The sequence below is a fragment of the uncultured Clostridium sp. genome, from assembly GCF_934754925.1.
Classification (GTDB): domain Bacteria; phylum Bacillota; class Clostridia; order Clostridiales; family Clostridiaceae; genus Clostridium.
Genome location: NZ_CAKVJA010000016.1, coordinates 1 through 55,631, shown reverse-complemented (window position 1 = coordinate 55,631; position 55,631 = coordinate 1). Strand labels below are relative to the sequence as shown.

General features: G+C 28.7%; 54 protein-coding genes and 1 tRNA gene. 48 read left to right on the top strand and 7 right to left on the bottom strand.

Features of this window, described 5'->3' with window-relative positions:
- The first annotated feature begins 112 nt into the window (after positions 1–112).
- The 6 genes from Q0G30_RS07325 to Q0G30_RS07300 all read left to right on the top strand — a co-directional run bounded on the left by Q0G30_RS07325 (position 113) and on the right by Q0G30_RS07300 (position 6,994).
- Positions 113–187 (top strand) — tRNA-Asn (locus Q0G30_RS07325).
- A 114-nt stretch (positions 188–301) separates the two neighbouring features.
- Complete coding sequence (gene trkA / locus Q0G30_RS07320; protein ID WP_294388403.1) at positions 302–1,666, top strand: Trk system potassium transporter TrkA; 1,365 nt, start codon at positions 302–304, stop codon at positions 1,664–1,666.
- Complete coding sequence (locus Q0G30_RS07315) at positions 1,666–3,114, top strand: TrkH family potassium uptake protein (protein ID WP_294388400.1); 1,449 nt, start codon at positions 1,666–1,668, stop codon at positions 3,112–3,114. Before trkA ends, Q0G30_RS07315 begins: the two co-directional genes overlap by 1 nt.
- 205 nt (positions 3,115–3,319) lie before the next feature.
- Positions 3,320–4,699: a TldD/PmbA family protein gene (locus Q0G30_RS07310; protein WP_291655870.1), complete on the top strand. Its 1,380-nt coding sequence runs from the start codon at positions 3,320–3,322 to the stop codon at positions 4,697–4,699.
- Between the two features lie 11 nt (positions 4,700–4,710).
- Complete coding sequence (locus Q0G30_RS07305) at positions 4,711–6,069, top strand: TldD/PmbA family protein (protein WP_294388395.1); 1,359 nt, start codon at positions 4,711–4,713, stop codon at positions 6,067–6,069.
- Entirely contained in the window at positions 6,062–6,994 is a 933-nt protein-coding gene (locus tag Q0G30_RS07300) for an NAD(P)/FAD-dependent oxidoreductase (protein ID WP_294388393.1), read from the top strand. The genes Q0G30_RS07305 and Q0G30_RS07300 overlap by 8 nt, the downstream gene beginning before the upstream one ends.
- Before the next feature lie 34 nt (positions 6,995–7,028).
- On the opposite strand, the gene Q0G30_RS07295 is transcribed toward Q0G30_RS07300, so the two are convergent.
- Both Q0G30_RS07295 and Q0G30_RS07290 read right to left on the bottom strand, forming a co-directional pair.
- Positions 7,029–7,598 (bottom strand): GDSL-type esterase/lipase family protein, encoded by a 570-nt coding sequence (locus tag Q0G30_RS07295; protein ID WP_294388391.1) that lies wholly within the window; start codon positions 7,596–7,598, stop codon positions 7,029–7,031.
- A gap of 13 nt (positions 7,599–7,611) precedes the next feature.
- Entirely contained in the window at positions 7,612–8,253 is a 642-nt protein-coding gene (locus tag Q0G30_RS07290) for a RusA family crossover junction endodeoxyribonuclease (RefSeq protein ID WP_294388388.1), read from the bottom strand.
- A gap of 314 nt (positions 8,254–8,567) precedes the next feature.
- Between Q0G30_RS07290 and tsaD the strand changes: the two genes are divergently transcribed.
- The 3 genes from tsaD to Q0G30_RS07275 all read left to right on the top strand — a co-directional run bounded on the left by tsaD (position 8,568) and on the right by Q0G30_RS07275 (position 12,026).
- Entirely contained in the window at positions 8,568–9,584 is a 1,017-nt protein-coding gene (tsaD, locus tag Q0G30_RS07285; protein ID WP_195469646.1) for a tRNA (adenosine(37)-N6)-threonylcarbamoyltransferase complex transferase subunit TsaD, read from the top strand.
- Between the two features lie 107 nt (positions 9,585–9,691).
- A complete protein-coding gene (locus Q0G30_RS07280) occupies positions 9,692–10,702 on the top strand; it encodes an alpha/beta hydrolase (protein WP_195469645.1) in 1,011 nt (336 codons plus the stop codon).
- A gap of 112 nt (positions 10,703–10,814) precedes the next feature.
- Positions 10,815–12,026 carry a trypsin-like peptidase domain-containing protein gene (locus Q0G30_RS07275; RefSeq protein WP_294388382.1) on the top strand — a complete coding sequence of 404 codons (1,212 nt, stop codon included), beginning with the start codon at positions 10,815–10,817 and terminating at the stop codon, positions 12,024–12,026.
- A gap of 37 nt (positions 12,027–12,063) precedes the next feature.
- Here the strand turns inward: Q0G30_RS07275 and Q0G30_RS07270 are convergent, their stop codons facing one another.
- Positions 12,064–13,194 carry a glycosyltransferase family 1 protein gene (locus tag Q0G30_RS07270; protein WP_294388380.1) on the bottom strand — a complete coding sequence of 377 codons (1,131 nt, stop codon included), beginning with the start codon at positions 13,192–13,194 and terminating at the stop codon, positions 12,064–12,066.
- Positions 13,195–13,319: 125 nt separating this feature from the next.
- On the opposite strand from Q0G30_RS07270, the gene Q0G30_RS07265 reads away from it, so the two are divergent.
- From Q0G30_RS07265 to Q0G30_RS07255, 3 genes are read left to right on the top strand one after another with little or no spacing between them, the layout of a single operon-like run.
- The gene (locus Q0G30_RS07265) at positions 13,320–14,315 is read left to right on the top strand and encodes a CotS family spore coat protein (RefSeq protein ID WP_294388377.1); all 996 of its coding nucleotides are present in this window, start codon (positions 13,320–13,322) and stop codon (positions 14,313–14,315) included.
- 16 nt (positions 14,316–14,331) lie between these two features.
- Complete coding sequence (locus tag Q0G30_RS07260) at positions 14,332–15,072, top strand: hypothetical protein (protein ID WP_294388375.1); 741 nt, start codon at positions 14,332–14,334, stop codon at positions 15,070–15,072.
- A 13-nt stretch (positions 15,073–15,085) separates the two neighbouring features.
- The gene (locus Q0G30_RS07255) at positions 15,086–16,120 is read left to right on the top strand and encodes a CotS family spore coat protein (protein WP_294388373.1); all 1,035 of its coding nucleotides are present in this window, start codon (positions 15,086–15,088) and stop codon (positions 16,118–16,120) included.
- 72 nt (positions 16,121–16,192) lie between these two features.
- On the opposite strand, the gene Q0G30_RS07250 is transcribed toward Q0G30_RS07255, so the two are convergent.
- A complete protein-coding gene (locus Q0G30_RS07250) occupies positions 16,193–17,311 on the bottom strand; it encodes a glycosyltransferase family 1 protein (protein WP_294388370.1) in 1,119 nt (372 codons plus the stop codon).
- 104 nt (positions 17,312–17,415) lie between these two features.
- Here Q0G30_RS07250 and Q0G30_RS07245 point away from each other — a divergent pair, with 104 nt between their 5' ends.
- The gene (locus Q0G30_RS07245) at positions 17,416–18,417 is read left to right on the top strand and encodes a CotS family spore coat protein (RefSeq protein ID WP_294388369.1); all 1,002 of its coding nucleotides are present in this window, start codon (positions 17,416–17,418) and stop codon (positions 18,415–18,417) included.
- A gap of 41 nt (positions 18,418–18,458) precedes the next feature.
- On the opposite strand, the gene yabG is transcribed toward Q0G30_RS07245, so the two are convergent.
- Positions 18,459–19,346, bottom strand: a complete 888-nt coding sequence (yabG, locus tag Q0G30_RS07240) for a sporulation peptidase YabG (protein ID WP_294388366.1) — start codon at positions 19,344–19,346, stop codon at positions 18,459–18,461.
- A 247-nt stretch (positions 19,347–19,593) separates the two neighbouring features.
- Here yabG and Q0G30_RS07235 point away from each other — a divergent pair, with 247 nt between their 5' ends.
- From Q0G30_RS07235 to rho, 11 genes are all read left to right on the top strand, one after another.
- On the top strand, positions 19,594–19,830 hold the full coding sequence (locus Q0G30_RS07235; RefSeq protein ID WP_294388364.1) for a Veg family protein: 237 nt from the start codon (positions 19,594–19,596) through the stop codon (positions 19,828–19,830).
- Positions 19,831–20,255: 425 nt separating this feature from the next.
- Positions 20,256–21,824, top strand: coding sequence for an SPOCS domain-containing protein (locus tag Q0G30_RS07230; protein ID WP_294388362.1), 1,569 nt, complete (start codon positions 20,256–20,258; stop codon positions 21,822–21,824).
- A 115-nt stretch (positions 21,825–21,939) separates the two neighbouring features.
- Positions 21,940–22,773, top strand: coding sequence for a cyanophycinase (locus Q0G30_RS07225; protein ID WP_294388360.1), 834 nt, complete (start codon positions 21,940–21,942; stop codon positions 22,771–22,773).
- Entirely contained in the window at positions 22,757–25,372 is a 2,616-nt protein-coding gene (gene cphA, locus Q0G30_RS07220; protein WP_294388358.1) for a cyanophycin synthetase, read from the top strand. Before Q0G30_RS07225 ends, cphA begins: the two co-directional genes overlap by 17 nt.
- 126 nt (positions 25,373–25,498) lie before the next feature.
- Complete coding sequence (gene ispE, locus Q0G30_RS07215; protein ID WP_294388356.1) at positions 25,499–26,344, top strand: 4-(cytidine 5'-diphospho)-2-C-methyl-D-erythritol kinase; 846 nt, start codon at positions 25,499–25,501, stop codon at positions 26,342–26,344.
- A gap of 70 nt (positions 26,345–26,414) precedes the next feature.
- On the top strand, positions 26,415–27,095 hold the full coding sequence (spoIIR, locus tag Q0G30_RS07210; RefSeq protein ID WP_294388353.1) for a stage II sporulation protein R: 681 nt from the start codon (positions 26,415–26,417) through the stop codon (positions 27,093–27,095).
- A gap of 13 nt (positions 27,096–27,108) precedes the next feature.
- Positions 27,109–28,098, top strand: coding sequence for a tRNA 4-thiouridine(8) synthase ThiI (locus Q0G30_RS07205; RefSeq protein WP_294388351.1), 990 nt, complete (start codon positions 27,109–27,111; stop codon positions 28,096–28,098).
- A gap of 9 nt (positions 28,099–28,107) precedes the next feature.
- A complete protein-coding gene (locus tag Q0G30_RS07200; protein WP_294388349.1) occupies positions 28,108–28,524 on the top strand; it encodes a DUF1934 domain-containing protein in 417 nt (138 codons plus the stop codon).
- A gap of 100 nt (positions 28,525–28,624) precedes the next feature.
- Positions 28,625–28,927, top strand: coding sequence for a ribose-5-phosphate isomerase (locus Q0G30_RS07195; protein WP_294388346.1), 303 nt, complete (start codon positions 28,625–28,627; stop codon positions 28,925–28,927).
- Positions 28,928–29,078: 151 nt separating this feature from the next.
- Positions 29,079–30,680 carry a CTP synthase gene (locus Q0G30_RS07190; RefSeq protein WP_294388344.1) on the top strand — a complete coding sequence of 534 codons (1,602 nt, stop codon included), beginning with the start codon at positions 29,079–29,081 and terminating at the stop codon, positions 30,678–30,680.
- A gap of 243 nt (positions 30,681–30,923) precedes the next feature.
- Positions 30,924–32,354, top strand: a complete 1,431-nt coding sequence (rho, locus tag Q0G30_RS07185) for a transcription termination factor Rho (protein ID WP_294388343.1) — start codon at positions 30,924–30,926, stop codon at positions 32,352–32,354.
- Between the two features lie 171 nt (positions 32,355–32,525).
- On the opposite strand, the gene rpmE is transcribed toward rho, so the two are convergent.
- Positions 32,526–32,732: a 50S ribosomal protein L31 gene (gene rpmE / locus Q0G30_RS07180; RefSeq protein ID WP_005212373.1), complete on the bottom strand. Its 207-nt coding sequence runs from the start codon at positions 32,730–32,732 to the stop codon at positions 32,526–32,528.
- A 168-nt stretch (positions 32,733–32,900) separates the two neighbouring features.
- Between rpmE and Q0G30_RS07175 the strand changes: the two genes are divergently transcribed.
- From Q0G30_RS07175 to mreB, 24 genes are all read left to right on the top strand, one after another.
- On the top strand, positions 32,901–33,488 hold the full coding sequence (locus Q0G30_RS07175) for a thymidine kinase (protein ID WP_294388341.1): 588 nt from the start codon (positions 32,901–32,903) through the stop codon (positions 33,486–33,488).
- Between the two features lie 17 nt (positions 33,489–33,505).
- Entirely contained in the window at positions 33,506–35,260 is a 1,755-nt protein-coding gene (prmC, locus tag Q0G30_RS07170) for a peptide chain release factor N(5)-glutamine methyltransferase (protein WP_294388338.1), read from the top strand.
- A 91-nt stretch (positions 35,261–35,351) separates the two neighbouring features.
- Positions 35,352–36,437 carry a peptide chain release factor 1 gene (gene prfA / locus Q0G30_RS07165; RefSeq protein ID WP_294388336.1) on the top strand — a complete coding sequence of 362 codons (1,086 nt, stop codon included), beginning with the start codon at positions 35,352–35,354 and terminating at the stop codon, positions 36,435–36,437.
- 54 nt (positions 36,438–36,491) lie between these two features.
- Positions 36,492–37,079 carry a hypothetical protein gene (locus tag Q0G30_RS07160; RefSeq protein WP_294388333.1) on the top strand — a complete coding sequence of 196 codons (588 nt, stop codon included), beginning with the start codon at positions 36,492–36,494 and terminating at the stop codon, positions 37,077–37,079.
- A 19-nt stretch (positions 37,080–37,098) separates the two neighbouring features.
- Positions 37,099–38,148, top strand: coding sequence for an L-threonylcarbamoyladenylate synthase (locus Q0G30_RS07155; protein ID WP_294388329.1), 1,050 nt, complete (start codon positions 37,099–37,101; stop codon positions 38,146–38,148).
- A gap of 96 nt (positions 38,149–38,244) precedes the next feature.
- Entirely contained in the window at positions 38,245–38,694 is a 450-nt protein-coding gene (gene rpiB / locus Q0G30_RS07150; protein WP_294388327.1) for a ribose 5-phosphate isomerase B, read from the top strand.
- Between the two features lie 28 nt (positions 38,695–38,722).
- Complete coding sequence (upp, locus tag Q0G30_RS07145) at positions 38,723–39,352, top strand: uracil phosphoribosyltransferase (protein WP_294388325.1); 630 nt, start codon at positions 38,723–38,725, stop codon at positions 39,350–39,352.
- A gap of 183 nt (positions 39,353–39,535) precedes the next feature.
- Positions 39,536–40,033, top strand: coding sequence for a dCMP deaminase family protein (locus Q0G30_RS07140; RefSeq protein ID WP_294388323.1), 498 nt, complete (start codon positions 39,536–39,538; stop codon positions 40,031–40,033).
- Between the two features lie 208 nt (positions 40,034–40,241).
- Positions 40,242–41,423 carry an acetyl-CoA C-acetyltransferase gene (locus Q0G30_RS07135; RefSeq protein ID WP_294388321.1) on the top strand — a complete coding sequence of 394 codons (1,182 nt, stop codon included), beginning with the start codon at positions 40,242–40,244 and terminating at the stop codon, positions 41,421–41,423.
- Positions 41,424–42,084: 661 nt separating this feature from the next.
- On the top strand, positions 42,085–42,453 hold the full coding sequence (locus Q0G30_RS07130; RefSeq protein ID WP_294388319.1) for an ATP synthase subunit I: 369 nt from the start codon (positions 42,085–42,087) through the stop codon (positions 42,451–42,453).
- A gap of 4 nt (positions 42,454–42,457) precedes the next feature.
- On the top strand, positions 42,458–43,141 hold the full coding sequence (locus Q0G30_RS07125; protein ID WP_195467359.1) for a F0F1 ATP synthase subunit A: 684 nt from the start codon (positions 42,458–42,460) through the stop codon (positions 43,139–43,141).
- Positions 43,142–43,158: 17 nt separating this feature from the next.
- Complete coding sequence (gene atpE, locus Q0G30_RS07120) at positions 43,159–43,392, top strand: ATP synthase F0 subunit C (RefSeq protein WP_195467358.1); 234 nt, start codon at positions 43,159–43,161, stop codon at positions 43,390–43,392.
- 35 nt (positions 43,393–43,427) lie between these two features.
- Complete coding sequence (locus Q0G30_RS07115; protein ID WP_294388313.1) at positions 43,428–43,907, top strand: F0F1 ATP synthase subunit B; 480 nt, start codon at positions 43,428–43,430, stop codon at positions 43,905–43,907.
- A 2-nt stretch (positions 43,908–43,909) separates the two neighbouring features.
- Entirely contained in the window at positions 43,910–44,449 is a 540-nt protein-coding gene (locus Q0G30_RS07110; protein WP_294388310.1) for a F0F1 ATP synthase subunit delta, read from the top strand.
- Between the two features lie 10 nt (positions 44,450–44,459).
- Positions 44,460–45,974, top strand: coding sequence for a F0F1 ATP synthase subunit alpha (gene atpA, locus Q0G30_RS07105; RefSeq protein ID WP_294388307.1), 1,515 nt, complete (start codon positions 44,460–44,462; stop codon positions 45,972–45,974).
- A gap of 36 nt (positions 45,975–46,010) precedes the next feature.
- Complete coding sequence (gene atpG, locus Q0G30_RS07100; RefSeq protein WP_133014076.1) at positions 46,011–46,856, top strand: ATP synthase F1 subunit gamma; 846 nt, start codon at positions 46,011–46,013, stop codon at positions 46,854–46,856.
- 15 nt (positions 46,857–46,871) lie between these two features.
- Entirely contained in the window at positions 46,872–48,266 is a 1,395-nt protein-coding gene (gene atpD, locus Q0G30_RS07095) for a F0F1 ATP synthase subunit beta (protein WP_133014075.1), read from the top strand.
- A gap of 12 nt (positions 48,267–48,278) precedes the next feature.
- On the top strand, positions 48,279–48,680 hold the full coding sequence (locus tag Q0G30_RS07090) for an ATP synthase delta/epsilon chain alpha-helix domain-containing protein (protein ID WP_195467352.1): 402 nt from the start codon (positions 48,279–48,281) through the stop codon (positions 48,678–48,680).
- 268 nt (positions 48,681–48,948) lie between these two features.
- Complete coding sequence (locus Q0G30_RS07085) at positions 48,949–49,590, top strand: hypothetical protein (RefSeq protein WP_294388301.1); 642 nt, start codon at positions 48,949–48,951, stop codon at positions 49,588–49,590.
- 20 nt (positions 49,591–49,610) lie between these two features.
- A complete protein-coding gene (murA, locus tag Q0G30_RS07080) occupies positions 49,611–50,873 on the top strand; it encodes a UDP-N-acetylglucosamine 1-carboxyvinyltransferase (protein WP_294388299.1) in 1,263 nt (420 codons plus the stop codon).
- 143 nt (positions 50,874–51,016) lie between these two features.
- On the top strand, positions 51,017–52,072 hold the full coding sequence (gene spoIID, locus Q0G30_RS07075; RefSeq protein WP_294388296.1) for a stage II sporulation protein D: 1,056 nt from the start codon (positions 51,017–51,019) through the stop codon (positions 52,070–52,072).
- Positions 52,073–52,222: 150 nt separating this feature from the next.
- Positions 52,223–53,056 (top strand): M23 family metallopeptidase, encoded by an 834-nt coding sequence (locus Q0G30_RS07070; protein WP_294388294.1) that lies wholly within the window; start codon positions 52,223–52,225, stop codon positions 53,054–53,056.
- Positions 53,057–53,181: 125 nt separating this feature from the next.
- Positions 53,182–53,436 carry a sporulation transcriptional regulator SpoIIID gene (gene spoIIID / locus Q0G30_RS07065; protein WP_294133837.1) on the top strand — a complete coding sequence of 85 codons (255 nt, stop codon included), beginning with the start codon at positions 53,182–53,184 and terminating at the stop codon, positions 53,434–53,436.
- A gap of 102 nt (positions 53,437–53,538) precedes the next feature.
- Positions 53,539–54,573 carry a rod shape-determining protein MreB gene (gene mreB / locus Q0G30_RS07060; RefSeq protein WP_294388291.1) on the top strand — a complete coding sequence of 345 codons (1,035 nt, stop codon included), beginning with the start codon at positions 53,539–53,541 and terminating at the stop codon, positions 54,571–54,573.
- Positions 54,574–54,628: 55 nt separating this feature from the next.
- Here the strand turns inward: mreB and yyaC are convergent, their stop codons facing one another.
- Positions 54,629–55,159 carry a spore protease YyaC gene (yyaC, locus tag Q0G30_RS07055; protein WP_294388288.1) on the bottom strand — a complete coding sequence of 177 codons (531 nt, stop codon included), beginning with the start codon at positions 55,157–55,159 and terminating at the stop codon, positions 54,629–54,631.
- Positions 55,160–55,631 lie beyond the last annotated feature (472 nt).

The window sequence follows — 55,631 nt, the reverse complement described above, 5'->3', positions numbered from 1 at the left end:
GTGTAAGTGCGGTAACGTATGTAGCTGACTGATACTAATAGGTCGAGGGCTTGACCAATAAATATAAAATAATTCATATGCAATTTTCAGAGAATAAATTCTCTTACAATAATCCGCGATAGCTCAATGGTGGAGCACTCGGCTGTTAACCGATAGGCTGGAGGTTCGAGTCCTCTTCGCGGAGCCAATTAAAGCTAGAATTGAATTCTAGCTTTATTTTTTTACAATAAATTGCGTTTATTGTATACTTAGGATTAACACACAATAAAAATAATATTATTACTAATAAGGGGTAAAAGACATGGAAGTTATAATTATTGGAGCTGGTAAAGTAGGATATACCTTAGCTAAATTTCTTTCTAATGAAGGAGATGATATAACTGTAATTGATAATAATATGGAAGCTTTAAACTCAATTATAGAAAAATTAGATGTAATGGGTGTTAAGGGAAATGGAACTAGTTTAAAAGTACTTCATGAGGCTGGAATAAGTAAATCTGATTTAGTAATATCAGTTACTGGAAGCGATGAAGTAAATATGTTATGTTCACTAGCAGCAAAAAAATTAGGAGCAAAGTATACAATTGCTAGAGTAAGAGGACCACAGTATTCTGAAGAGATATTAATGTTAAAGGATGAATTAGGTATAGATTTAGTGATAAATCCTGAAAAGGAAGCAGCATTAGAAATAGCTAAATTAATAAAGTTCCCATCTGTAAGAAGTGTAGATACATTTGCTCATGGAAAAGTTGATTTAGTTGGATTTACTATAGTTGATAATGATGGATTAGATGGATATGCAATTTGTGATATTAAATATATTAAAGATTCAATATTAATTACTGGAGTTGAGAGAGATGGAAATATACATATACCAACTGGTGATTTTATATTACGTAAGGATGATAAGGTATATGTAATAGGAGAACATAAAAAGATAGAAACTTTCTTTAAAAAACTAGGAAAGTTCCAAGATAAAATAAGAAATCCATTAATAATAGGTGGAGGAAGAATTACACATTATTTAGTTAATATAATAAATAAAATAGGAGTTACATCTAAAATAGTAGAATTTGATATAGATAAATGTATTGAGTTAAATGAAACATTACCAGAGGCAATTGTAATTAATGGTGATGGAACAGATCACGAACTACTTTTATCAGAAAATCTTCAAGATGCTGATGCATTTATAGCATTAACTGGAAGAGATGAAGAAAATATAATTACGTCTTTATTTGCAATGAATAATAATGTGAAAAATGTAATAACTAAGATTACTAGATTTAATTATAATGTTATAGCAAAAAATGTAGGAATAGATACAATAATTAGTCCTAAGGCTATAACAGCAAATAAGATATTAAGATATATACGTTTCTTGAAGAATAAAAATAAATGCTGTATAGAAAGAATCTATAAAATCTTTGATGAACAAGCTGAAGCGGTTGAATTTTTAATTAAGGAAGATATTAAATTCCTAAATAAGAAATTAAAAGATGTTAATATTAAGAGTGATGTAATAGTGGCTACAATAGTTAGAGATGACAAAATAATAATTCCATCTGGAGATGATAAAATAGAACTTGGAGATAGAGTTATTATAATAACTAAAAGAGATAAGATAGTAGATATAAATCATATAGTTTCTGGAGGAAGTAAATAATGAATTTTCCAGCTGTATTAAATATAATAGGTCATGTTATAAAATATGAGCTATTACTATTAATAATTCCATTTTTAGTAGCACTTTATTACGGTCAAGGAGATGCCAGTGCATTCTTATATACTATATTAATAATGATTCCTATATATATAGTACTTACAAGAATTAAGGGGAAGAATAAAGCTATATATACGAAAGAAGGTTTTGTTACAGTAGGATTAGCATGGATAGCAATTTCTTTCTTTGGGGCATTACCTTTTATATTTAGTGGTACTATACCATCTATAATAGATGCATTTTTTGAGACTTCATCTGGATTTACTACTACTGGGGCATCTATATTAACTGAAGTTCAAAGCTTACCTAAGGGTATATTATTCTGGAGAAGTTTTACTCATTGGGTAGGAGGAATGGGATTCCTTATATTTATTTTAGCTTTAATGCCATCATTTAATGGTAACACTATACATCTTTTAAAGGCAGAGAGCCCAGGACCAACTCCAGGCAAAATAGTTCCTAAGATAAAGCAAACAGCAAAGATATTATATGCAATTTATTTTGTATTAACAGTTATTCAAACAATATTATTAAAAATTGCAGGTATGTCTTGGTATGACTCCATTTTACACGCATTAGGAACTGCTGGAACTGGTGGATTTTCAAATATGAATGCTAGCGTAGCTGCATTTAATAATCCTGCAGTAGAATGGATTATTACTATATTTATGCTTTTATTTGGGGTAAATTTTGTGTTATACTTCCAACTTATAAGAGGAAATATAAAAGCATTCTTTAAGAGTGAGGAGTTAAAATGGTATCTGATAGCTGTATTGGGATCAATTGTTATTATAGCAGTTAATATAATACCTTTTAATTCAGGAAATATAGGGCAATCTGTAAGAGATTCTGCATTTCAAGTAGCATCAGTTGTAACAACTACAGGATATGCAACGACTGATTTTAATTTATGGCCAACTCTTAGTAAGATGATTTTAGTTATGCTTATGTTTATGGGAGCAATGGCAGGATCAACAGGCGGTGGAATCAAAACTATAAGAATAGTAATAATTTTCAAAGCTATAAGAAGAGAAATAGATAAGATATTACATCCTAGAAGAATTAAAAGTGTAAAAATCGATGGAAATGTTGTTAATGAGGAAACTATATCAGGAGTATTTTTATTTATATTTGCATATATAATTATATCATTAATTGCAATATTTATAATATCATTTGATAACTTTGATGTTACTACTACTGTTACATCAGTAATAGCTACCTTAAGTAATATTGGACCAGGATTAGAATTAGTGGGTCCTACAGGAAATTATGCTGCATTTTCAGATTTAAGCAAAATAGTTTTATCATTCTGTATGTTAGCAGGTAGACTTGAAATATATCCAATGTTAATATTATTTAGTCCATCACTTTGGAAAAAAAAATATTAATATTTAAAAATTAATTATAAAATTTAATAGAAGTTATTTTAAGTACAAAAAATGAAGTCAGCTTATGCTGGCTTTATTTTTTTTATAATAAGATAAGTGAAATATAAATTTATAGTAAATAATAGAAGATATGATATATAATTAAATATAGTTAAAGGTAGTCTAGAATAAATTTATAGTCTAGATAAAAAAGGAGGAATTATTTATGTTATCTCGTGAAGTAGCAGAGAGGGTACTTGGCAGATGTTTAATAACTGGTGGGGATTTTGCAGAAATATTTGAGGAAGATACTTTAAATAACTCTATTAGTATATTAAATGGAAAGGTTGAGAATTCTGTAGGTGGAAGAACTTATGGAATAGGAATTAGAATATTTAAGGGATTAAAAAGTGTATATGCTTATACAAATAATAATAGCTTAACTTCACTTCTAAATGTTGCACAAAAGGCAGCACTTGCATTAGGTGAATTAAAAGAAGATAAGATGATAGTCTTAAATGCAACAAACACTGTTAATTTTAATCCAATACTACTTGCACCATCATCAATTGAAATTAATAAAAAAATTGGTGTTATGAAAGTTGCTTATAATGCTGCAAAGGATTATCATGATGAAATAGTCCAAGTTGGAGTTGGATATGTTGATAAAGAGCAAAATGTTTTAATTGCAAATACAGAGGGATTATATACAGAAGATAAGAGAGTAAGAACAAGACTTACTATAAATGCTATAGCTTCTGCTAATGGAGAAAATCAAACAGGCTTTGAAGGTCCTGGTAGGCATATGGGATTTGAAATGTTTAAAGAAATTGATCCGGAGTATTACGGAAAAGAAGCGGCAAAGCAAGCATATACAATGTTACATGCTAAAAATTGTCCAGCTGGTAGAATGACAGTTGCTATTGATAATGGATTTGGTGGGGTTATATTCCATGAAGCATGTGGACATTCATTAGAAGCAACTGCTGTAGCTAAAGGTAACTCTGTATTTACTGGAAAATTGGGTCAACAAATAGCATCTACTAAAGTAACAGCTATTGATGATGGAACTATTCCTAATGCTTGGGGATCATTAAATATAGATGACGAAGGAAATAAAACACAGAAAAATATTCTTATAGAAAATGGAGTATTAAAATCTTATATGATTGATAAATTAAATGGTCGTAGAATGGGTATGGCTTCTACTGGTAGTGGAAGAAGACAAAGTTATAAATTTGCACCTACATCTAGAATGACTAATACCTATATAGCTAATGGAGATGATAATCCAGAAGATATAATTAAATCTATTAGTGATGGTTTATATGCTAAAAAAATGGGTGGAGGATCTGTTAATCCTGTTACTGGGGAGTTTAACTTTGCTGTATCAGAAGGATATTTAGTTAAGAATGGTGTTATCCAAGAGCCAGTTAGAGGTGCTAGCTTAATAGGAAAAGGTAGCGAAATATTAATGGATATAGACATGGTTGGAAATAATATGACACAAGGACAAGGAATGTGTGGGTCATCATCAGGAAGTATTGCAACTAATGTAGGGCAACCTATGATTAGAGTAAAAGAAATAACTGTAGGTGGAAGATAGGAGGGGAGAATATGGAATTAGATTTATTTGTAAAAGAGTTATTTAAAAAAGCTAGTGAATCTGGATTTTCAGAGTATGAGGTTTATTACGTAGATAGAGAAAGTTTAAGTATAAGTGTATATAAAAGTGAGGTTGAGAAATATAATCTTAATAATTCAGCTGGATTATCCTTTAGAGGAAAATTTGGTGATAGAATAGGTTATTCTTATACAGAAATATTAGATGAAGATGCTATAGAAATGCTTGTAAATAAGGCAAAGGAAAATGTTTTAGCAATTGAAAATGAAGATGTTCAATTTATTTATGATGGAGATAAGGAATATAAGGAAGTTAGTACTTATTATCAAGCATTAGAAAATGTTCCAGCAGATAAATTAATAAAAATTGCATTAGATATGGAAGGTGAAGCTAAAAGATATTCAGATAAGGTGGAAAGTTTTAGTGGATGTGCAGTATCTTATAGTTCAGGAAAATATGGAATTATAAATTCGAAGGGATTAAATTTACACAACAAATCTAATATATTAACAGCATATGTTGTTCCAATTATTAAAGATGGAGATAATATGTATGATGGCTTTGGATATGTAGTTGCAAAATCATTAGATGAAGTTAATGCGTTTGAAATTGCTAAAATGGGAGTAGATGAAGCATTAAGTAAAATTGGAGGAACTTCAGTACCATCAGGAAATTATAAAGTCATTATAAATAGTGATGCTATGGTATCTCTTATTTCCACATTTGCAGGAGTATTTAGTGGGGATGCAGTTCAAAAGGGGTTAAGCCTTTTAAAGGGAAAAGAGGGAGAAAGTATTGCTTCAAATATAGTAAATTTAGTTGATGATCCACATTTGGAGAATGGATTAGCATCAGTTGGATTTGATGATGAAGGAGTAGCAACAACAAAAACTTATTTAATAAAGGATGGTAAATTAGAAAATTTACTTCATAATTTAAAGACTGCTAATAAAGCAGGAGTTAAATCTACGGGAAATGGATTTAAATCTTCATATGCTTCACCTATTTCAGTATCACCAACCAATATGTATATAGAGCCAGGGGTTAACTCATTAGAGGAAATGACTAAAAGGATAGATAAAGGATTAATAATTACAGATTTTGCAGGTTTACATTCGGGAGCAAACTCTATAACAGGAGATTTTTCATTAGCAGCAAAGGGCTTTTATATAGAAAACGGAGTTAAAACTAAGCCGGTAGAGCAAATAACAGTAGCAGGAAACTTCTTTACTTTATTAAATGATATTGAAGAAATAGGAAGGGACTTAAAGTTCCCTATGAGTAGTGTAGGTAGTCCAAGTATTTTAGTAAAGGAACTTTCCATTGCCGGAGAGGGGTCAAAAAATGAATAAATATGACTTGATTATAGTTGGTTCAGGCGCTTCAGGGCTTTCTGCTGGAATTTCAGCTTTAAAATCTGGAATTAAAAATGTTTTAATTTTAGAAAAAGAAGATGTATTGGGTGGAAATTTAAATTTATTTATTAATAATGGATTTGGAGAATATTACTTAAATGATATTGTTACTGGGCCAGAGCTTGGCAGTATTTTGATAAGGGATTATATAGAATTAGGTGGACAATATAAGGTTAATACTAGAGTTCTTGAAATAAATAGGGATAAGGTTATAACATATGTTAATCCTAATGAAGGTATACAAGAAGTTGAGTCAAAGGCAATAATTTTAGCTGCTGGATGTAGAGAAAAATATACAGGTAATATTATGATACCTATTCATAAGTTTACAGGAATTTTTACTACTGGTTCTGCACATAGATTAGTTAACTATAGCGGATATCTTCCGGGTAAAGAAGTTATAATTATAGGAGATGATATTTGGACCCTTGTTTTGGCAAGAAGATTAGTAGTTGAAGGTGCTACTTTAAAAGGTATAGTTACAGAAAGAAAATGCTTTAATAGAGATGAATTAGATATTGTTAATGGATTTAATATTCCAATAATATATACAAGTGAAGTAATTGAAATTGAAGGTGAAGAAAGAGTAAATTTAGCTAAGGTTAGAAATATTGAAACAGAAGAAGTTACTTCCATTGAATGTGATTCTTTAATTTTATCTGTAGGATATTTACCAGATAATGATTTTATAAGAAAAATGAGTCTTATGACTGATGGAGACAGAGTTTATAGTGAAAATAATCAAACCTCTGTTGAAGGTATTTTTATAACAGGAACTATGGAGAAAGGAATAAAAGATTTATTCAAAAGTGGAGAAAATGGATTCAAGGTAGGAAAACAAGTAGCTGAGTATTTAAAGTAAAACAACTAATATCTTAACTAAATTGCTAGGCAATTTAGTTAAGATATTTTTTAGCTGTTTCAAACAATAAATTTTGACCTTCAGGATTAAAATGAATTCCATCAAGATATAAATTAGATAATTGATTTGTGTTTTCTGTTACTGAATAAAAATCTATGTAATTTAAAGAGTAAGAATCGCAAATATTCAATAATTCATTACGTAATAAAGGTAAACTTTTTTTACAATAATCATAAGCATCACATTTCATGAAAAGCTTGTTAGCCATTTCAGAAATAATATTAGGTGGAATTCCTATGTATATCTCTATATTGTTTAATAAGGCTTCTTTAACCATTATTTCAATATTGTCAACAATAGAAGTTACAGGCCTATTAGAAAGTAAATCATTTGTTCCAGCCATTAAAAATAGAATATTAGGGGAATTATCAATAACATCTCTTTGAAATCTAAGAAGCATGTCTGTAGATGTACTTCCATTTACGCCTTTATTATATATATCTAAGTCATAAGTATTTTTAAGTTTATTAACCCAATTATCTTTAGGATTAACACCATATCCGAATATTAAACTATCCCCAAAAAATATATATTTATTTTTCATAATTACTACCTCCTTAAAATAATTTATTAAAACAATTTTTACAAATAAGAGTTTTTCCTTTATCAGCTTTTATATAATTATTATCTTTTAAAATACTACTGCAAATAGAACATTTATTTATTAATTTATTAGAATTATCAATGCTTTCTATTGATTTTTGTGGTTTTGAGGATTTTGCGGTAGAATTTATTGATTTCTTTAATGAAGAATATAGTCTTTTTTCATCTGGAGATTCCTTTGGAGTAATGGAATATGAAACAGAAAATTCACTTTCACCGAATAGCTCTAATTCAAATCGAGGATTTTCTTTATCATAGAATTCTTCTACTATTATTCTTCGAATTTGAGCATCATTAACTATTAATCCGCTTTTTTCAATACCATCAAATATACTTTTAGTTATATTAGCGGTATCAGGATGTCTTTTTTCACTCTTATAATAAACTTTTAATACTGCAATAAGAGATTCATAAAATACTATATCAGGATTTTGACTTCTTGCATGATAGGCTATTTCTTCTTCATATAATGCATACTTATCATGAGATTTTCCTGTATTATAGGGTAATATTGCTCTTCCATCTTTATTATGTAATTTAAAATTCGATTTAGTTATAGGCGATCCTAAAACTATTATTTTTGCATAAGCTTTCATATATTGTCTCTCCCAATAATATTAAGAATAAAATAATATAAGATAAAATGATAATGGTAATAATTATCATAGTAAGGGTTAAAATAATAAGAAATTATTAAGAAATCTTTAAAAATTGATAAAATGAAATAAAAAATAGTGAATAAAAATTTTTAAAAGTATATAATACTCATAAGTATATAATATAAATTATAATATTATATTTAAACTATACATGAGCAAATTTATATTAACAAGTAATAGTTTGATTATGTTTTATGATTACGTTATAATACATTTTGGTGTTATATAGTAAAAAGAAGAGGTAAAAATAGATGGAAAATAAATATATTTTAGCTATAGAATCAAGCTGTGATGAAACTTCAGCAGCAGTTGTTGTTAATGGAAGAGAAGTATTATCTAATGTAATTGCTTCTCAAATAGATACTCATAAAAAATACGGGGGTGTAGTACCTGAAGTAGCTTCAAGAATGCATATTGAAGCTATTAGTGGAGTAGTTGAAGAAGCTCTTGAAGAGGCTAATATTACTTTAGATAAAATTGATGCAATAGGTGTTACATATGGTCCAGGATTAGTAGGAGCATTACTAGTTGGGCTACAATTTGCAAAAGGATTATCATTTGCTACTAAAAAACCTTTAATAGGGGTTAACCATATTGAGGGACATATTTGTGCTAATTACATACAACATAAAGAATTAAAACCACCATTTGTATCTTTAGTAGTATCAGGAGGTCATACATTTATAGTACATGTTAAAAATTATGGAGAGTATGAAGTAATAGGTCAAACTAGAGATGACGCAGCTGGAGAAGCTTATGATAAGGTTGCAAGAGCGTTAGGGTTAGGATATCCAGGAGGACCTAAAATAGATAAGTTAGCAAAGGAAGGAAATCCAAGGGCTATAGTATTCCCAAAAGCTAACTTCCATGAAGAAACTTTAGACTTTTCATTTAGTGGAGTGAAGTCAGCTGTCCTTAATTATTTAAATAAATGTAAAATGCAAAATATTGAGGTAAATAAAGCTGATGTTGCAGCATCATTCCAATATGCAGTTATAGATGTGTTAAAAGAAAATGTATTATCAACTTGTAAGAAGAGAAATGTAAAAACAATTGCTATTGCAGGAGGTGTTGCATCTAATTCAAGTTTAAGAGAGACCCTTATTAAAGAGGCTTCAAAAAGGGGAATAGAAGTATTATTCCCAGCACCAATTTTATGTACAGATAATGCTGCTATGATTGGAAGTGCGGCTTATTTTAATTTTATTAATGGGAAGATTAGTGATTTAAACTTAAATGCAAAACCTAATTTAAAATTAAATAGTTAATATTATAATTTAGATTTGCATAAAATAAATTTATGTAATTTCAAAATCTTAATTATAAATTATAGTAATATTTATTGTATATAAGAAAGTATGGGGAGAGAAATAAAATGAAATTTTTGCCGTATTCAAATGGGGTACGATCAGTAAATATGAAGAGGCAAAGAAGTCCCAAAGATAAATTTAAAATAATTTCTGGGATAATTGTCATAATAATAATTATTGGAATTGTTACTCAAAATGTAGTTGACTTTATTGATGGGGAAAGATTAAAAAAAAGAGTTAATTATACTACTGTAGATGATTTAAGATTAGATTATAGAATTGAAGGGGAAGGTAGTTATACAATTATCTTTGATGGAGATATTGGTGCTACTTTAGAGGAATGGACTCCTATAGTAGAAGAGTTAAAGAAAAATGATAATGTTAAAACTTTCGTTTACAATAGACAGGGGTACGGATATAGTGATGGATCATCAGGAAGAACACCTGAAGAACAAGCTAGAGACTTGAAAATTTTATTAAGAAAGGCCGGATTATCAGGACCATATATAATAGTTGGAGAGGGATATGGTTCGCTTGTTCTAACAAGTTTTGCAAAACAGTTTAAGGATTCAGTAGCTGCTGCAATAATGATAGATCCTATTAATGAACAGGAAGTACAAACTAAAGAATATAAAAGAAGTCAAAGTATCACTAAGCTTAGAAGAAACATTGAAAGAATTGGATCAAAATGTGGTTTAACAATGCTTCTGGACAAGCTGAATTTAGATGTTAATTTGAAGGATTATGAATCTGGGCTTTTAGAGAGTAATTTAGATGAGTTCTTAACATTGAGAACTAAATCGAACTATACAAGTGCGGTATATCATGAGTTAAATAATGTTCTTAAGGGAGAAAGCAATAGTCAAGTTGATGGGGTATTTAGTGATATTCCATATTATTTACTTACTAAAAATGAAGATGATCCATTAAGAAGTTTAGGAAGTGATGATTTAACTACGGTATATACAACTAGCTGTGATAAAGGTTTCTTAGCATTAAATGATAAAGAAAATGTTTTAAATGCTATAAGGCAAACAGTTAAGAAGTTGAAAGCTATAGATGAACAGAAAAAATAGTTAAAAGCAGACATCAATTTATTGATGTCTGTTTTTTACATTGTCATATATTTGACACAATGACTGGTTATATTATAAATATAGAATAAATGAAAAAAGGAGTCGGTTATATATGGATAATGAGAATATTTATGATGCAGCTTATAGCGAAACACAAGTAATTGAGGAAAATGAGACAAAACATAATTTTAATCAAGAGCAAAAAAAGGAAAAAAGGAAAAAAAGAAAAAATGGAAATGGAATGGCTAAATATATAGCGTTAGCACTTATATGCTCTCTATGCGGCGGAGTTGTTGGCTCTGGAATTACTTATTTTGTAGCAGATAAGAACGGAGGAGGAAATAATAGTTCTAGTAATACTGTAATTACAGATCCAGTTTCATTTGCAACAGATAACACGGCATTATCTGCAGCTGATATATATAAGAAAGTAGCTCCTGCAGTAGTTATGGTATCTACAAAATCAATTCAAAGTGTAAATGGATGGTTCCAACAAGAAACAGAAGGAATGGGATCAGGGTTTATAATAAATACAGATGGATATATTTTAACAAATTATCATGTTATAGATGGTGCAAAGGAAGTTACTGTAACATTAAGCGATGGACGAGAAGTGACAGCTTCAGTAGTAAACTATGATGCAGATCAAGACGTAGCTATGATAAAATTAAATGAAAATGTAGAGGTTCCTGGTGTTGTAGAATTAGGTAATTCTGATGCATTACAACCAGGTGAAGAAGTATTAGCAATCGGAAATCCATTATCTAAGGAATTATCATCTACATTAACAAAAGGTATAGTAAGTGCATTAAATAGAAGTGTTGAGACAGGCTCAGGAGTTAGCACAAATTTAATACAAACAGATACAGCTATTAATTCAGGTAACAGTGGTGGTCCATTAATAAATACTAAAGGTGAAGTTATTGGTATAAATACATTAAAAGCAAGTGATGGAGCTGAAGGTATTGGATTTGCAATTCCTATTAATGATGTAAAAGATAAGATTGATTCATTATCAAAACCAATATTAAATTTAGGTGTATCAATAAGAGTTATAGATGAAAGTATGGCTAAGCAATTAAACATGGAACAAGGACTTTATATTGTTGAAGTTAACGAATTCTCCCCAGCAGAAAAAGCAGGATTAAAAGGCGGAGATTTAATAGTTAAGGCAGATGGAACAAGAATTAAGACATTTGAAGAATTACAAGAAATTAAGAATTCTAAGGAAGAGGGAGACAGTATAAATATTGAATTTATAAGAGATGGAAAAACTCAAAATACTACTATAACATTAACTTCCACTTCGACTACAATGAATTAGGTATAAAGGTTATGAAATTTTTCATAACCTTTATTTTTTACTTATTTATATTTTGAAATACATATTCATAGGCTTTTAAGGTATTAATAGCAGTATTTTGCCAGGTAAAATTTAAGCTATTATTATATCCTTTTTCAGCATATTCTTGTAATAGAGATTTTGAATTTAATAGATTAAGAATTGAAGAAGCTAATTCATCGTTGTCAAATGGATTTATCAATATAGCACAATCATTAGTTACCTCTGGAATAGAGGTTAAATTAGAAGTAATTACGGGAGTAGCACAACTCATAGCTTCAAGTGGGGGAAGTCCAAATCCTTCATATAAAGATGGATAAACAAAAACTTCAGCAGCATTATAAAATAAAGGTAGTTCATCATCGGGAACAAAGCCTGTAAATATAATTTTATCATCTATTAAAAGTTCTTTACATAAATTTTGAAGTTTAACACCTTCATCCCTTATTGAACCACATAGAACTAATTTATAATCCTTTTTTAATGATTTTTGAATTTTATTAAAAGCTATGATAAGTTCTTTTACATTTTTCCTTGTACTAAATCCTCCTATATATAATATAAATGGAGAATCAATACTATATTTATTTTTTATATATTCAATGCAATTAATTTTATTTAGCGGTTTATAACTTTTATTAGCAGCTAAAGGAGTAACAAAAATTTTTTCTTCATTAACGAAAGGAAAAAATTTAATTATATCTCTTTTAGAATATTCAGAAACAGTTAAGATTACTTTAGAATTACGTACTATTAAAGGCATATCTCTTAAAAATCTTTCAAGGTAGCCTCGTCCTACTGTTTCAGGTAGAATATAGGGAATTAGATCATGAATAGTTACTACTATGGGTGATGTATATAATTCATTTAATCCAATACCATTTTGAGGTATATGATGCATATCTATGTTATTTTCTTTTATATAGTTTGGATAGTAATAATTTTCATAAAAGGTACCGTGTTTTTTTGAAGTAAAAATAATTTTTGAATTGTCTTTTTTATAATTTTCATAATTTTCTCCAGTCCAGAAGATAGAATAATTATTTTTAGTATCTATATTAAGAAGTTCTCTAAGAAGATTTTCAGTATAAGTACCTATACCAGATCCTTTATATAAATTAATCCCCCTAGCATCTATTGAAAATTTCAAAGCGTAACGCCTCCTAAAAAACCTATAATATTATAAATATTATAAATAAGTAATTTATGTGATAGTAAACACAATGAAATATGTAATTTCATATAATGAATAGAATAAAACTTTAGGAGTTAGTTATGGATATAGAAAGTCTAAAAAACTCTATAGAATCTAATTATGAAATAAAAATAAAATCACTTGAAAAAGTTAAAAATAGTTATAAAGTGGAAACTGAAAATAAAGATTATGCAATAAAAATAATTAAATATGATTTTGCACATTTCTATTTTATTTTGTCTGCAATAAAACATCTACAAAGAAAAAATTTTAATAAAGTTCCTAATATATTAAAAAATAATAATGGTAAAGACTATGTACAATTAGGAAATAGCTATGCGTATCTAACAGAATGGGTACCATCTAGGGTAAGTAATTATAATAATCCAATCGAATTAGCAGCTATATCAAAAAAGCTTGGTGAGCTTCATGAATGTAGTTATGGGTTTACATTAAATAGAAATATGAATCCTAGGATAGGATGGTATTCTTGGATAAATGTTTTTGAAACACGATGTAATGAGATATTAGATTTTAGAAATAGAATATCTCAAAAAGCATATAAATCTAAATTTGATTATATTTACTTAGACAATATAGAAGCAGAAATAGAGAGAGGAAAAATTGCAATTAAGGGTCTTAAGGAAAGTAATTATATAAAAATAATGGATAAGGAAGTAATGAAAAGAGGATTTTGTCATCATGATTTTGCCCATCATAATATTTTAGTTGATGAAAATGGTGAATTTAATGTAATAGACTTTGATTACTGTATTTTAGATACTCATTTGCATGATGTATCTTCTTTACTAATTAGGGCGATGAAAGATGGCAAATGGAGTAAAGAAAAAGCAAATTTAATTTTAAATAATTATTGCAAAAGTAACAGTATATATGATGAAGAATTAAAATTAATACGAGATTTTATTAGATTTCCACAAGTGTTTTGGCAAGTTGGAATTCAGTATTATTGGGAACAACAACCTTGGGGAGAAGAATTTTTTATTGAGAAAATTAACAAATATCTAGAGGATATTGATTATAGAGAAGAGTTTTTAGAAGAGTATTTCAATTAAGGAGAGTGAATGCTGTTTGGATATACTAGAATTTTTAAATGGTAATGGAATTATTGTAGGGGAAGAAAATTTTTCCAAGGAAAATAAGAAGAAGTATATTTGGGATACAGAAAATCAAATATCTTTAATAATTGAAGTACAAAGAATTTTAAAAGGGAAAAAAACAAATATGATTCCTAGAATTGAAAGTTCTATAGGAAAAGAAGTAGAATCATTTATTGTTCAAACCAAAAGAATATTAAGAATGATAAGATCATTTGAAGAAAAATATAATAAATGTGACTTTGATTTATTTATTATAGAAGAAGGAAATAAGATACTAAATAGAGCTAATAAATCATTAAGTTCTTTAGATGAAGATGAGTACTTAAAAATAATAATAAGGAGTATGAATAATTATGATATATGCTTAGGACGAGTCGATGAAGGAAATTTAAAAAAAGAGGGATTAACAATTAATATAAGAACTATAAGATATATATCCTATAATATGATTGAACACGATTGTTATAACTATATAAAAAGGTTAAAAAAGAGAGGATATAAAGGAGATATTACTAAATTGATAAATGATTTTGCATATAAATCAAATTTAAATAGAGAAAGTATAGATTATATGACTGTATTATCTAATTATCCAATTGAATCAATTAAGACTTTATTAAAATTAAAAGAAGATAGAGACAGATTTAGTGATGAAGAATGGATAAATGAAATTCGTATTGCTCAAAAGATAGATGGTATTGAACTTTTATGAATGGAGGAGTGAAATGAATAAGTTTAGATATATAGATAAGAGAATATTGTGTAGCTATGATTTAAGCGAAGAGTTTTTTAATAAGCTTGGAATTAAGGTTTATGATATTATTCCATTAAGAAAAGTATTTGTTTTGTTTACGGACAATGGGAAAAAAATATTAAAAATTACTAAGTCATCATTAGATAGAATAAATTTCATAAATAAAATTTTAAATATAATCAAAGAAAAGGATAAGTATATACTTCAATATTGTGTAAATTCTACTGGAGATATAATTACAGAGTGGAAGGGGAAGTCATATATATTACTGGATATGATTGATGGCAGAGAAGCAACCTTTACAAATCCAATTGAGGTAGAATGGTGTACAAGGGCCTTAGCCAATTTTCATAATGCATCAACAAATATAACAGAAAAGTTAACGAAAGAGGATATAATATTAAACAAATCTAAAAATTTAATATATGAATTTTTAAATGATTTATGTTTTATTACAGAAGCAGAGAGAGTTATAGGTAGATTTAGTTATAAAAATGAATTTGATTCATTATTTTTAGGTAATGTTTCTAAGGCAAAAAATGATTTAAATAGAAGTATAAATTTATTAACGGAAAGTTCTTATAATGAACTTTATTCTGATATTAAAAATATGGTTATATGCCATTTAGATTTAGCACATCATAATTTTATAATAGATGAAGATAAGGTTAACATGATAGATTTCGATTACTGTAAGATAGATATTAAGGCAATGGATATATACAATTTTATTACAAAAGTAATAAAAAATTATGCTTATGATAAAGAAGTAATTAGTAAGATAATAAATGATTATAGTAGTATTTCGAATATATCAGATAATGAAAAGAGAGTAATATATGCAATGTTAAATTATCCAAGAGACTTTATTAATATTTCTAAGGATTATTATCTAAAACAAAAGGCGTGGGACTATGAAGTATTTTTGAGTAGATTTAAAGATAAGCTTGAAAATGATGCTTTTAGAAGTGATTTATTAAGAAATATAAATGAAAATTTAGAATAAATAAATACAATAAGAGTTATGCATTAGCATAACTCTTATTAAATATAAATAATAAAATATAATAGTAATAAATTAAAAATCAAGTATATTTCTGTATGCTTCTATAGTATTTAAAGCGGTATTTTTCCAAGAGTATTTATTACTAGTTAGTAATCCTCGCTCAATCATTGTTAGTTTTAAAAAGCTATCTGTTAATACACGTTCCATTGAATAAGATAATTCATTAACATCATTAGGATTGACTAATATTGCAGAGTTTTTACATACTTCTGGAACTGATGTAACATTAGAAGCGATTACAGGAGTACCACAAGCCATGGCTTCTAATGGAGGAAGTCCAAATCCTTCATAAAATGATGGATAAATTAGAAACTCACAGGCGTTATAAAATATAGGCAAATCTTCAAGTGGAATAAAATCTGTAAAAATTACAGAGTTACTGATTCCTAACTCTATAGCACGATTTTTATAACGTTCATAGGAAAGTCCCTTTTTACCTGTGATAACAATCTTTAAATCTTTTTTTAGATTATAGTTTAATAGAGAAAATGCTTCCATAATTCCAATAATATTTTTTCTAGGACTATATCCTCCAACGTATAATATAAAATTATTATTGATACGATATTTATCTTTTATTACACTTTTGCAATAAGATCTATCTATTGGCTTATAAATATCTTCAGCAGCTAAAGGGGTAACAAATATTTTTTCGAGTGGAAAATTAAATTCATTAGCGATATCTAATTTAGAAAACTCAGAAACTGTTATTATTCCATCGCAATTATTTAGTATTTTTGGCATTTCATCATTAAATATTCTTAGATAACGATCACTTACAGTTTCAGGCATTCTTAGTGGAATTATATCATGTAATGTAATAGTCTTAGGACAATTAATATTGTCTGAAAGGCCTACACCATTTTGAGGAACGTGATATAGTTCCATATTAAAGCTATCTAATAAATTAGGAACTTTTACATTATCCCAAAAGTTATTGTTAGATGAGTCTTGTGTGTATTCTATAGAAAAATTATTTCCAAGCTTTAAATCAGAACCTTTAGGAATGAAAGTAAGATACTGATTTGAATCATCATATTTGCTTAGATTAGTTATAAGCTGATAGGTATAGGTCCCTATACCAGTTCCCCTATACCATTTTGCGGCTCTTCCATCAATACCAATTTTCATGATTTAATCCTTTCAAAATAGTTATAATTTATTATATTATAATAAATAAAAAATGTTAATAAAACAGCGTATATATACATATAAATATAGAGGGGGTGAAGAATATGATGAGAGAATTTGAAATAGAGAGACAATTTCAAATAAAAATAGATATAATAAAAGCTAATAAGGGTATCTATTATTTAAAAACTAATAAAGGTGAGAGATGTCTTAAAAAAATAAATTATGGGCCACAAAAACTTTTATTTGTTTATGGAGCTAAAGAACATTTAATAAATAATGGATTTAACAATGTAGACAGATATTTTTTAAACATAGATGGCGAACCATATGCATTAGTAAATGAGGATTTATATACTCTGTCTGAATGGTTAGAAGGAAGAGAGTGTGATTTTCATAACATAGATGAAGTAAAAATAGCAGCAGCAACATTAGCAAAGCTACATGAAGCATCTAAGGGATACGACCCACCTGAAAATTCTAAACTAAAGAGTGATTTAGGAAGATGGCCAAGTCTTATGGAAAAGAGAATAAAATCACTAGATAAGATGAGAGATATGATTAGAAAAAAGAATAGGAAAAGTGATTTTGATTTATTGTATTTAAAATCAATGGATTTTTATAAAGAAATGGGAAAAAAGGCCCTAAATACATTAAAGTCATCAGAATACGATAAGTTATGTGAAAAAGCTGAAATTGAAAAGGGATTCTGCCATCATGATTATACTTATCATAATATTATACTTGGAAAAGATAATTCTGTTAGTGTAATAGATTTTGATTATTGTAAGAGAGAAATAAGAACTTTCGATATTTCAAACTTTATGATAAAAGTATTGAAGAGAAATAAATGGGATATGGAATTTGCAAAAGCTATAATAGATTCTTATAATGAGGTTTCTAAGCTAGAAGAGTGTGAATATAATGTATTATATGCTTATTTACAGTTTCCACAAAGATATTGGAGGTTAGCTAATAGATACTATTATAATGAGGTTAACTGGGGACAAAATACTTTTGATAGTAAATTAGAAAGTATAATAAATGAAAAAGATGAGTATCTTAAATTTTTAGATGATTTTAAAAATGAATATAATACGATTTAAAAGCCGGTCTTAAAAGCCGGCTTTTAAATTTTTAAAATATTTTAGATATATGGTGATTTAGGATATCCTTCTCTATATTTACCTCGAGTTTGCAAACCACCAATACCCTTTATTCCTGTAATAGTATTTTCAACTATATTCGTTATTGAAACAACAGAATCAATAGTTGTATAAGCAATCTTTTCACATACAAATACGGGGTCTAGGCAATGAATTAATACCCGGCTTGGAGAACTAGCAAAATTAGCTCCAGCATCTAATAAACATTCATAGCATGATTGACAGGCCCCTGCAAATATAACTAATTCATCATAGCTAGAATTATAATTTCTAAGAGCTTTAACAGCATCAATATAGTATTTCGAGTTTCTATAATTATCTAAATCTAAGTAATCATTACTTTCTTTTAGGACGCTATCATGTCCTGTTAATACAACTATATCAGGTTTAATTTCCTTGACTAAATTTACAACTTGATTAGCCTGATCCTTTTCTGAAATGGCACGGCCTACTGCATCTAATGAAAGTTGTTTATATACTTTTAAACATGTTTCTAGATAATCTTTATCTCCATCAATATGAAGTATTTTTCCAGGGCGACCAAACATTAAATCCTTATTGGGGTTATTTTTTTGACTTTTGCTGCTTCTAGACAATAAGCTAGAATTATTTTTACCAGATGATTTGGAACGAGTATTAACAGCTTTTTTAATAGCTTCGTTAACACGACTGTTTAATATTTTTTCCTTTTCTCCAATAAAGTCAACATCAACAGGCTCTAAGTCAGTCTCAGGTGAATCAGCAATTATTCTTATACTAATTCCTTTAAGGATATATATAGTTTTACCATCTACTTCTTTTATATCTATTATTTTAAAAGTTATATCTTTATCATAAGATTTTCTAACTACGGTATCACCTATTACCATTTTATTCTCCTAATAAATACATTACTACAATCTATAGTATGTTTGTTTATAAGTCTTTGCCCCAATATATATTAATAAATGAATAAAAAATAAGAAAAGATGCAATAATAATTAATAGATGCGATAAATGACATAAAAAAAGAAAAAGTTTACATTGACAATATTACTGGAAAATGTTAAAATATTTGAATTTATTTGACAAAACAGCTAAAAAGCTTTATAATAAAATTAGAAAGATGGTGGTCATATGGAAAATAATAGAACCTTAGCCAACATACGAAAAGATATTGAAAATCATGTAGGCGAAAAGGTAACACTAAAAGCTAATGGTGGAAGAAAGAAGATACTTGTAAATGATGGAGTAATTGAAAGTGTTCATCCTAGTATTTTTGTTGTAAGATTGGAAAGTGACACCCAAAGAACAGTAACTTATAGTTATTCAGACGTTTTGACTAAGACTGTATCGTTATATTATGCAGTATAAATAAGAGCTTCGAAAGATTTCGAAGCTCTTATTTATTTTATTAAAAATATTTTGAATTTATTTCTAAAAATTAACTTTTTATAATATATTTATAAAGAAATAAAAAAGAAAGATGGCGGGTATCCATCTTTCAACTATGGTATAAAAGGGTATTGAGAATTTATGAGAGGTTATATGGTCAATAACCATCTTTATAATATGACATATTTATAATAAAGTCAACAATTTATTTAAAAAAAAATAAAATTTTTTTTAAAATAGGCTAAAATTCGACAAAAATTGTATTGAAATGGAATAAAATAAAATAATTGTAAAATTGTTAGTAAATTTATTTTATAAAAATTAGTAAACAGTTAATACATATTAGAATAAATATATATTTAGAGAATATAAATTATAGTAGTTATACTATAGGGGGGGATATGATGTCTCAGATAGATATTGTTAAGGAAAGTATTCAAAACGAACAATTACTAAGAGAAAATGCCACAAATAATGTACTAAAGGGTGAATATTTAATAAAAGATTCTCATCCAGATGTATATCAAATATTAGGAATAGAAGCTAAAGCTACTATTACCAATAAAGAAACATTAGCAGATAAAATAATGATAGAAGGTCAAATAAATTATTCTGTTATCTATTTATCAGAGGATGAAAGTAAAGTAACAAGTATAAACTCAGTTAGTTTATCAGAAAAATTTGCAGACTATCTTGATCTTAATAATGAAGAACATAAAGTGATTTGTGAAGTCGAGTGCATAATAGAACATATTCAAGCTAGTATTATGAACGAACGTAAGATTGCTATTGATGGAATAAGAACAACTAAGTGGCAGCTTTATAAAGTAGAAGAATTTGAATTTGTTAAGGAAATTGAAGGTAGAGATGATATACAGGTTAAGAGAAAAAGTGAAGAAATAAATCAAATAAAATGTGAAAAAGACATAGAATTAATGGGAAAATCTATGCTTAAGGTAACAATGGATAAACCAGAAATCAATGAAATCTTAAAATGTTGTATGAATCTACACAAAAAAGAAGTTAAACTCGGGGATGGAAAAATATATTTTGGATGCTATTGTAAGATAGAGGTATTATGCAAAGGAAAAGATGAAAATGATATATTCTTATTACAAGATGATATTTACTTATCTAAGGAAGAGGAAGCTATTGGAGTAAATAGTGAAATGATGACATCTCATCAAATAGATATAGTAAATGTTGATAGTATTATAAATGCTGATGATTTAGGTGAAAATAGAGTTGTAAATGTTGAATTTATGATTAAAGGAACTATTAAAGTAATATCTAAAGACAGTATTGATGTAATTAAAGATGCTTATTCGCCAACTAAATCAATAGAGTTAACTAAGAAGAATTATGAAATAGGATTAGTTCACGGAATAATTACATCAGAATTAATAATAAAAGATAATCTATATCCTAAGGATGAAAATGATAAAATTGGATGTATAATATCTGCTACAGGATTTCCTGTTATAACAGATAAAACTGTAGAAGAAGATAAAATAAAAATTGAGGGTATTATAAAAACATCAGTTCTTTATAAAACAACAGATGATGATTGCAGAATAGACATGTGTAATGGAGAAATTCCATTTACATCAGTAATCGATTTAAAAGGTACAAAACCAGATATGGTTGCCTTATGTAAAGTTCATTTAGAAAACTTAGATGCCACTATTGAAGCTAATACAGTTGGCGTAAGAGCTACATTATCTGTATCAGTTAAGGTGTGTTATAAGGTTAATAAAGAGTTAATTGTTGATATTGTTGAAAGTGATGAAGAAAAGCAATGTAAAAAGGCTTCAGTAACAATATATGTAGTTAATATAGGTGATACACTTTGGGACTTAGCTAAGAAATATAATACTACAATGGATTCATTAATAGAAATTAATGAATTAGAAGGTCCAGAGGCATTAATTGAAGGTAAAAAGATAATAATACCAGGAAAATGTAAATTTTAATAACATTTAAAAACATAAAGGGCTATTGCAAAGTATATGCAATAGCCCTTTATGTTTTTTGAATATATTTTATATGATTGGATAAAATAAAAAATATGTGATTTGAGGTGATAAATTGAGCGAAAAAGTAAGTGGTAATTTAATAATAATTGGAGGAGCTGAAGATAAGAAAGGTGATAAAGATATACTAAAAAGAGTAGCAAAGTATATAGATCCAGAAAGAGAAAAGTTAATAATAGCAACTATAGCAACAGAATACCCAGAAAAAAGTTATCAAAATTATAAAAGTGTATTTTCTAATTTGGGAATTAAAAATATAGATAAACTCGACATTAGTACTAGAGAAGATGCATTTAATCAAGAAAATGTAGAATTAATAAATACTGCAAATTTACTATTCTTTACTGGTGGAGATCAATTAAGAATAACTAGCATGATAGGGGGAACTCCTGTATATGATGCTATAAGGGTACTTTGTAATAGCGGAGGGTTAATTGCTGGAACATCAGCAGGAGCATCTGTTATGAGTGATACAATGATAGTCCAAGGGGAAGATGATGAATCACCACATAAATGTACCTTAAAGATGTCTCCAGGTTTAGGATTAGTAAATAATATAATAATTGATCAACACTTTGCTCAAAGAGGAAGAATAGGAAGATTATTAACTGCTATAGCTCAAAATCCTGAGGTGTTGGGAATTGGAATAGATGAAGACACGGCAATAGTAGTAAGTGATAAAGGAACTGCAGAAGTTATTGGATCTGGTGCTGTATATTTTATAGATGGAAGTTCGATTAATTATAGTAATGTGTCAGAGCAATACAGTGATGAGGTGCTTAGCATATTTAATGTAAAGCTCCATGTATTAAAAGAAGGTAATAGATTTAATTTGCTAGATAAGGTACCGTTTGAGGAGGATAAGGATTTTTATGAAAATCATAAATAGTACTGTTTATTCTGGAAGAAATATACACTCCCATAAAAAGTGCATACAACTAGATGTAGATTTAGAAGGATATTCGGAGATACCTAGTAAGAATATTAAAGATTTTAACAAAAACTTAGTAGAAATGCTTCCAATTCTTAATACTCATAGATGTGGAATAGATGAAGAGGGCGGATTTGTAAAGAGGTTAAAGGAAGGAACATACTTAGCACATATTTGTGAGCATATTATTATTGCTATACAAAATATTCTGGGAATAGATGTGGCATATGGAAAAGCTAGAGAAATTGAAGGAGATAGATATATAGTTGTATATCAATATGAGTATCCTAAGGTAGGAATTGAAGTTGCAAGGTTAGCTGTGGATATTATTAATTTACTTATAGACAATAAAAAAGTTAGATTTAATGATAGGATAAATATAATAAAATCTATAATGAAAGAGGAACTTATAGGACCTAGTGCTTTAGAAATTTGTAATGCTGCTAAAAGCTTTGGATTGCCAATAATAAAAATGGGTAATAGTGGATTTTATCAAATTGGATATGGTAAACAAGGCAAGATAATAGAATCTGCAATTACTAATACTACAAGTTGTGTATCTGCTGATATTTCATGCGATAAGTTGTTAACAAAAGAATTATTACGTATACAGAACCTGCCTGTTTCAAAGGGAGAAAAAGTAAGTAATGTTATTGATTTATTGAAAACTGCAGAAGAAATAGGATATCCTGTTGTTTTAAAGCCGGAATTTGGTAGTAAGGGAAGAGGCGTTATATTAAAGATAACTAATGAAAAAGAACTATTAAAATACTATCAAAAGTTAACTGAGGAATTTAAAGATATAATAATTGAGAGATATTATGAAGGAGATGACTATAGAGTTTGTGTAGTTGGATATAATGTTGTAGCAGTTTCAAAAAGAGTTCCGCCATTTGTAATTGGAGATGGAGAAAAAAATATAAAAGAACTTATTGATGAATTAAATAATGATGAGCTTAGAGGAGAAGATCATGAAAAGCCTTTAACTAAGGTTAACATTGATGATGAATTAGAGCGCAATTTAAGTAAGTATAAGTATAATTTAAATTCTGTATTGAAAGATGGAGAAAAATTATTTTTAAGAAAAAATTCAAATCTATCTACAGGTGGAATAGCTATAGACTATACAGATGTTATTTCAGAAGAAAATAAGGAAATATGCGTGAGAGCAGCAAAAGCTATAGGGTTGGATATATGTGGTGTGGATGTTTGTACAACAGATATTAGTAAATCATTGATGGATAATGGTGCTATAATTGAGGTTAATGCAGCACCAGGTTTAAGAATGCATTCATATCCAGCCGAAGGCATTAGTAGAAGTATCGGAAATGATATCATTAATATGATGTATAATAATAATCCAAGAAATATACCAGTAGTAGCTATTACCGGAACTAATGGAAAGACAACAACTACTAGAATAATAAGTAGCACATTATCTAGGATGGGATATTGTGTGGGAATGACAAGTACTGATGGAATATATATTAATGGAAAATGTATAGATGTTGGTGATGATACAGGTTTTGAAAGTGCTAAATGTATATTATGTAATAGAGATGTAGATGTTGCGGTTTTAGAAACTGCAAGAGGTGGAATTATAAGAAAGGGATTAGCATATGATTTAGCAGATGTTGCAGTAATAACTAATATTACTGATGATCATTTAGGTATAGATAATATAAATTCTATGGAAGATCTTTGTAAAGTAAAATCACTAGTAGCAGAAGCTGTTAAAGAAAGTGGAAATGTAGTAATTAATGCTGATGATGAATGGAGTAGAAAAATTATAAATAGAATAAATGCAAATATAATTTATTACTCTTCTGATTTTAATAATGAATTAATAAGAAAAAATATAAATAAAAAGCAGGCTGCTATATATAGAAAAGATGATTATATATATGTTAATAATAGAGGAATAGAATATAAAATAATTAATATTAAAGATATTCCTATAACATTAAATGGAACATTAGAATTTAATATTGAAAATGCAATGGCAGCTTGTGCCGCATTAGTGGCTATGGAAGTTGATTATAGCATGATAAAAATAGGATTAGAAAATTTTAAGTCAAGAGATAACTCAGGAAGATTTAATATTTATAATTATAAAGGTATAAATGTTATATTAGACTATGGTCATAACATAGAAGGATATAAAAGGGTCTTGCCAACGTTAGAGACTATAGGCACTGGGAAAATTACTGGAATAATAGGAGTTCCTGGTGATAGAAGTGATTATGTTGCGAAAGAAATAGGAAATATAAGCGCTAAGTATCTTGATAAAATAATAATTAAAGAAGATAAGGATAGAAGAGGTAGGAAAAGTGGAGAAATTCCTAATTTAATTAAAGAAGGAATATTAGAAATAAAAGAAAATGCTAATATAGAAATTATATTAGATGAGGTTGAAGCTTTACAAATGGCGTTAAGTGAGTCCTTAGAAGGTGATATTGTAATTGTATTTTTTGAAAAGTTAAATCCATTAGTAGATTTTATCAAATCTAATCAAGAAGATAATGTAAATTTAGGGAATGTTATTAATTCAAATTAAAGAATACAACAATGACATATTTACTATAAGAAAAATAATATATATAATATTATTTATAAAGTTCAGGGTTCATACTCTGAACTTTAATTTAAAAGTATGCATTTTCCATTGAAAGGATTTGAATATATGAAAATAAAGGCCTATGCAAAAATTAATATTTCGCTAGACATAGTAGGAAAAAGAGAAAGTGATGGATATCATTTATTGAAGATGATAATGCAAAATATAGATTTATATGATGAAATATCAATAGAAAAACAAAAGGAAGGCATAACAATAAGTTGTAATAAGAATTATGTTCCTACAGATTCAAGAAACTTAGCATATAAAGCAGCAAGTTTATTTAAAGAAACGTATAATATTGATGATGGAGTTCATATTGATATTGTAAAAAATATTCCAGTATCAGCAGGATTAGCTGGGGGAAGTACAGATGCAGCAGCGGTTTTAAAACTTATGAATAAAATTTTTGAAGTGAATGCGTCTGATGAAGAGTTAATGAATATAGGATTAAAACTAGGAGCAGATATTCCATATTGTATTAATGGAGGAACAGCTCTTTGTGAAGGAATTGGAGAAAAGATAACAACTTTACAACCTTTTAAGGATAAAATATTAGTTTTAGTAAAGCCTAGTTTTGGAGTTTCAACTAAAGAAGTATATAAATCTTTTAATTTAGATAGGGTTAGGGTACATCCTAAAACTGATAGTTTAATAGAAGCTATGGAAAATGATGATTTGTATTATGTAGCGAATAATATGAAAAATTTATTAGAAAATGTGACTTTAAGAAAGCATAATATATTAATCAAAATAAAAGAAGAGATGAATAGATACGGTGCAGTTGGAAGTATGATGAGTGGAAGTGGACCAAGTGTATTCGCGTTCTTTGATGATATGTTAAAGGCTCAAAGATGTTATGAAAAGATGAAAGAAAGTTACAAAGAAGTATTTTTAACTAGAACTATTTAAAAAAAATTAAATATAAATGAATAAACCCCTTTATAATGTCAATAATTAAAGCTAGAAAGGGGTTATGTTTATGAAAAAGTATATTTATTTTATAATACCTATGGTTGTATTAGCTTTAGTTTTAAGTGGATGTGAAACTACCGGAAATAATACTAATGGAAGTAGTTTAGAGTTAACGGAATTAAATTATGATGATATCAAGGACAAGCTTATAAGATTTCATGTTATAGCAAATAGTGATACAGATGAAGATCAAAATCTTAAGCTAAAAGTTAGAGATAGAGTAGTTGAAGAATTAAGTGGAAAATTAAGCAATGTAACTTCACTAGAAGAAGCAGAAAATATATTGGAACAAAATATTGATTATGTTAATGAGATTGCAAAAGAAGTTATTGAAGAAAATAACTATACTTATACAGTGAATACAATGTTGTCTTATGAGAATTTTCCTGATAAGGTATATGGAGATTGTGTTTTTCCACAAGGAAATTATGAAGCTTTTAGAGTTATAATTGGAGAAGGAAAGGGGCAAAATTGGTGGTGTGTTATGTTTCCATCACTATGTTTTGTTGATGAAAGTAAAAATTCAGTTGATTCTAGCAGTTTAGAACATGAAATTGAAAATATAGAACCTAAAAATGATAATATAACAAATGAAGATAAAGAAAAAAATAATGAATCAAATAATGTTAATGGTGGAGTTAAAGTTAGGTTTAAGATAGTAGAAACTATAGAAAACATTTTTGATTAATAGGAGGAAAAGTATGGCAAAAGCATTAGCTATGATTTCAGGAGGGCTAGATAGTATTTTAGCAGCAAAATTAATAAAGGAACAAGGTATAGATGTATTAGGTATTTGCTTTAGATCTTATTTCTTTAGTGAAGAAAGTGCAATAAAAATGGCAAAGCAGATAGATATACCACTATTAGTAGTAGATTTTTCACCAGAGCACTTAGAATTAGTTAAAAATCCTAAGCATGGTAGAGGTAAAAATATGAATCCATGTATAGATTGTCATGCTATGATGATGAATTATGCAGGAAAATTATTAGAAGAACATAATGCAGATTTTATTATTACAGGTGAAGTGTTAAATCAACGTCCTATGTCCCAAAATAGACAAGCTTTAAATATCGTAAAAAAGGAATCAGGATTTGCTGATAAAATTTTAAGACCATTATGTGCAAAAAATATGGATCCTACAGAAATGGAATTAAATGGATTAGTTGATAGAGAAAAATTATTAAATATTACTGGAAGAAGTAGAAAACCACAAATGGAATTAGCAGCAAAATGGGGAATAACTGAATATCCATCACCAGCAGGGGGATGTAAGTTAACAGAGCCAAATTATGCATTAAGATTAAAGGACCTTTTAACTTTTAAAACAGAAGTAGAAGAAGATGAATTAAGCCTTTTAAGATATGGAAGACATTTTAGAACTGAAGATAATAATAAAATAATAGTTGCAAGAACAAAAGATGAGGGAGAGGCAATTAAATCATTTATACATAAAGAATATTATTCTTTCCATGCAACTGATTTCTCTGGAGCACTTGTATTATTAGAGGGAAATGGAACTGAAAATGACATACATTTAGCAGCTAGAATGGCAGCTAGATATAGCAAGGGAAGAGAAGAAGCTGAGATAAAAGTTAAATATGGTATATATGGACAAAAACTAGAAAATATTATAGTTGTAGAACCTATAAGTGATAAACAATTAGAAAAATATATGATTTCTATAAAATAGGGGGATAAAATGGAAAAGAGAGCAATTATATCTGTAAAGAGTACATCAAATTTAGATCCTAATGAAGTAATTGAAGTAGTGACTCCAGGAACATTCATAATTGATGAGGAAGGATTTAAGGCAATATATGAAGAATCAGAAATATCAGGAATGGATGGAACAACAACTACTTTAAATATACAAGATAATATAATGGTATTAGAAAGAGTTGGATCAACTACTACAAATATGGAGTTTAAGGAAGGGTCAATGGCTGTTTCTTTATATAACACTCCATATGGTGTATTAAATTTAAATGTTGATACTGAAAAATTAAATATAAATATTAATGAAAATGGTGGAGAAATCTATTCTAAGTATACTTTAGGACTTGATGGTCAAGAAGGAATAGTTACTGAGTTAGATATAAAAATTAAAGTAAGTTAAATTTTAGACTTCTATGAAATTAATAATTCATAGGAGTCTTTTTTTTGAATAAAAAGAATCATAGGGGAAATAATTAAAGAAAAGCACCGTAAAAAGAGGAGTGATTAATATAAATAAGTATGAAGTTATAATGTTAATTTTATGTAGTTATTATGGAATGAGCTATGAAGAATTTAAAAAGAGATTAAAAAAGAAAGATAATTTATATTTGACACTTTTACTTATGAAAAAATTTAAATGTTTAAATTCAGAAATTATTGAAAAAAATTTAGGGATTTTAAACAATAGAATGTTGTGCTATAGGATAAGAAAAGCAGAAGAAAAGATATTGATAAATAAGAGATTTAGAGATGAATATTTTGAATTAGAAGATAAAATAAAAGAAAATTTAAAAAAAGCATAAAAAACACTAGCCTAATTTTTGCTAATGTGTTACTATAATGTTTATGATTACTCATCTTTTGGCAATAAGAGAGGTAATTTAAATTATAACACTGTTAAAATCAATAGTCAATAGTGAAATAAATTAAATTTTTTAATATATGGGGGTAAACATGAATACTAAATATGTTTTTGTAACAGGTGGAGTAGTATCAGGATTAGGAAAAGGAATAACAGCGGCTTCCTTAGGAAGGTTATTAAAGAATAGGGGATTAAAGGTATCTATACAGAAATTTGACCCTTATCTAAATGTGGATCCGGGAACAATGAGTCCATATCAACATGGTGAGGTTTTTGTAACTGATGATGGGGCAGAAACAGACTTAGATTTAGGGCATTATGAAAGATTTATAGATGAAAATTTAACTAAAAATAGTAATATTACTTCTGGTAAGGTATATTGGTCAGTTATCTCTAAGGAGAGAAGGGGAGAATACCTTGGAGGAACTGTACAAGTTATACCTCATATTACAAATGCTATAAAGGAAAGAGTTTATAGAGTTGCAAAGGAGACAGATGTTGATGTTGTAATAACTGAAATAGGTGGAACAGTTGGTGATATTGAGTCATTACCATTTCTTGAAGCTATAAGACAAATCAAATATGATGTTGGTAGAGAAAATGTATGTTTTATACATGTTACTTTAGTGCCTTTCTTAGGAAAGTCAGGGGAATTAAAAACTAAACCAACACAACATTCTGTTAAAGAATTAAGAAGTATTGGTATTCAACCAGATATTATAGTTTGTAGATCTGAAAAAGAAATATCAGATGATTTAAAATCTAAAATAGGGTTATTTTGTAATATAGAAGGCAAGTGTGTAATACAAAATTTAGATGCTGATCATTTATATGAAGTCCCATTAATGCTTCATAAGGAGGGCTTAGATAGATTAGTAGTTGAAAAGTTAGAATTAGGATGCAGAGATATAGATAATACAGAATGGATTGACATGGTTTCTAGATTAAAGAATTTAGAGGGTAATGTTAAAATTGCATTAGTAGGAAAGTATGTTGAACTACATGATGCTTATTTATCTGTAGTAGAAGCATTAAGTCATGGTGGATTAGCCAATGGAACAAATGTAGAAATTAAATGGGTAAATGCAGTAGATGTAACAGTAGAGAACTCTAATGAGTTATTAGGCGATGTTGATGGAATTTTAGTACCTGGTGGATTTGGAGATAGAGGAATAGAAGGTAAAATCGAGGCTATTAAATATGCAAGAGAAAATAAAATACCTTTCTTAGGAATATGTTTAGGAATGCAAACTGCCGTAATTGAATTTGCTAGAAATGTATTGGGTTATGATGATGCTAATAGTTCTGAAATTAATCCTGAAACAGCATATCCTGTAATAGATCTTATGCCTGAACAAAGGGATATTGAAGATTTAGGAGGAACTATGAGATTAGGATTATATCCATGTAAGTTAGATAATACATCAAAAGCCTATGAATGTTATTTAGATTCATTAGTTTATGAGAGACATAGACATAGATATGAGTTTAATAATGAGTATAGAAAACAAATAAATGAAGCTGGAATGAAAATTACAGGTACAAGCCCAGATGGAAGATTAGTTGAAATTGTAGAGGTTGAAGATCATCCATGGTTTGTAGCGGCGCAATTCCATCCAGAGTTGAAATCAAGACCAAATAATCCACATCCATTATTTAAGAATTTTATAAAAGCAGCAATAGAAAAGAAATAAAAAATGAAGGCGTAAGTCTTCATTTTTTTTATTGTTATAAAAATATAAAAAGTGGATAAGCGTATTAATGTAACTTTCTATTGAATTTTAAGGTTTATTAGTTCATAATTATATATAAATTTAAGTATATACTATTAAAGTATATTTTATTTTAGTAAGATTGTAGTTCATTTCAAATATATCAAACCTGAGGTTTAGTCTATTATTATCCCCAAAAAACATATAACTATTGGAGGTGTCAGTTTGACCAGAGAGACATATGCTGAGATGACTTTAGTTGATTTAAAAAATAAGGCTAAAGAACTTGGAATAAAAAACATAAGTAAATTAAAGAAAAGTGAAATAATTGATGAGTTAGTAAAGGTTACACCTAATGCTATAGAAAAAAATGGAGTAATTTTAACAGAAAAAATAGCTCCTAAGGTAAGGCAACATGAAAATACTAATAATGGTGTTTCAAATAATAATGAGAATAGAGAAAACTATTCTATGACTAGCGAAGAAAAAGAAGAAAAAAAAGAAAGACTAAAAGTTATGATAAATGAATCAGGTTCTTCTAAGGGGGTATTAGAAGTTCAAGAGAATAATAACTTTGGATTCTTAAGATGTAATAATTACTTAACCGGGGAAAATGATATATATGTATCACCATCACAAATAAGAAGATTTAACTTAAGAACTGGTGATGAGGTTCAAGGAAAGGTAAGAGAAGCTAAAGAGGGAGAAAAGTTTAAAGCTTTATTATTTGTTGAAAAGGTAAATGGTGATAATCCAGAAAAGGCTATAGGAAGAAAGAATTTTGAAACATTAACTCCTATATATCCTAATGAGAGATTACATTTAGAAACTGATAATGAAAAAGATTTATCTTCTAGATTAATGGATATTATTTGTCCTATAGGTAAGGGACAAAGAGGAATTATTGTTGCTCCACCAAAGGCTGGTAAAACTACATTACTAAAAAAAATTGCTCAAAATATTAGCAAAAACCATCCAGATATTAAACTTATAGTTTTATTAATAGATGAAAGACCGGAAGAAGTTACTGATATGAAAAGATCTATAAATGGAGATGTTATTTATTCAACATTTGATGAAGAACCACAAAATCATGCAAAAGTAGCTCAAATGGTATTAGAGAGGGCTAAAAGAATGGTAGAGCAAGGCAAGGATGTTGTTATATTATTAGATAGTATAACTAGATTATCTAGAGCATATAACTTAACAATAACTCCAACAGGTAGAACTTTATCAGGAGGTTTAGATCCAGGTGCATTAATAATGCCTAAAAAATTCTTCGGAGCAGCAAGAAATATAGAAGAGGGTGGAAGCTTAACTATTTTAGCAACTGCCTTAGTTGAAACTGGTTCAAGAATGGATGATATGATATTTGAAGAATTTAAGGGAACTGGTAATATGGAAGTTCATTTAGATAGAAGACTTCAAGAAAGAAGAATATTCCCTGCAATTGACATTTATAAATCTGGAACTAGAAAAGAAGACTTATTATTATCAGAGGAAGAGAAGGAAGTAGCATTTGCTATTAGGAAGGTTATGTATAAGGATGGCAATATTGAAAATGTTACAGAAAACCTAATTAATATGCTATCTAAAACAAAAAATAATAAAGAGTTTATTCAAGTTTTTCCTAAAAATGATATATTTAAAAAATAATAAATAATATATAAAAGAGGCTAGTTTTTATATAGATAAACGCAAATTTTATAATTAGTAAATTTGTGGATTTAACATCTATTAAATAAAAAAGCCTCTTTTTGTTAAAGTTTTTATAGAAAGAAAAAATGAGAAAGAACATAATTCTTTCTCATAAATTCTAATTTAATCCTATTTGTTAAGACCGAACTTCTTATTGAACTTGTCAACTCTACCGCCGATATCAACGATTTTTTGCTTACCAGTGAAGAATGGGTGGCATTTAGCACATATATCAACTTTTAATTCTTCTTTAACTGAACCAGTTGTGAAAGTGTTTCCACATGCGCACTTAACCACAGCATCGTGATGGTATTCTGGATGTATGCCTTGTTTCATTTGATTCACCTCTTTCAAAATTACATTCATTGAACTTAATTCAATGACCTAATGAATTATAACATAAGGGAAAATTTCAGTCAATATAACAAGGAAATAAAAACATCTTTTTAAGTATATATTAAAATGCTATAATCGAAATAGACAAGAATCAGAAGGAGAGACGTTATGAGTAAATTATATTTTAGATATGGTGCTATGAATTCAGGAAAATCTACAAATCTTATGCAGGTTGCACATAATTATGAAGAGCGTGGAATGAGGGTTGTTCTAATTAAGCCTTCAACTGACACAAAAGGTGGAGATAAACTAGTGTCTAGATTAGGTGTTGAGCGTAGGGTTGATTTATTGATTAGCGATGACCAAAATATATATGAAGAGGTTAAAAAGTGGGAAGATAATAAATATAAAATAGATTGTATCTTAGTAGATGAAGTTCAATTTTTAAAATCTCATCAAATAGATGAACTTTTTGAAGTTGCTGTTTGTTTAGATATACCAGTTATTTGCTATGGACTTAGAACTGACTTTAAAATGCAAGGCTTTGAGGGAAGTACAAGATTATTATTATTAGCACATAGCATAGAAGAGTTAAAAACTATATGTAAATGTGGAAGAAAAGCTGTTTTAAATGGTAGAAAAATAAATGGAAAATTTGTTTTTGAGGGTGAGCAGGTTGCTATAGATAATGTAGACAATGTTGAATATGAATCTTTATGTGGACATTGTTATTTTAAATTTAAAAGTGAAAAATAAAATGAAAGAGTGATGTTATGAGAAAGTGTGATGTTGGGGGTCAAGCTATAATTGAAGGAGTTATGATGCGAGGTTCTAAGGGATTAGCAACTGCAGTAAGAACTCCAAGTGGAAAAATAGAAGTTAAATTAAAAAAAACAAAACCAATAACAAAAAGATATAGAATTTTAAACATTCCTGTAATTAGAGGAGCTGCTATATTAATAGATTCATTAATAGTTGGTATTAATACATTAAATTATTCAGCTAGTTTCTTTGAAGAGGATGAAGAGGAATCAAAGTTTGATATTTGGCTTAAAAGTAAATTAGGAGATAAGGGTGCTAATGATTTACTAGTTACAATAACTATGATGATATCTCTTTTAGTTGTAGCAGGATTATTCCTAGGTATACCTACTGCAGTAGCATCAATATTTAAAAGTATAGGATTATCTCCTATATTATTAAATTTAATTGAATCAGCTATAAGAATTGCTATTTTAGTCACTTACATGTACTTAATAAGTAAATTAGATGATATATATAGGGTGTTTCAATATCATGGTGCAGAACATAAAACTATATTTTGTTATGAAGCTGAAGAAAAACTAACTATAGAAAATGTAAAAAAATTTGGAAGATTACATCCTAGGTGTGGAACTAACTTTTTATTTTTAACTATGATAGTTAGTATTGTTTTATTTTCTTTAACTGGTTGGGGTGGATTTTGGCAAAGGCTTATATTAAGAATAGTTCTTATGCCTATAGTTGCTGGAATTACTTATGAATTAATAAAATGGCTTGGAAGGACTGAAAGTAAATTGGGAAAAATTATTGCATATCCAGGTTTAAAATTACAAGAACTTACCACTAAGGAACCTGATGATGAACAATTAGAAGTTGCTATAAGATCCTTAATGGCAGCAGAAGGAATTGAATATAACAAGACAATTGGGGAATTATTAATAGATGGAAACAAAATACTAAAAGAAGCAGGTGTAGAAACATATATATTGGATACTCAATTGTTATTAGGAAAAGTTTTAGAAAAGGATAAGCTTTACTTAATTACTAACAAAGAAGAAGAGGTTAGTAAATTTAAAGTAAGGGAATTTTATAGATTAATAAATAAAAGAAAAGATAAGATGCCTATTAAGTATATATTAAAAAGTACTGAATTTATGGGATTAGATTTTCAAGTTGAAGAAGGTGTACTTATTCCAAGAGGAGATACTGAAATATTAGTAGAGGAAACCTTAAAAATTATTGATGATGAAAAAGAGTATGATGTTTGTGATTTATGTTGTGGGAGTGGTGCAATAGGTATATCTATTGCTTATTTAAGAGAAAATACTAAGGTAGATTTAATTGATTACTATGATGTTCCAGAAAAGGTAACTAAGAGAAATATAATAAAGCATAACTTAAATTCAAGAGCAACATTTATAAAAAGCGATTTGCTAGAAGAACCTATAAATCAACAAAAGAAATATGATATATTAGTTTCTAATCCACCATATATAAGGGAAGAAGTTATAGAAACGCTAATGGATGATGTTAAGAAGTATGAACCTCATACAGCTTTAAGTGGTGGAGAAGATGGGCTATATTTCTATAAGAAAATAGTTAATGATAGTGATAAAATTTTAAAAAATAAAGGAATATTAGCCTTTGAAATAGGTCATGATCAAGGTAAAGAGGTTAGTGATCTAATGATTGAAAAGGGATATAAAAATGTAAGAGTAGTTAAGGATTTAGCAGGGCATGATAGAGTAGTTATTGGTGAAATTTAGAAAAATATTGTGGCCTTGTTAGAACTTGATAAAAGCATAATTATTATGTTATAATGTTTCAATATGAAAAAATACAGTACGGAGTGATACTATGTTATTAGATAAATTAGCATTTACGGAAAATAAATACGAAGAACTATCAGTTAAAATATCAGATCCTTCAATAATGGCTAACCAAAAAGAGTGGAGAAAGCTATGTAAGGAACATGCTGACTTAGAAATAATAGTAACAGCATACAGAGAATATAAAAAGGTAGTTGAAGACTTAGAGGCTAACAAAGAAATGTTAGAAGAAGAAACAGATAAAGAAATGAAAGAAATGTTATCTGAAGAAATTTCAAGCCTTAAAGAGCAAGAAGAAGAATTAGAAAAGAAAATCCAAATTTTATTATTACCTAAAGATCCTAATGATGACAAAAACGTATTTGTTGAGATCAGAGGTGGAGCTGGTGGAGATGAAGCAGCACTATTTGCAGCAAATCTTTTCAGAATGTATACAAGATATGCAGAGTCTCAAAGATGGTCAGTTGAAATGATCAGTTCAAATGAAAATGATCTTGGTGGATTTAAGGAAGTTGTATTCATGATTAAAGGTAATGGAGCTTATTCAAAGCTTAAGTATGAAAGTGGTGTACATAGAGTACAAAGGGTACCAGATACAGAAAGCTCAGGTAGAATACATACTTCTACAGCTACAGTTGCAGTTTTACCAGAAGTTGATGATGTTGAAATAGAAATCAATGATAAAGATTTAAGAATTGATGTTTATAGATCTTCAGGTAATGGAGGTCAATGTGTTAATACAACAGATTCAGCTGTTAGAATAACACATATACCAACAGGTACAGTTGTTGCATGTCAAGATGAAAAGTCACAACTTAAGAATAAAGAGAAGGCTATGAAAGTATTAAGAGCTAGACTTTATGAAGTTGCAGAAGCTGAAAGACTTGCAGGAATTGCAGAAGATAGAAAGAGCCAAGTTGGTACAGGGGATAGAAGTGAAAGAATAAGAACTTATAACTATCCTCAAGGAAGAGTTACTGATCATAGAATTGGATTAACATTATATAAATTAGATAGTTTCATGAATGGAGATATTGAAGAAGTTATAAATGCATTAATTACTGCAGACCAAGCAGAAAAAATGCAAGCTATGGGTAATACCGATTCAATATAGTAAGTTTAAAAGCCTTGCATTATTTAATGTAAGGCTTTTAAAATAGGTGATAATATGAAGATTGAAAAAGCATTAAAGAAACAAAAAAAATATAATATATTATTTATTGCCTTTATGTTTTTTTTAGCAACATTCCTTCCAATTATAACTTACTTATCATATGTTAACAGTTTTATTGTAGTAGTGTTTCTAATATTAATAGAACTTCTTATTTTTATTGCAATTATAAGAAAAATGAATAGTTGCACATTAAAATTTAGTTGTGCTAATAATAAATTAAAGTTTAGCTCTGGATTATTTTCAAATTATGCATATATTCAATGTGATAGAGTAGCAATTGTACATACTAATAAGAAACATGAAGAAATGGAAATTATAATTGTTACAAAAGGGAAAATTAAAAATCAAAAAATGAAGTTAATAAATAAAGAGTTTATAAAAAAATATGAAGAAGCAGCAGTAGAGTATAGACGTTTAAAAAGAATAAATAAAGATGTAGTTTGTTATTTTAAGATTATTAGGAATGGTGAATTTAAAAAATATATATTGTTAGATAATATATATAGAAATTGTGTTAATGCTACATATACGACAGCAGCTATAGAAAATATAAAAATAGCAAGAGGTCAAAAAGAAATTTAGAGAAAGAAGGTAATTCCTTATGGAAACTAAGGTTGCCATAATTAAAGATATAAAAAAAGATATTAGATTTATAGAGGAAGCAGCTCAAGTTATAAGAGATGGCGGAACAGTAGCCTTTCCTACAGAGACAGTATATGGATTAGGTGCAAATGCATTAAATGAAGATTCAGTAAAAAAAATATTTATTGCTAAAGGAAGACCACAAGATAATCCACTAATTGTTCATGTTAGCTCTAAGGATGTATCTGGTTTAGTTAAAAAAGTTCCACCTGTAGCTCAAGAGCTAATTAATAAATTTTGGCCAGGTCCATTAACTATAATTTTAGAAAAAAAGGATATTATACCTAATATGACAAGTGCAAATCTTGATACTATTGGTATAAGAATGCCTAACTCTGAAATAGCTCTTAAGCTTATAGAACTTTCAGAAAGACCAATCGCAGCTCCATCAGCTAATATATCTGGAAGACCAAGTCCAACTGAAGTAGAAAGATGTGTAGAGGATTTAGATGGTAGAGTAGATTATATAATTGGTGGAGAAAGTAGTGATATTGGAGTTGAATCTACTATTATTGATTGTACAGTTACTCCACCAATGATATTAAGGCCGGGCGGAATAACTTTAGAGATGCTCAAGGAAGTAGATTCTAGTATCGTCATAGATAAAGCATTAAAATCAAAACCAAGTGCCGATTTAAAACCAAAGGCACCAGGAATGAAGTATAGGCACTATGCTCCCAAAGCACATTTAAAAATAATTAGAGGCAAAAACGAAAAAACTATTGAAATTATTAAAGAAATGTTAGAAAATTATATAGAAAAAAATAATAATGTAGCTGTATTGACTACTGATGAAAACTTAAATAAATTTGATAAAGGCAATGTTATATCTTTAGGTAGTGAGAAAGATTTAAGTCAAATTGCAAAACACCTTTTTGAAGCTTTAAGAAAGTGTGATGACCTAGGTGTACAATATATTTTATGTCAGGGGTTTGAAGAAAAAGGTGTTGGGGTAGCAATAATGAATAGATTAAGTAAGGCTGCTGGATATGATATTATAGATGTATAAATAAGGAGGATGGGGGAACCTATTCTTCTTTTTTTATAAATATGAAATATAATAACATAATTATTGTATGTTAAATAAAAGAAAGGTTGGTTTTTTATGAAAATTGCGTTAGGTTGTGACCATGGTGGATTAAATTTAAAGTCAGAAATAGCTAAATATCTGGAAAGTCAAAATGTTGAATTTAAGGACTTTGGAACATATACAGAAGAATCATGCGATTATGCTGATATAGCATTACCAGTTGCAGAGGCTGTAGTAGCTAAAGAATTTGATTTTGGTATATTAATTTGTGGTACAGGAATAGGAATAGGAATTGCTGCAAATAAGGTTCCAGGAATAAGGGCAGCACTTTGTTCAGATACATTTAGTGCACATGCAACTAGAGAACATAATGATGCAAATATATTAACTATGGGAGAAAGAGTTGTTGGAAAAGGATTAGCAATAGACATAGTTAAAGCATTCTTAGGCGCTGAGTTTGAAGGCGATAGACACGCAAGAAGAATTAATAAAATCACTGAAATTGAAAAAAAATATTCTAAATAATAAATAGTAACTTAGGAGTAATAAGAAAATGAGTAAAGTAACAGAAATGAAGCACCCTTTAATATCACATAAATTAGCATACATAAGAAGTAAGGATACTGGATCAAAATATTTTAGAGAATTAGTGGAAGAAGTATCTATGTTAATGGCATATGAAGTAACTAGAGATTTAGAAACTGAAGAAGTTGAGATAGAAACACCAATATGTAAAACAAAGTGCCAAATGTTAGCTGGTAAGAAAATGGCTATAGTTCCAATATTAAGAGCTGGACTTGGAATGGTAGATGGAATATTAAACTTAATTCCGGCAGCAAAAGTTGGACATATAGGATTATATAGAGATGAAGAAACTCTTCAACCAGTAGAATATTTCTGTAAACTACCACAAGATATAGCTGAAAGAGATGTAATTGTAGTTGATCCAATGTTAGCTACAGGTGGATCAGCAGCTGATGCCATAACTTTATTAAAGAAAAGAGGAGCTAAGAAAATAAGATTAATGTGCTTAATTTCTTCGCCAGAAGGAATTGAATTAGTTCAATCTCAACATCCAGATGTTAACATATATGTTGCTTCTATAGATGAAAAATTAAATGAAAAAGGATATATTGTGCCAGGTCTTGGAGATGCTGGAGATAGACTTTTCGGAACAAAATAATAAAAAGCGAAGACAATGTCTTCGCTTTTTAACTAACTTAAGAAGTAATTTACGTAGTAGTTTTTAATTAATATTATTAATATGAAAATCTTATAGAAGTTTATTTATTAACTACTAACTTATAATTGATACAATAGTAGGTTAAAATTAATTTAAATAAAAATAAAAAGGAGGATAAATGTTATGGGAAAAAGAGAAGGATATTTATCATGGGATGATTATTTTATGTCCGTAGCACTATTATCAGGCAAGAGAAGTAAGGATCCTAGTACACAAGTTGGAGCTTGTATAGTAAATAAAAATAATATAATTGAAAGTATAGGATATAATGGTTTACCTAAGGGTTGTTCAGATGATGAATTTCCATGGGATAAGGAAGGAGAGACTTTAAATACTAAATATCCATTTGTAGTTCACGGTGAATTAAATGCAATTTTAAATGCTAAAGGAAAAGATTTATCAGGGTGTAGAATATACGTTGCACTATTCCCTTGCAATGAATGTGCTAAAGCAATAATACAATCAGGAATAAGTGAAGTTATATATTTGAGTGATAAATATGCAAATACAGATTCAGTAAAAGCATCAAAGCTTATGTTTAAATGTGCAGGAGTGAAAATAACTCAATTAAAGGCAACACATGAAAAAATAGAGTTATCATTTGATATAAATGATATTTAATAGATAATATTTTTAGATACATATAAATTAGAAGAGTAAATAAAATTAATAATACATAAAAAGAAAAAATACAGCATATAGTAAAATATTTTTAAAATTGGTTGATATTGGTAAAAGTGCAGTGGTATAATAATAGTGTTAATTGTTTAACAATTTAAACAATTAACACTATTATGAGTTTATGGGTATATTAATGGGAGGAAATTTTATGAGAGAAGTAGTAATAGTTAGTGCAGTAAGAACTGCAATTGGTTCTTTTGGAGGATCATTAAAGGATGTTCCAGCAGCTGAATTAGGGGCAATAGTAATTAAGGAAGCTGTAAATAGAGCTGGAATTAAGCCAGGATCAGTAGAAGAAGTAGTTATGGGAAATGTTATTCAAGCAGGACAAGGACAAAATGTAGCTAGACAAGCTGCTGTAAAAGCTGGATTACCAGTAGATGTACCTGCAATGACAATAAATAAGGTTTGTGGATCAGGTTTAAGATGTGTTGCATTAGCAGCACAAATGATTAAGGCTGGAGACTGTGATGTAGTAGTTGCTGGGGGTATGGAAAATATGTCAGCAGCACCATATGCTATTCCAGGGGCTAGATGGGGTCAAAGAATGGGTGACGCAAAAATGGTTGATACTATGATTAAAGATGCTTTATGGGATGCATTTAATGATTATCATATGGGTGTTACAGCTGAAAATATAGCTAAGGAATGGGGACTAACAAGAGAAATGCAAGATGAATTTGCATTAAATTCTCAATTAAAGGCCGAAAAGGCAATTAAAGAGGGTAGATTTGTAGATGAAATAGTACCAGTAGTTATTCCACAAAGAAAAGGTGAACCAAAAGTATTTGCACAAGATGAATTTCCAAGATTTGGATCTACTTTAGAGAAAATGTCTAAATTAAGACCATCATTTATTAAGGATGGAACAGTAACAGCTGCTAATGCATCAGGAATTAATGATGGTGCTGCTGCATTTGTAGTTATGAGTGCTGAAAAAGCTGAAGAATTAGGATTAAAGCCGATGGCTAAGATACTTTCTTATGGAAGTAGGGGATTAGATCCTTCTATAATGGGATATGGGCCATTTCATGCAACTAAGAAAGCACTAGAAGTAGCTGGATTAACTGTAGAGGATATGGATTTAATTGAAGCAAATGAAGCATTTGCAGCTCAAAGTTTAGCAGTAGCTAAGGATTTAAATTTTAATATGGAAAAGGTTAATGTAAATGGTGGAGCTATTGCACTTGGACATCCAGTAGGAGCTTCAGGGGCTAGAATATTAGTTACATTACTACATGAAATGGAAAAAAGAGATTCTAAAAAGGGATTAGCTACTTTATGCATAGGCGGTGGAATGGGAACAGCACTAGTAGTTGAAAGAGTTTAGTTCTTTATTAGTAAAATAGTAGAATTTACAGATAAAAGGAGCTTTTTAGAGGCTCCTTTTACAATTTAATCAATTATAAGTGAATCTAACAATAATTATTTGAATAAACAATAATAAAATTGAAAAAAATAATGAATAAATTAGATTTTAATTATTCAAAATTAATAAAAGTGTTGAAGAATATAGTATAACAGGAGTTTTAAACTGATAAAAAAGAAGTGAAAAATCTAAAAAATAATAAAATTATTGAAAAAAAATAACACAATAAAATTATGAAACGTTATCAACGAAAAGTTACAAAAAGTGAAAATATTAAGAAAATTTAAATAAATGCAAGGGAAATTAGTAACTTGCAAAAAAAAATTAAAACTTGCAAAAAAAAGATTTTAGGTAAGAATTTACGGATTAATATGTAATAATGAGCAATTTTAGCGATAAATTATAAAAAATAAGTAAAAATGAGGTTTTTATTAATTTTCAAGTAGGTATATAATCCTACTGTCAATAGGGATGAGAAAGCGCTCATAAATTAATATTATTCCTAGATAAGAGCTATTTTATAAATAATAACCATATATCAAACTAGAAATATAGTTAGTTTTTATATAGGAATAATGTAAAATCACTATGTCCCAAATAAGTTATTTACTAGGAGACGAAAATGACTAAAGAATTAAATATAATAGTCAAATCTGTAGCAAAAAATGATTTAATAAGTGGGATTATTTTATTTTTAATATTAGTATTATTAGGGCAATATAAGATTGGAGCCATATTATTAGTTGGAGCAATAGTTTCAATGATAAATTTTATTGTTTCAGCAATAGTTACTAATGGATTTTTAAATAAGCCTCAAAAAAATAAAACAATTTTATTTCCCATGAGTTATTTAATAAGAATAGTAAGCATAGTTGCTATAGCGGTAGTTTTTTCTAACAAGATAAGCTATTTATTAGCTTTTCTAATAGGATTTTTTATACATTATATAATACTAGTAATAACTACTATAAAAAATGCAGAAGGGAAGTGAATAGATGGAATCATCAAAAGCTATATTTTCTTTTTACTTAGGTAAAATAGCAATTGATATAAAGCCAGAAGCAATAGTTGAATTAGTAATTGTTTTATTAATTTTAGCACTGGCATGGTGGTCTACACGAAATATGCAGATAAGACCAACTAAAAAACAAACTATTGTTGAATGGATTTATAATATGCTAAACAATGCCGTAGTAAGTAATGTTGGAGAAAGTTTTATAAGTATAGTTCCTTTTGTAGGAGCCTTAGGCATATTTGTCCTAGTAATGAATTTTACAGGATTAGTGGGAATATCCCCTCCAACAAAAAACTTTAGCGTTACATTAACATTAGCTTTAATATCATTTGTAATGGTACAAGGATATGCTATTAAAAAGAATGGCATTGGAGGATATTTTAAAGGATATTTAGAGCCAGTATCTTTTATATTGCCTATTACAATATTAGAGAGGGTAATGCTTCCAATATCATTGTCATTAAGACTTTTTGGTAATATGTTAGCAGCTACTTTTATAATTGAACTTGTTTATGAGAGCTTAGAGAAAGTAGCATGGTTTGCACAACTTGTTATACCTATTCCATTACATTTATATTTCGATATATTTGATGGCGGTATTCAAGCAGTAATTTTTGTAATGTTAACAATGATAAATATTAAAATAGTATCTGAACATAATTAAGAGGAGGAATTTAAAAAATGAGTGAAATAGGAATGAGAGCATTAGGAGCAGGTATTGCAGTATTAGTAGGTTTAGGAGCAGGTATTGGTATAGGAAATGCTACAGGAAAGGCTGTTGAAGGTGTTGCAAGAAATCCAGAAGCAACAGGAAAAATTACTACAACATTAGTTATAGGTTCTGCTTTTGCTGAAGCAACTGCTATTTATGGATTATTAGTATCAATCTTATTAATATTTGTTGGAGTAGCATAATATTTTAATGACTCCAGAAGGGGGTAGAATAAGTAATGGAATTTAATCTAGGTGTTATGTTAGCCACAGTAGTAAATTTTTTAATTCTATTCTTTGGATTAAAATATTTCTTCTTTGAAAAAGTCAAATTAATAGTTGAGGCTAGGGAAAATGAGATATCTGAAAAATTAGATAGCGCAGAGGAAGAGCTTGAAAAAGCAAGAACTCTAGCAATCAATAATGAAAGAGAACTACAAAGAGCCAGAGAAGAAGGTAAAGCTATTACAGAAAGACATAAGAAAAAAGCTGAAAAAGTATATGATGAAATTGTTGAAGAAGCAAAATCAGAAGCAAATTTAATTATAGAAAGAGCAAAAGTAGAAATAGAAAGAGAAAAAGAAAAAGCAGAATATGCATTAAAGAAAGAAGCTATAGATTTAGCTTTAGATCTTTCTAGAAAAGTAATAGAAAAAAATATTGATGAAGAAAAAAATAGACAATTAATTGATGAATTTATTTCTGAGGTAGGTAATTAAAAATGTATGAATACTTAGACCGAAGATATGCACTGGCACTATATGAAGTGGCAGAACAAAAAGGAAAAGTTGATGAATATCTAGGGGATCTAAGAGAAATTTGTGAACTTATTGAAAATAATAAAGATTTCTTTGAAGTAATAAAACATCCCCAAATAGGTACAAAGCAAAAGAAAAAAACTTTTATTAATATATTTAAAGGTAAAATAGATGAAGAACTTTTATCGTTTTTACTAATATTAATAGAGAAAGATAGAATTTTATTTTTAAAAGAAAAGTTAAAGGAAATGGAAAAAATACATTTAGAAAAATTAAATGTATTACAGGGAATTGTGAAAACTACTGTACCATTAGAAGAAAATGAGTATAATTCTTTAGTAGATAAGCTTGAAAAAAAATATAATAAAGAAGTTATATTAAAAAAAGAAATTGATCCAGAAATTCTAGGCGGAATTTATGTAAGAATAGGTAATGACGTTATAGATGGGACTGTAAAAACAAGATTAGATGATTTAGAGAAGCTAATGCTTTCTACAGAATAGAGGTGATTGCATGAATATAAAACCAGAAGAAATAACATCTATCATAAAGAAAGAGATACAAAGATATGAAAATCAAATCCAAACTTCAGATTCTGGAACAATAATTCAAATTGGTGATGGTATTGCTAGAGTATATGGATTAGATGATTGTATGCAAGGTGAACTTTTAGAGTTCCCAAATGGCGTATTTGGAATGGCTTTAAATTTAGAGCAAGATAATGTTGGATGTGTTTTATTAGGTTCTGAAGAAGGAATAAAAGAAGGGGATATAGTTAAGAGAACTAATAGAATAGTTGAAGTCCCAGTAGGAGAAGGCCTTTTAGGAAGAGTTGTAAACTCTTTAGGGGAAGAAATTGATGGTAAGGGACCTATAAGTTATTCTGGTACTAGACCTATAGAGGTGCCAGCACCAAGTATAATTGATAGATCTTCAGTTAATGAACCATTACAAACAGGGATTAAAGCAATAGATTCAATGGTTCCAATAGGAAAGGGGCAAAGAGAGCTTATTATCGGTGATAGACAGACTGGTAAAACTGCTATTGCAATAGATACTATATTGAACCAAAAAGGTAAAGATGTTATATGTGTATATGTAGCGATTGGACAAAAACAATCAACAGTTGCGCATATAGTTAATACTTTAGAGGAGATGGGAGCTTTAGATTATTCAATAGTTGTTGCAGGAACAGCATCAGAAAGTGCTCCACTTCAATATTTAGCACCATATGCAGGATGTAGTATGGGTGAATACTTTATGCATAAGGGAAAAGACGTTCTTATAATATATGATGATTTATCTAAACATGCAGTAGCATATAGAACAATGTCATTATTACTTAGAAGACCACCAGGAAGAGAAGCGTATCCAGGAGATGTATTCTATATACATTCAAGACTTTTAGAAAGAGCTGCAAAGCTATCTAAAGAAAATGGAGGAGGTTCATTAACAGCACTTCCAATTATAGAAACACTGGCTGGAGACGTAACAGCATATATTCCAACTAATGTAATATCAATTACGGATGGTCAAATATTCTTAGAAAGTGAACTATTTAATTCAGGTCAAAGACCAGCGGTAAATGCAGGTATTTCAGTATCAAGAGTTGGTGGTAATGCTCAAATAAAAGCAATGAAGCAAGTTTCAGGAACATTAAGATTAGAGCTTGCACAATATACAGAACTTGCAGCATTCTCTCAATTTGGATCTGACTTAGATTCTGACTCTAAGAGAAGATTAGAAAAAGGTAAGAGAATAATAGAAGTATTAAAGCAAGATCAATATAAGCCAATGGATGTTGAAAAGCAAATAGTTATATTATATGCAACTGTAAATGACTTTTTATCAGACATAAAGGTTCAAGATATTAGAAAATTTGAGGAAGAATTCTTAGAATATATGGATACTCATCATAGAGATGTGTTAAAAGAAATAATTGATAAAAAACAATTAAGTGATGAATTAAAAGAAAATATTGAAAAATCTATAATTGAATTTAAAAAAGAATTTTTAAAAGATGCATAGCTTAAATAGCTATGCAATTCTTTAGGAGGTAAAACAGTGGGCGCAGCGGGACTTATAGAAATAAAAAGAAGAATAAAGTCAGTTGAAAGTACTAGAAAAATAACTAAAGCTATGGGACTTGTCGCCACTTCTAAACTCAGAAAAGCAAGAAAAGAACTTGTAGCTAACGAGCAATATAATAATTTGTGTAAAGAAGTTATTAATGAGGTTGTCTCTAGTATGCCAGAAGATTTTGATTCAATTTATTATAATAGCTTTGAAGGAGATAAACTCTATATTGTATTAACTTCAGACACTGGATTATGTGCAGGTTACAATAATAATGTGGTTATGTATTTAAATAATTTAGTTAAAAAGAGTGGCGGAGCAAAAGTTATAGTTGTAGGTAGTAAAGGAATTTCATATGTCTCTAGATATGGAATAAGTACATATACTGAATATGTAGATTTACCAGATATGCCTGCTACCAAAGATGTTAATAAAATATATAATGATGCGATATATTTATATGAAAAGAAAGAAGTTTCTGAAGTAAATATAGTATATACAGAGTTCATTTCCCCAGTTAAGCAAGAGGTAAAGAGTGTTAAAATATTACCAGTAGAGAAGAAAGCTAGTCATGCAGGGCAATATATAATTGAGCCAAATGAAGAAGCTGTATTTAAAAATGCAATGGATATGTATTTAAAAAGTCAGCTTAAAACATGTATGCTTAGTGCAAAAGCAAGTGAGCACAGTGCCAGAATGACGGCAATGGATGGAGCTACTGAAAATGCAGATGACATACTACAAACTCTTAATCTTAAATTCAATAGAATTAGACAAGGTATTATAACACAAGAAATTTCAGAAATTGTTGGGGGAGCCGAAGCTCAAAAGTAGCAAGGAGGAAGAAGTATGGCTGAAAGTAAAATTGGAAAAGTAGTTCAAGTAATTGGACCTGTAGTTGATATAAAGTTCGATTCAGATTCTTTACCAAACATATATAATGAAATAAAAATTGATATGGGAGATAGAGAATTAGTTGTAGAAGTAGAGCAACATGTTGGAGATGATATTGTTAGAGCTATAGCAATGGAATCTACTGATGGATTAAAAAGAGGTATGAAGGCTTTAGATACAGGAAAGCCAATATCAGTACCAGTAGGAAAAAATGTATTAGGAAGACTATTTAATGTATTAGGTGCTCCTATAGATAATAGAGGAGAAATAGAAGCTGAAGAGTCATATCCTATACATAGACCAGCGCCAAGTTTTAAAGAACAATCTTTAGAACCAGAAATGTTTGAAACAGGAATTAAAGTTATTGACTTAATTGCTCCATATCAAAAAGGTGGTAAGATTGGTTTATTTGGAGGAGCTGGAGTAGGAAAAACAGTTTTAATTCAAGAATTAATCAATAATATTGCAAAAGAGCATGGTGGACTTTCTGTATTTACAGGAGTAGGAGAAAGATCAAGAGAAGGTAATGACCTTTATCATGAAATGATGGATTCAGGAGTTATTAATAAAACTGCATTAGTATTTGGTCAAATGAATGAATCACCAGGTGCTAGAATGAGAGTTTCATTAACTGGATTAACTATGGCTGAATACTTTAGAGATCAAGGGCAAGATGTATTATTATTTATAGATAATATATTTAGATTTACACAAGCTGGTTCAGAAGTATCAGCATTATTAGGAAGAATACCATCAGCAGTTGGTTACCAACCAACACTTGCAACTGAAATGGGTGCACTTCAAGAAAGAATTACTTCAACAAAAAATGGATCTATAACATCAGTTCAAGCTGTTTATGTTCCAGCCGATGACTTAACAGACCCAGCACCAGCAACTACATTTACACACTTAGATGCTACTACTGTATTGTCTAGATCTATTTCAGCATTAGGTATATATCCAGCTGTTGATCCTCTAGAATCTTCTTCTAGAATACTTGATCCAAGAATAGTAGGAAAAGAACATTATGAAGTTGCAACAGAAGTAAAAAATATACTTGAAAGATATAAAGAGTTACAAGATATCATTGCAATTTTAGGTGTTGATGAATTATCAGATGAAGATAAAGCTGTAGTTGCTAGAGCAAGAAGAATTCAAAGATTCTTATCTCAACCATTTACAGTTGCTGAACAATTTACAGGAATGCAAGGAAGATATGTTCCAGTAAAAGAAACAGTAAGAGGATTTAAGGAAATATTACAAGGAAAATACGATCACTTACCTGAATCAGCATTCTTATTTGCAGGTACAATTGAAGAAGTTGTAGAAAAAGCAAATAGCATGAAATAGGAGATATAATTTATGGGAAAATTAATAAAGCTTAATATTGTAGCTCCTGGGCGTGAAGTACTAACTGAGGAAGTAGTTAGTTTAGCAACAACTGAAGGTGATGGTAAAATAGAAATTTTAGCAAATTATGCACCAACTATAATAGCAACTATACCAACTACAACTACGTATACTACTATAGATGGAAATAAGAAAAAATTATTTACATCATCAGGAATTGTTTATATTAAAGAGAATATAATTAATTTTTGTTGTGATTCTTTTAATTTCCCAGAAGAGATTGATATAGATCGCGCTGAGCAGTCTCTTAAGAGAGCTCAAGAGAGATTAAATAATAAAGAAAATAATAATATTGATATTGAAAGAGCTAAGAGAGCAGAAGCAAGAGCTAAAGCTAGATTAGAGCTGAAATAAAGAAGTCACAAATAAGTGGCTTCTTTATTTTTTTATTATATAGATGTATAAAATTTAAAATACACTGTTATATATGGACGAATATAGTAGATATTTATAAAAATTTATGATGAAAGCGAACTATTCTAGGGTATTTATAATATATATATACTATATTAAAGATTTAGAATTTCACTTATAAGAAGTGGAATACTAAATTTATAAGTTTTATTGTATAAAAATATATAGTTTGGACAATAATTTTAGAGGAAGGGCAGGGGATTACAATATGAAAAGGATATTTTTTGTATTTCTTTTAATCTTTTCTCTATTAATTATTAATGGAAAAGAATATGAATGCGAAGCAAAGGGTGATTTATTTAATGAAGTTGAAAGATATATATTAAATGAATATCAATTCGTAAACAATGGAATAAAACTAGAATATACAATAAAAGATGACATTAAGAATGAATTAAGAAGAATTGATAAAATTTTTGAATCAAAAAGCAATTTAACTGTAACAAAAGATGAAAATGAGATATGTGCAGAGGACGATAATATTAATTATAGTGTTAATATATATAATTATAATGAATTAACAAAGGTTGAAGTAATAGTTATTAATAAAAATAAAACCTTATCTGAGAGTTATTTAAAGTTATTAGTTCAAGAAATTAGAAATAGTAATTTTATAAATGAGAGGTATTTTTCATTTATAAAGGGCAAGATAAAAGTGAAAGATGAAAATGTATTTGAAGATATAGAAAATAAATTAAAAATAAATATCAGTGAAAGCCTAGATATAAGCAATGGTAGCATAGCAAAAGCAACAATGATGGATGGAACAGATATAAACATTGGACAAATTACTTACGATACAGGTTCATATTTAATTATAGGGACGCCGATAATTTTCGTAACATACTAAAAATAAATGTGGAGGATAATATGGAAAAAATTATAGTTAGAGGTGGAAAAAAACTTCAAGGAGAAGTTGATATAAGTGTTGCAAAAAATTCAGTATTACCTATAATAGTTGCAACTATTTTAAATCCAACAGAAATAATTTTAAGAAAAGTACCTATGTTAGAAGATGTAACAGTTTTGATAAATTTATTAAGAGAATTAAATTGTGAAGTGAAGTTTTCACCTATAACAGGCGATTTAAAAATAAATACTTTAAATTTAAAAGAAATAGAATCTAATAATGAATTAATACGTAAGATGAGAGCATCATTTCTAGTTATGGGACCTATGTTAGCTAGATTTGGAAGGTGTAAAATATCAATGCCAGGAGGATGTAATATAGGGAGTAGACCTGTAGATCTTCATTTAAAGGGATTTAAGGCATTAGGAATAGATTCTGAAATAGGATATGGATATGTTGATGCTAAAATAAAAGATTTACATGGAAATAGAATATATTTAGATTTTCCATCTGTAGGAGCTACTGAAAATATCATGATGACTTCCGTTTTTGCTCCTGGAACAACAATTATAGAAAATGCAGCTGAAGAACCAGAAATATGGGATTTAGCAAGATTCTTAAATAGTATGGGTGCTAAAATAGAAGGGGCTGGATATGGAAGAATAACTATACATGGTGTCTCAGAATTAAAACAACCAGAACCATTTACACCTATTTTTGATAGAATTGAGGCTGGAACATTTATGGTTGCAGCAGGAATAACAAATAGTAAAATAACTATTAATGGAGTTAATGAAGAACATTTGATGCCAACTATTGAAAAATTAAAAGAATGTGGTGTTTATTGCAAAATTAATGGAGATAAAATGATAGTAGACGGAACTGGAGAAAAAAGACCTGTAGACATAAAAACAATGCCTTATCCAGGATTTCCAACTGATATGCAAGCTCAAATGATGGCATTATTGTCAGTTACAAAGGGAGCAAGCGTAATAACTGAAACTGTATTTGAAAATAGATTTATGCATGTTGGAGAACTTGGTAGAATGGGGGCAAATATTAAAATTGATGGAAGAATTGCCATTGTTGATGGTGTAGATAATCTTACTGGATGTCCAGTAAAGGCTACAGATTTAAGAGCTGGAGCAGCTATGATTCTAGCAGGATTAGTTGCAAATGGACAAACAGAAATAGGAGAAATATATCATATAGATAGAGGGTATACTAATATAGAAGATAAATTTAGAAAACTTGGAGCAGAAATATATAGAACCTATAAATAATACTTAGGAGCCATTTTTAGGCTCCTAAATTCTTGCCTAAAATAAAGCCAAAGACTTTGTAATAGAATAATTATTTTAAATAAGGGGTATTGTTTTACAGATTAAAACATATATATATATGTAACCTATTCATAGGAGGTATTATGAAAAAAATAAGTTATGATAGTATAAAAGCAATAAAACCACTGTTATATACAACTATATTAGTAATTTTATTTATGATAATTATTCCACTAGTTTCTATAAAGAGTGAAATTATAGTAGAACAAAATAAATATGTAGAGGATGAAGTTATAGCTAAAGAGGCATCAACAGAAGTAAGTGATGATGTATATATTAATGGGAATGAAAAAATAAAGGTTTATAGAACATTACAGAATAAAATAGATGAACTGGATTTGGAAGATTATATATGTGGCGTAGTTGCTAACGAAATGCAAGTAGACTTTGAAGATGAAGCATTAAAAGCACAAGCCATAGCCAGTAGAACTTATTTAGCAAGTAAAAGAATGAATAGATGTCCTGTTGCGAATGATAGTGATATATGTGACTCTGCACATTGTCAGGTATATTCATCTAAGGAAGAATTAATTAGCAAATGGGGAGAAGAAAATGGTGAAAGGTATTGGAATAAAATAAAATCAGCAGTAGATGCTACTAAGGGAATGGTTTTGACATATAAAGGAGAATTAGTTATGTATCCATTATTCTTTTCTACAAGTTCTGGAATAACTGAATCAGCTATTGATGCATCATTAGGAGATATACCATATCTTGTATCAGTTGAAAGTTTAGGTGAAGAGGAATCCCCTAAATATACTAGTAAAAAAGAAATAGCTTTAAGTGATTTAGTTATAGCTATAAATTCTAAGTATCCTAAATCAGGAGTAAATACATCTAATTTGAGTTCAAAGTTACAAGTAGTTAAGAGAAGTGAGGCAGGGGGAGTTATTACATTAGCTATTGGTAATGATGAGATAAATGGTAGTGATTTTATGAGAATAGCAGGGCTAAACTCAAGTAATTTTACATATTCAATAAATGAAAATACCATTGTATTTGAATGTAAGGGATATGGATATGGTGTAGGAATGAGTCAATGGGGCGCTAATATTATGGCTAAAGAAGGTAAGTCCTATGATGAAATATTAAAGCATTATTATACTGGAGTTAATATAGGATATTTAAAATTTAATTAATATATAAGTATAAAGACTTAAAAACAAAAAGAGATTTGATAAAAGCAATTTCTTTTTGTTTTTTTTTGTATAAATTTGACGTATAAAATTTGAAATTTAAGTGAATTAATTTACTTTTACGGGCAAGAATACAAGACAGGAGGTGTTGAAATGGACCAAAATAAAAAAAATAAAGTAAAGGACTTTTTCAGAAAGGAGGGCTTTTACTTAGTATTATTTGTTTGTCTATGTGTAGTTGCAACTGTAGCAGCATTTACAATTAGAAAAAATTCTATTGCTAAGGAGCAAAATAAGGCAAATAACGAAATATCTTTAAATGAGGTGGAGGATAATAATTCTTCAGAAACAGATTCTAACTTTAATAAGCAAAATGCTGAAAGAGTAGAAAATAATGATGAATTAGCTAATAGTAATGAGGAAAGTTTATCTGAACCAGAAGTTGCAAGTGTAGATGATGAGGTAGCAACTAGTGATCAAGAGGAAGTTGCTGAAAATCAAACTACAGAAGCTACAGAAGAGAAAGTGGCAGATGTTTCTGCAGGAACAGATACAGAAGTAGTTCTATCATTACCTATAGATGGTAATGTAGCTGTTTCAAGAGAGTTTGGAAAAATGATTAGAACTTATGTAGATGAAACTAGGAGTGAAGATACATCTAGAAGAGGTATTGATATTAATGCTTCAGTTGGAACTGTAGTTAAAGCTGCAGCTGAAGGAAAGGTTGAAGAAGTATCAAGTAATACTACTGATGGTACTTATGTTGTTATTGCACATGCAAATGGATTAAAGACAAAGTATACAAACTTAAGCGAAGAGGTTAAAGTTGCAGTTGGAGATATTGTTAGCACTGGAACTGAAATAGGTACAGTTGGTAATACTTCAGGCATATTTACATCAAAGGTTTGCGGGGATGTACTAAATATTCAAGTACAAGATGCAAATGGAAATGATGTTGATCCTGGTGCATACTTTGATTTTAAGTAATTATTTTAAGTATCAACCATTTTTATGGTTGGTACTTAAAAAATATTTAGTTCTATTTTTATGTAAATTTATGAATTTTTTTTGATATTAAGTAAATAATAAATAGAGGTTAAGGAGGTAGAATTTTGAAAGATTATATTGAAGAGAGAGTTTTAGAAGTTGCACAATATATAATTGACTCAAAGGCTACAATAAGAAAAACAGCAAAAGTATTTGGTGTAAGTAAAAGTACTATTCATAAGGATATGACTGAAAGATTACCTAAAATTAATCCAGCTATAGCAGAACAAACACATTTAATACTAGAATTAAATAAGTCTGAAAGACATATAAGGGGCGGAGAAGCCACAAAAATGAAATACAAGGAAAATGAAGTATAAAAGCATTGAATGATAAATTCATTACATATATAATTGTAGTAGGGATAAATTTGTAGAAAAAACAATTATTTTGAAATTATTATATATTTAGGAGTGAATTAAATGTGGTTTTGGAGAAATGGTAGCGATTTGGGAATAGATTTAGGAACAGCTACTGTACTTGTATATGTTAAAGGTAAGGGCATTCTATTAAAAGAGCCATCAGTTGTAGCAATTAATAAAAATAACAATAAAGTTCTAGCTGTTGGAGAAGAGGCTAGAAAAATGATTGGTAGAACACCTGGAAATATAGTTGCAGTCCGTCCATTAAGAGATGGTGTTATTTCAGATTATGATATAACAGAAAAAATGCTTAAGGCTTTCATAAAAAAAGCTTGTGGAAAGGGAAGAGTCATAGCACCAAAAGTAATGGTTTGTATTCCTTCACAAGCAACTGAAGTAGAAAAAAGAGCTGTTGTAGATGCAACAATGAATTCAGGAGCTAAGCAAGTGCATCTTATAGAAGAACCATTAGCAGCAGCAATTGGTGCTGGATTAGATATAACGAAGCCAGATGGACATATGATAGTTGATATTGGTGGAGGAACAACTGATATAGCTATAATTTCATTAGGAGGAATAGTTATAAGAGAATCAATTAAGATAGCTGGCGATAAATTTGATGAGGCAATTATAAGATTTGTTAGAAATAAATATAAAATTTTAATTGGTGAAAAAACATCAGAAGATTTAAAGGTAACAATAGGATCGGTATTTAAAGGATCTAGAAATTTAACAACTACAATGAAGGGAAGAAACTTAATTACTGGTTTACCTGATGAAATTGTTATTTCTACTGAAGAATTAAGAGATGCATTAATGGAACCTGTGTCACTAATAGTTGAGACTGTAAAGTCAGTATTAGAAAAAACTCCACCAGAATTATCTGCAGACATAATAGAAAAAGGAATATTAATGACTGGTGGTGGTGCGTTAATAGATGGATTAGACAGGCTTATTGAGAAAAATACTGGTATAAAGGTTAGAATAGCAGAAAACACAGTTGAAGCTGTTGCAATAGGGACTGGCGAGGTTTTAAATTATGTCGGCAAATTGGACAACGATTTTTCGGGTAGAGAGATAGAGTTAATAAATTAGTTATTATGATATTTTTTAAATAGTAAGGCTAGAAGTGATTAACTTCTAGCTCTATTTATTTTATTAGAGTATTTAGATAATATGCATGAATAAGACCATGAGAAATAACTTTTGCCATTTCAAATACCAAGTGAAGCCTTATGCTCCTAGATGTGAAAAATTCAGCAGTATCACTAGAATCAATTATGCCTATTATTGAAGCAGAACCAACATCAGGAAGTGATTTTCCTACACCTTTTCCAGGGTGTATAGGATAATCACGAGTATGAATTTCACCTATTGATGTTGTATCTCCTAAACATGCATCGATACCTATTATAGAGGCGTTGGGATGTGATTTGTTTATTTCAATTAATTTTTTATCAAGATTTAGTGCATGAATTGGTTCTTTTAATGTTCCATATACAGGTAAGGGAAAATTATGTTCTTCAAGAAATGTTCCAACTAACGGTCCTAAACAATCGCCAACACACTTATCTGTGCCAATACAAACTATTATAGTATTAGAATTAATGTATTTTTTCATGAATTCAGCAATTTCGTAATATGCTAAATTAGATTTATAGTTAAATTTTCGTTTTATCAAATAATTCACCCCTATCATGATAATAGATGAAAGAATATCATATATAAAAATATATGATTGAAAATTTGATAATATAATTTTTTATGGAAATTATATTAAAATAAATTTTTATAATTAAAGTATTTTCGCAATTATAATATATTTGAATAAGCCTATATATGTTACTAAAACATATAAAAATGTTAGATTTATTGAAATGTATATATAGATTATTTATTTAAATAAAAAAATGAAAAATGTATTAAAAAAGAGAAAAAATAAGAAAAATAGAGATAGCTTAGAATAATTAGCTCAAAAGGGTTTAAATGGGTGTTGATTTATATTAGCATTAATTATATACTAGTCCTTGTCAGTTCGGTAGTAACATAACGAACGGCGGTAAAGTTGTTAATAAGAAATATGGGGGAGTTCCCGAGTGGCCAAAGGGGGCAGACTGTAAATCTGTTGCGATTCGCTTCGATGGTTCGAATCC

Excerpts from the sequence above, each read along its gene's own strand:
- Q0G30_RS07190 (WP_294388344.1), top strand. The coding sequence starts at position 29,079 with ATGAATACTAAATATGTTTTTGTAACAGGTGGAGTAGTATCAGGATTA.
- Q0G30_RS07160 (WP_294388333.1), top strand. The coding sequence starts at position 36,492 with ATGAAGATTGAAAAAGCATTAAAGAAACAAAAAAAATATAATATATTA.
- Q0G30_RS07300 (WP_294388393.1), top strand. The coding sequence starts at position 6,062 with ATGAATAAATATGACTTGATTATAGTTGGTTCAGGCGCTTCAGGGCTT.
- spoIID (WP_294388296.1), top strand. The coding sequence starts at position 51,017 with ATGAAAAAAATAAGTTATGATAGTATAAAAGCAATAAAACCACTGTTA.
- Q0G30_RS07265 (WP_294388377.1), top strand. The coding sequence starts at position 13,320 with ATGGATATAGAAAGTCTAAAAAACTCTATAGAATCTAATTATGAAATA.
- prmC (WP_294388338.1), top strand. The coding sequence starts at position 33,506 with ATGAGAAAGTGTGATGTTGGGGGTCAAGCTATAATTGAAGGAGTTATG.
- ispE (WP_294388356.1), top strand. The coding sequence starts at position 25,499 with ATGAAAATAAAGGCCTATGCAAAAATTAATATTTCGCTAGACATAGTA.
- upp (WP_294388325.1), top strand. The coding sequence starts at position 38,723 with ATGAGTAAAGTAACAGAAATGAAGCACCCTTTAATATCACATAAATTA.
- atpE (WP_195467358.1), top strand. The coding sequence starts at position 43,159 with ATGAGTGAAATAGGAATGAGAGCATTAGGAGCAGGTATTGCAGTATTA.
- Q0G30_RS07085 (WP_294388301.1), top strand. The coding sequence starts at position 48,949 with ATGAAAAGGATATTTTTTGTATTTCTTTTAATCTTTTCTCTATTAATT.
- Q0G30_RS07175 (WP_294388341.1), top strand. The coding sequence starts at position 32,901 with ATGAGTAAATTATATTTTAGATATGGTGCTATGAATTCAGGAAAATCT.
- Q0G30_RS07255 (WP_294388373.1), top strand. The coding sequence starts at position 15,086 with ATGAATAAGTTTAGATATATAGATAAGAGAATATTGTGTAGCTATGAT.
- yabG (WP_294388366.1), bottom strand. The coding sequence starts at position 19,346 with ATGGTAATAGGTGATACCGTAGTTAGAAAATCTTATGATAAAGATATA.
- Q0G30_RS07305 (WP_294388395.1), top strand. The coding sequence starts at position 4,711 with ATGGAATTAGATTTATTTGTAAAAGAGTTATTTAAAAAAGCTAGTGAA.
- Q0G30_RS07280 (WP_195469645.1), top strand. The coding sequence starts at position 9,692 with ATGAAATTTTTGCCGTATTCAAATGGGGTACGATCAGTAAATATGAAG.
- Q0G30_RS07205 (WP_294388351.1), top strand. The coding sequence starts at position 27,109 with ATGGCAAAAGCATTAGCTATGATTTCAGGAGGGCTAGATAGTATTTTA.
- Q0G30_RS07275 (WP_294388382.1), top strand. The coding sequence starts at position 10,815 with ATGGATAATGAGAATATTTATGATGCAGCTTATAGCGAAACACAAGTA.
- Q0G30_RS07315 (WP_294388400.1), top strand. The coding sequence starts at position 1,666 with ATGAATTTTCCAGCTGTATTAAATATAATAGGTCATGTTATAAAATAT.
- Q0G30_RS07155 (WP_294388329.1), top strand. The coding sequence starts at position 37,099 with ATGGAAACTAAGGTTGCCATAATTAAAGATATAAAAAAAGATATTAGA.
- Q0G30_RS07310 (WP_291655870.1), top strand. The coding sequence starts at position 3,320 with ATGTTATCTCGTGAAGTAGCAGAGAGGGTACTTGGCAGATGTTTAATA.
- Q0G30_RS07235 (WP_294388364.1), top strand. The coding sequence starts at position 19,594 with ATGGAAAATAATAGAACCTTAGCCAACATACGAAAAGATATTGAAAAT.
- rpmE (WP_005212373.1), bottom strand. The coding sequence starts at position 32,732 with ATGAAACAAGGCATACATCCAGAATACCATCACGATGCTGTGGTTAAG.
- Q0G30_RS07110 (WP_294388310.1), top strand. The coding sequence starts at position 43,910 with ATGTATGAATACTTAGACCGAAGATATGCACTGGCACTATATGAAGTG.
- Q0G30_RS07115 (WP_294388313.1), top strand. The coding sequence starts at position 43,428 with ATGGAATTTAATCTAGGTGTTATGTTAGCCACAGTAGTAAATTTTTTA.
- Q0G30_RS07295 (WP_294388391.1), bottom strand. The coding sequence starts at position 7,598 with ATGAAAAATAAATATATATTTTTTGGGGATAGTTTAATATTCGGATAT.
- Q0G30_RS07070 (WP_294388294.1), top strand. The coding sequence starts at position 52,223 with ATGGACCAAAATAAAAAAAATAAAGTAAAGGACTTTTTCAGAAAGGAG.
- Q0G30_RS07125 (WP_195467359.1), top strand. The coding sequence starts at position 42,458 with ATGGAATCATCAAAAGCTATATTTTCTTTTTACTTAGGTAAAATAGCA.
- Q0G30_RS07135 (WP_294388321.1), top strand. The coding sequence starts at position 40,242 with ATGAGAGAAGTAGTAATAGTTAGTGCAGTAAGAACTGCAATTGGTTCT.
- Q0G30_RS07200 (WP_294388349.1), top strand. The coding sequence starts at position 28,108 with ATGGAAAAGAGAGCAATTATATCTGTAAAGAGTACATCAAATTTAGAT.
- Q0G30_RS07140 (WP_294388323.1), top strand. The coding sequence starts at position 39,536 with ATGGGAAAAAGAGAAGGATATTTATCATGGGATGATTATTTTATGTCC.
- Q0G30_RS07090 (WP_195467352.1), top strand. The coding sequence starts at position 48,279 with ATGGGAAAATTAATAAAGCTTAATATTGTAGCTCCTGGGCGTGAAGTA.
- spoIIR (WP_294388353.1), top strand. The coding sequence starts at position 26,415 with ATGAAAAAGTATATTTATTTTATAATACCTATGGTTGTATTAGCTTTA.
- atpA (WP_294388307.1), top strand. The coding sequence starts at position 44,460 with ATGAATATAAAACCAGAAGAAATAACATCTATCATAAAGAAAGAGATA.
- rpiB (WP_294388327.1), top strand. The coding sequence starts at position 38,245 with ATGAAAATTGCGTTAGGTTGTGACCATGGTGGATTAAATTTAAAGTCA.
- Q0G30_RS07230 (WP_294388362.1), top strand. The coding sequence starts at position 20,256 with ATGTCTCAGATAGATATTGTTAAGGAAAGTATTCAAAACGAACAATTA.
- Q0G30_RS07290 (WP_294388388.1), bottom strand. The coding sequence starts at position 8,253 with ATGAAAGCTTATGCAAAAATAATAGTTTTAGGATCGCCTATAACTAAA.
- Q0G30_RS07130 (WP_294388319.1), top strand. The coding sequence starts at position 42,085 with ATGACTAAAGAATTAAATATAATAGTCAAATCTGTAGCAAAAAATGAT.
- tsaD (WP_195469646.1), top strand. The coding sequence starts at position 8,568 with ATGGAAAATAAATATATTTTAGCTATAGAATCAAGCTGTGATGAAACT.
- mreB (WP_294388291.1), top strand. The coding sequence starts at position 53,539 with ATGTGGTTTTGGAGAAATGGTAGCGATTTGGGAATAGATTTAGGAACA.
- atpD (WP_133014075.1), top strand. The coding sequence starts at position 46,872 with ATGGCTGAAAGTAAAATTGGAAAAGTAGTTCAAGTAATTGGACCTGTA.
- Q0G30_RS07250 (WP_294388370.1), bottom strand. The coding sequence starts at position 17,311 with ATGAAAATTGGTATTGATGGAAGAGCCGCAAAATGGTATAGGGGAACT.
- prfA (WP_294388336.1), top strand. The coding sequence starts at position 35,352 with ATGTTATTAGATAAATTAGCATTTACGGAAAATAAATACGAAGAACTA.
- Q0G30_RS07245 (WP_294388369.1), top strand. The coding sequence starts at position 17,416 with ATGATGAGAGAATTTGAAATAGAGAGACAATTTCAAATAAAAATAGAT.
- trkA (WP_294388403.1), top strand. The coding sequence starts at position 302 with ATGGAAGTTATAATTATTGGAGCTGGTAAAGTAGGATATACCTTAGCT.
- cphA (WP_294388358.1), top strand. The coding sequence starts at position 22,757 with ATGAAAATCATAAATAGTACTGTTTATTCTGGAAGAAATATACACTCC.
- murA (WP_294388299.1), top strand. The coding sequence starts at position 49,611 with ATGGAAAAAATTATAGTTAGAGGTGGAAAAAAACTTCAAGGAGAAGTT.